Source organism: Streptomyces sp. NPDC002643, assembly GCF_053592555.1.
In genome coordinates this window covers 38890-96560 of the sequence record NZ_JBSFVY010000030.1, presented here as the reverse complement: position 1 = coordinate 96560, position 57671 = coordinate 38890, and the positions used below count along the sequence as shown (strand labels likewise).

The 57671-nt window shown below is 71.6% G+C and carries 46 protein-coding genes and 3 pseudogenes (1 of these 49 running past the window's edge); 18 read left to right on the top strand and 31 right to left on the bottom strand.

The annotated features are described in order from the left end of the window. The 9 genes from folB to dacB all read right to left on the bottom strand — a co-directional run. A protein-coding gene (folB, locus tag ACWD4G_RS35045; protein ID WP_451300761.1) for a dihydroneopterin aldolase crosses the window boundary here: on the bottom strand, window positions 1-147 show its 5' portion. 213 nt of this gene lie to the left of the window's left edge; only the first 147 of its 360 coding nucleotides appear in the window; it begins with the start codon at window positions 145-147; the stop codon falls past the left edge of the window. Window positions 148-356: 209 nt separating this feature from the next. Beyond that, entirely contained in the window at window positions 357-860 is a 504-nt protein-coding gene (locus tag ACWD4G_RS35040) for a nuclear transport factor 2 family protein (RefSeq protein WP_451300759.1), read from the bottom strand. After that, complete coding sequence (gene folP / locus ACWD4G_RS35035) at window positions 857-1723, bottom strand: dihydropteroate synthase (protein WP_451300757.1); 867 nt, start codon at window positions 1721-1723, stop codon at window positions 857-859. The genes ACWD4G_RS35040 and folP overlap by 4 nt, the downstream gene beginning before the upstream one ends. Before the next feature lie 77 nt (window positions 1724-1800). Continuing rightward, window positions 1801-2406, bottom strand: coding sequence for a GTP cyclohydrolase I FolE (gene folE / locus ACWD4G_RS35030; protein ID WP_451300755.1), 606 nt, complete (start codon window positions 2404-2406; stop codon window positions 1801-1803). A 179-nt stretch (window positions 2407-2585) separates the two neighbouring features. Then, window positions 2586-4595, bottom strand: a complete 2010-nt coding sequence (ftsH, locus tag ACWD4G_RS35025; RefSeq protein WP_451300753.1) for an ATP-dependent zinc metalloprotease FtsH — start codon at window positions 4593-4595, stop codon at window positions 2586-2588. 233 nt (window positions 4596-4828) lie between these two features. Further along, entirely contained in the window at window positions 4829-5389 is a 561-nt protein-coding gene (gene hpt / locus ACWD4G_RS35020) for a hypoxanthine phosphoribosyltransferase (RefSeq protein ID WP_451300808.1), read from the bottom strand. 95 nt (window positions 5390-5484) lie between these two features. Beyond that, window positions 5485-6660, bottom strand: coding sequence for a tRNA lysidine(34) synthetase TilS (gene tilS / locus ACWD4G_RS35015; protein ID WP_451300751.1), 1176 nt, complete (start codon window positions 6658-6660; stop codon window positions 5485-5487). Window positions 6661-6851: 191 nt separating this feature from the next. Next, window positions 6852-7976, bottom strand: a complete 1125-nt coding sequence (locus ACWD4G_RS35010; protein ID WP_451300749.1) for a zinc-dependent metalloprotease — start codon at window positions 7974-7976, stop codon at window positions 6852-6854. Window positions 7977-8157: 181 nt separating this feature from the next. Next, window positions 8158-9804, bottom strand: a complete 1647-nt coding sequence (gene dacB / locus ACWD4G_RS35005) for a D-alanyl-D-alanine carboxypeptidase/D-alanyl-D-alanine endopeptidase (RefSeq protein WP_451300747.1) — start codon at window positions 9802-9804, stop codon at window positions 8158-8160. 79 nt (window positions 9805-9883) lie between these two features. Between dacB and ACWD4G_RS35000 the strand changes: the two genes are divergently transcribed. Both ACWD4G_RS35000 and ACWD4G_RS34995 read left to right on the top strand, forming a co-directional pair. Then, a complete protein-coding gene (locus ACWD4G_RS35000) occupies window positions 9884-10375 on the top strand; it encodes an inorganic diphosphatase (RefSeq protein WP_451300745.1) in 492 nt (163 codons plus the stop codon). 253 nt (window positions 10376-10628) lie between these two features. Continuing rightward, window positions 10629-12332: a threonine/serine ThrE exporter family protein gene (locus ACWD4G_RS34995; RefSeq protein ID WP_451300806.1), complete on the top strand. Its 1704-nt coding sequence runs from the start codon at window positions 10629-10631 to the stop codon at window positions 12330-12332. A gap of 208 nt (window positions 12333-12540) precedes the next feature. Here ACWD4G_RS34995 and ACWD4G_RS34990 read toward each other — a convergent pair whose 3' ends face one another. Further along, entirely contained in the window at window positions 12541-13422 is an 882-nt protein-coding gene (locus tag ACWD4G_RS34990) for a DedA family protein (RefSeq protein WP_451300743.1), read from the bottom strand. 183 nt (window positions 13423-13605) lie between these two features. Further along, complete coding sequence (locus tag ACWD4G_RS34985) at window positions 13606-14367, bottom strand: MerR family transcriptional regulator (protein ID WP_451300741.1); 762 nt, start codon at window positions 14365-14367, stop codon at window positions 13606-13608. A gap of 198 nt (window positions 14368-14565) precedes the next feature. Here ACWD4G_RS34985 and ACWD4G_RS34980 point away from each other — a divergent pair, with 198 nt between their 5' ends. Further along, window positions 14566-16014, top strand: coding sequence for a glutamate decarboxylase (locus ACWD4G_RS34980; RefSeq protein WP_451300739.1), 1449 nt, complete (start codon window positions 14566-14568; stop codon window positions 16012-16014). A gap of 43 nt (window positions 16015-16057) precedes the next feature. On the opposite strand, the gene ACWD4G_RS34975 is transcribed toward ACWD4G_RS34980, so the two are convergent. The 5 genes from ACWD4G_RS34975 to ACWD4G_RS34955 form a co-directional block, all read right to left on the bottom strand. Further along, entirely contained in the window at window positions 16058-16699 is a 642-nt protein-coding gene (locus ACWD4G_RS34975) for a PadR family transcriptional regulator (RefSeq protein WP_451300737.1), read from the bottom strand. A 93-nt stretch (window positions 16700-16792) separates the two neighbouring features. Beyond that, entirely contained in the window at window positions 16793-17044 is a 252-nt protein-coding gene (locus ACWD4G_RS34970; RefSeq protein ID WP_451300735.1) for a type II toxin-antitoxin system RelE family toxin, read from the bottom strand. After that, window positions 17041-17304 (bottom strand): type II toxin-antitoxin system prevent-host-death family antitoxin, encoded by a 264-nt coding sequence (locus tag ACWD4G_RS34965; protein WP_451300733.1) that lies wholly within the window; start codon window positions 17302-17304, stop codon window positions 17041-17043. Before ACWD4G_RS34965 ends, ACWD4G_RS34970 begins: the two co-directional genes overlap by 4 nt. A gap of 97 nt (window positions 17305-17401) precedes the next feature. Further along, window positions 17402-18862, bottom strand: coding sequence for an aldehyde dehydrogenase family protein (locus tag ACWD4G_RS34960; RefSeq protein WP_451300731.1), 1461 nt, complete (start codon window positions 18860-18862; stop codon window positions 17402-17404). Between the two features lie 120 nt (window positions 18863-18982). After that, the gene (locus ACWD4G_RS34955) at window positions 18983-19807 is read right to left on the bottom strand and encodes a helix-turn-helix domain-containing protein (RefSeq protein ID WP_451300729.1); all 825 of its coding nucleotides are present in this window, start codon (window positions 19805-19807) and stop codon (window positions 18983-18985) included. 420 nt (window positions 19808-20227) lie between these two features. Between ACWD4G_RS34955 and ACWD4G_RS34950 the strand changes: the two genes are divergently transcribed. Further along, window positions 20228-20728, top strand: coding sequence for an ATP-binding protein (locus ACWD4G_RS34950; protein WP_451300727.1), 501 nt, complete (start codon window positions 20228-20230; stop codon window positions 20726-20728). A 72-nt stretch (window positions 20729-20800) separates the two neighbouring features. On the opposite strand, the gene ACWD4G_RS34945 is transcribed toward ACWD4G_RS34950, so the two are convergent. From ACWD4G_RS34945 to rpmG, 5 genes are all read right to left on the bottom strand, one after another. Further along, window positions 20801-21079, bottom strand: coding sequence for a DUF397 domain-containing protein (locus ACWD4G_RS34945; protein WP_451300725.1), 279 nt, complete (start codon window positions 21077-21079; stop codon window positions 20801-20803). Between the two features lie 372 nt (window positions 21080-21451). Then, window positions 21452-21685, bottom strand: a complete 234-nt coding sequence (rpsR, locus tag ACWD4G_RS34940) for a 30S ribosomal protein S18 (protein WP_451300723.1) — start codon at window positions 21683-21685, stop codon at window positions 21452-21454. 3 nt (window positions 21686-21688) lie between these two features. After that, window positions 21689-23011 carry a CobW family GTP-binding protein gene (locus ACWD4G_RS34935; RefSeq protein WP_451300721.1) on the bottom strand — a complete coding sequence of 441 codons (1323 nt, stop codon included), beginning with the start codon at window positions 23009-23011 and terminating at the stop codon, window positions 21689-21691. 5 nt (window positions 23012-23016) lie between these two features. Next, window positions 23017-23274 carry a type B 50S ribosomal protein L31 gene (locus ACWD4G_RS34930; RefSeq protein ID WP_451300719.1) on the bottom strand — a complete coding sequence of 86 codons (258 nt, stop codon included), beginning with the start codon at window positions 23272-23274 and terminating at the stop codon, window positions 23017-23019. Window positions 23275-23280: 6 nt separating this feature from the next. Further along, a complete protein-coding gene (rpmG, locus tag ACWD4G_RS34925; RefSeq protein ID WP_052836384.1) occupies window positions 23281-23445 on the bottom strand; it encodes a 50S ribosomal protein L33 in 165 nt (54 codons plus the stop codon). Window positions 23446-23508: 63 nt separating this feature from the next. On the opposite strand from rpmG, the gene rpmB reads away from it, so the two are divergent. From rpmB to ACWD4G_RS34905, 4 genes are all read left to right on the top strand, one after another. Next, window positions 23509-23745 (top strand): 50S ribosomal protein L28, encoded by a 237-nt coding sequence (gene rpmB, locus ACWD4G_RS34920; RefSeq protein ID WP_451300717.1) that lies wholly within the window; start codon window positions 23509-23511, stop codon window positions 23743-23745. After that, a complete protein-coding gene (gene rpsN, locus ACWD4G_RS34915) occupies window positions 23745-24050 on the top strand; it encodes a 30S ribosomal protein S14 (protein ID WP_451300715.1) in 306 nt (101 codons plus the stop codon). Before rpmB ends, rpsN begins: the two co-directional genes overlap by 1 nt. Window positions 24051-24189: 139 nt before the next feature. Beyond that, a complete protein-coding gene (locus tag ACWD4G_RS34910) occupies window positions 24190-24729 on the top strand; it encodes a hypothetical protein (protein ID WP_451300713.1) in 540 nt (179 codons plus the stop codon). 120 nt (window positions 24730-24849) lie between these two features. Continuing rightward, complete coding sequence (locus ACWD4G_RS34905; RefSeq protein WP_451300711.1) at window positions 24850-25413, top strand: DUF4232 domain-containing protein; 564 nt, start codon at window positions 24850-24852, stop codon at window positions 25411-25413. Window positions 25414-25450: 37 nt separating this feature from the next. Here the strand turns inward: ACWD4G_RS34905 and ACWD4G_RS34900 are convergent, their stop codons facing one another. Continuing rightward, window positions 25451-26695, bottom strand: coding sequence for a DUF2786 domain-containing protein (locus ACWD4G_RS34900; protein ID WP_451300804.1), 1245 nt, complete (start codon window positions 26693-26695; stop codon window positions 25451-25453). A gap of 137 nt (window positions 26696-26832) precedes the next feature. Between ACWD4G_RS34900 and ACWD4G_RS34895 the strand changes: the two are divergent. The 5 genes and pseudogenes from ACWD4G_RS34895 to ACWD4G_RS34875 form a co-directional block, all read left to right on the top strand. After that, window positions 26833-27531, top strand: a pseudogene (locus ACWD4G_RS34895) (ABC transporter ATP-binding protein); the annotation flags it as partial. Window positions 27532-27574: 43 nt separating this feature from the next. Next, window positions 27575-29779 carry an FtsX-like permease family protein gene (locus ACWD4G_RS34890; protein ID WP_451300709.1) on the top strand — a complete coding sequence of 735 codons (2205 nt, stop codon included), beginning with the start codon at window positions 27575-27577 and terminating at the stop codon, window positions 29777-29779. Between the two features lie 153 nt (window positions 29780-29932). Beyond that, window positions 29933-30598, top strand: coding sequence for a LysE family translocator (locus ACWD4G_RS34885; protein ID WP_451300707.1), 666 nt, complete (start codon window positions 29933-29935; stop codon window positions 30596-30598). A 55-nt stretch (window positions 30599-30653) separates the two neighbouring features. Then, the gene (locus ACWD4G_RS34880; protein ID WP_451300705.1) at window positions 30654-31397 is read left to right on the top strand and encodes a Clp protease N-terminal domain-containing protein; all 744 of its coding nucleotides are present in this window, start codon (window positions 30654-30656) and stop codon (window positions 31395-31397) included. Between the two features lie 118 nt (window positions 31398-31515). Further along, window positions 31516-33222, top strand: coding sequence for a bifunctional 3'-5' exonuclease/DNA polymerase (locus ACWD4G_RS34875; RefSeq protein ID WP_451300703.1), 1707 nt, complete (start codon window positions 31516-31518; stop codon window positions 33220-33222). A gap of 4 nt (window positions 33223-33226) precedes the next feature. Here the strand turns inward: ACWD4G_RS34875 and ACWD4G_RS34870 are convergent, their stop codons facing one another. Both ACWD4G_RS34870 and ACWD4G_RS34865 read right to left on the bottom strand, forming a co-directional pair. Further along, window positions 33227-36343 carry a BTAD domain-containing putative transcriptional regulator gene (locus tag ACWD4G_RS34870; RefSeq protein WP_451300701.1) on the bottom strand — a complete coding sequence of 1039 codons (3117 nt, stop codon included), beginning with the start codon at window positions 36341-36343 and terminating at the stop codon, window positions 33227-33229. A 309-nt stretch (window positions 36344-36652) separates the two neighbouring features. Next, window positions 36653-37549, bottom strand: a complete 897-nt coding sequence (locus tag ACWD4G_RS34865) for a glycosyltransferase family 2 protein (protein ID WP_451300802.1) — start codon at window positions 37547-37549, stop codon at window positions 36653-36655. A gap of 215 nt (window positions 37550-37764) precedes the next feature. On the opposite strand from ACWD4G_RS34865, the gene ACWD4G_RS34860 reads away from it, so the two are divergent. Further along, window positions 37765-38409, top strand: a complete 645-nt coding sequence (locus tag ACWD4G_RS34860) for a DUF6000 family protein (RefSeq protein WP_451300699.1) — start codon at window positions 37765-37767, stop codon at window positions 38407-38409. Between the two features lie 72 nt (window positions 38410-38481). Here the strand turns inward: ACWD4G_RS34860 and ACWD4G_RS34855 are convergent, their stop codons facing one another. The 3 genes from ACWD4G_RS34855 to ACWD4G_RS34845 all read right to left on the bottom strand — a co-directional run bounded on the left by ACWD4G_RS34855 (window position 38482) and on the right by ACWD4G_RS34845 (window position 42428). Next, window positions 38482-39906, bottom strand: a complete 1425-nt coding sequence (locus ACWD4G_RS34855; protein WP_451300800.1) for a Tat pathway signal sequence domain protein — start codon at window positions 39904-39906, stop codon at window positions 38482-38484. Between the two features lie 270 nt (window positions 39907-40176). Next, entirely contained in the window at window positions 40177-41064 is an 888-nt protein-coding gene (locus ACWD4G_RS34850; protein ID WP_451300697.1) for a carbonic anhydrase, read from the bottom strand. A 1214-nt stretch (window positions 41065-42278) separates the two neighbouring features. After that, window positions 42279-42428 carry a hypothetical protein gene (locus tag ACWD4G_RS34845; RefSeq protein ID WP_451300695.1) on the bottom strand — a complete coding sequence of 50 codons (150 nt, stop codon included), beginning with the start codon at window positions 42426-42428 and terminating at the stop codon, window positions 42279-42281. 526 nt (window positions 42429-42954) lie between these two features. On the opposite strand from ACWD4G_RS34845, the pseudogene ACWD4G_RS34840 reads away from it, so the two are divergent. Continuing rightward, window positions 42955-44850 (top strand): annotated as a pseudogene (locus ACWD4G_RS34840) (ATP-binding SpoIIE family protein phosphatase); the annotation flags it as partial. A 46-nt stretch (window positions 44851-44896) separates the two neighbouring features. Here the strand turns inward: ACWD4G_RS34840 and ACWD4G_RS34835 are convergent. Continuing rightward, entirely contained in the window at window positions 44897-47356 is a 2460-nt protein-coding gene (locus ACWD4G_RS34835; RefSeq protein ID WP_451300693.1) for an FtsX-like permease family protein, read from the bottom strand. A 353-nt stretch (window positions 47357-47709) separates the two neighbouring features. Further along, a pseudogene (locus ACWD4G_RS34830) lies at window positions 47710-48384 on the bottom strand (ABC transporter ATP-binding protein); the annotation flags it as partial. 312 nt (window positions 48385-48696) lie between these two features. Here ACWD4G_RS34830 and ACWD4G_RS34825 point away from each other — a divergent pair. Genes ACWD4G_RS34825 through ACWD4G_RS34815 form a run of 3 tightly spaced genes read left to right on the top strand, consistent with a single transcriptional unit; the run spans window position 48697 to window position 52388 of the window. Then, entirely contained in the window at window positions 48697-50373 is a 1677-nt protein-coding gene (locus ACWD4G_RS34825) for a sensor histidine kinase (RefSeq protein ID WP_451300691.1), read from the top strand. Further along, a complete protein-coding gene (locus ACWD4G_RS34820) occupies window positions 50370-51098 on the top strand; it encodes a response regulator (RefSeq protein ID WP_451300689.1) in 729 nt (242 codons plus the stop codon). The genes ACWD4G_RS34825 and ACWD4G_RS34820 overlap by 4 nt, the downstream gene beginning before the upstream one ends. Before the next feature lie 39 nt (window positions 51099-51137). After that, entirely contained in the window at window positions 51138-52388 is a 1251-nt protein-coding gene (locus ACWD4G_RS34815) for an MFS transporter (RefSeq protein ID WP_451300687.1), read from the top strand. Window positions 52389-52448: 60 nt separating this feature from the next. Here the strand turns inward: ACWD4G_RS34815 and ACWD4G_RS34810 are convergent, their stop codons facing one another. Together ACWD4G_RS34810 and ACWD4G_RS34805 are read right to left on the bottom strand one after the other, a co-directional pair. Beyond that, complete coding sequence (locus ACWD4G_RS34810; protein ID WP_451300685.1) at window positions 52449-54164, bottom strand: carboxylesterase/lipase family protein; 1716 nt, start codon at window positions 54162-54164, stop codon at window positions 52449-52451. Between the two features lie 112 nt (window positions 54165-54276). Continuing rightward, window positions 54277-57219 carry a lantibiotic dehydratase gene (locus ACWD4G_RS34805; RefSeq protein ID WP_451300798.1) on the bottom strand — a complete coding sequence of 981 codons (2943 nt, stop codon included), beginning with the start codon at window positions 57217-57219 and terminating at the stop codon, window positions 54277-54279. Between the last annotated feature and the right edge of the window lie 452 nt (window positions 57220-57671).

The following is a 57671-nucleotide window of genomic DNA, read 5'->3' as shown; positions in this document are numbered from 1 at the left end:
CCTCGCCAGATCGTCCGCGGCTGCGGCGGGTCGGGTGTCCAGGCCCAGCGTCAGATCCACGACGAAGGTCTGGCCCTCCTCGCGTTCGTGCTCGAACACACCGTGGTACCCACGGGCCCTCAGGCCGCGCAGCGCGACACGATCCACGCGAATCACTCCTGCAATCGTCGGGCGGTTCTTTCGAATCTACCTGCGGGCACTGACAGCGCCCACGCGCGAAAGCCCGCTCCCGGGTCCTGTACGACCCGGGTTCACCAGGCGTTTTCCCTCTGGCACCCAGCAGCTCACCGGCCGGAGGCCACGCAAACCCCCGAACTCGTGTTTCCCGTCACGTCCCGCGCACTCCGCCTACCCACTCAGGGAGCGGAGTCCTCACCGTCCTCGTCATCGGATTCGGTCAATACGGGGGAACCGTGGTGCGACCAGACCTTCCAGCCGTCGGAGGTGCGCCGGAACACATTCGTCGCCACGACCAGCTGCCCCACGAGCGGCCCCAGCCCGTCCCCGCCGTCCGGCGACGGACCACCGCTGAGGATGTTCTCGGTGCAGGTCACGAGGGCGGTGTCCCCGGTCACCGAGACATGGACGTCGGTGAGGAAGAACTGGATGTAGTCGGTGTTCGCCATGATCAGCGCATACGACCGCAGCACCTCCCCGCGCCCGGTGAGGACCGGCCAGCCGGGGTGCACACAGGAGATCACGCCGGCGTCCGCCGGGTCGTGGTACGTCTCGTCGACGCCCAGGTCGGAGGGGCTCAGCCAGAGCGAGGAAAGCGTCTCGAAGTCGCCCTGCTCCATCGCCTCGTAGAAGGCGGTGTTGGCGAGTTCGACCTGTTCGACGTCGGTGTGGGCGGAACTCAACGCTCCCGGGCTCCTTCGATCGCGCGGGCGACTCGGACGGCGTCGGCGGTGGCGCGCACCTCGTGCACCCGCACCGCCCAGACGCCCTGCTGTGCGGCGAGGGCCGACACGGCGGCCGTGGCGGCGTCGCGTTCCCGCGCGGGCGGCGGGGAGCCCTCCGGTCCGGCGAGGACCCGGCCGAGGAACCGCTTGCGGGAGGCGGCGACCAGCAGTGGGTGGCCGAGACCGTGCAGCCGGTCGAGGTGGGCGAGGAGGGCGAGATCGTGCTCGGCGCCCTTGGAGAAGCCGAGACCCGGGTCGACGACGATACGGTCCGCCGCGACACCGCCCTCCAGTACGGCCTCCACGCGCGCGTGGAGTTCGTTCACGACCTCGGAGACGACGTCCTCGTAGACGCCCTTGATGTTGGCGCCCTCGTGGAAGCCGCGCCAGTGCATGACGACGAAGGGGGCGCCCGCGTCGGCGACGACCGGGATCATCGCGGGGTCGGCGAGGCCGCCGCTGACGTCGTTGACGAGGGTGGCGCCGGCCGCGAGGGCCCGCTCGGCGACCGAGGCGCGCATGGTGTCCACGGAGACGGTGACGCCCTCGGCGGCGAGGCCCTTCACCACGGGGATGACCCGCTCAAGTTCCTCCGCCTCGTCGACGCGGGTGGCGCCGGGACGGGTCGACTCACCGCCGACGTCCACGAGGTCCGCGCCCTCACCGGCCAACTGCAGACCGTGCTTGACCGCCGCCGTGGTGTCGAACCAGCGGCCCCCGTCGGAGAACGAGTCCGGGGTGACATTGACGACGCCCATGACCGCGCAACGGTCCCATGCGGGCAATCCGGCCACCCGGCCGCGCTGGTTCTGGTTGCTCATGTGTCCAGCGTAGGGCCCCGATGGGGCGGCGCGATCCGCCCCACCGGCCGTGGGCGGCGATCAGTGGACCATGACGGTCAGCGGGCCATGATGAGGCTCATCGCCTCGTTCCGGGTCGCCGCGTCCCTCAACTGTCCCCGCACCGCCGACGTGATGGTCTTCGCGCCGGGCTTGCGGATGCCCCGCATCGACATGCACATGTGCTCGCACTCCACGACCACGATCACGCCACGCGGCTCCAGGATCTGCATCAGCGAGTCGGCGATCTGCGTGGTGAGGCGTTCCTGCACCTGCGGCCGACGGGCAAAGACGTCCACGAGCCGCGCCAGCTTGGACAACCCGGTGATCTTGCCGGTGGTGGACGGGATGTAGCCGACGTGAGCGACCCCTCTGAACGGGACCAGATGATGCTCACAAGTGCTGTAGACCTCGATGTCCTTCACCAGCACCATCTCGTCGTGCCCGATGTCGAACGTCGTGGTCAGCACATCCTCCGGCCGCTGCCACAGCCCCGCGAAGATCTCCCTGTACGCCCGGGCCACCCGCCCCGGCGTCTCCCTGAGGCCCTCCCGGTCGGGGTCCTCGCCGACCGCGATCAGCAGTTCCCGAATGGCGTTCTCGGCGCGCTTCTCGTCGAACTCGCCGATCGTTCCCTCGCCGTCCAGCGTCACGGGGTCGGTCATGTGGTGCCTCGCTCCTGTGTCTGCGACGCGTACGGATTACGCGTCGGACGTCCGGCCATACGAAATGCCGCGCCCCCCAGGCTAGAACCAGGGGGGCACGGCATCCATTCCGGGCCTGGTGAGAAGGCCGTGGGCCGGGAGCCGGGGCTCGGCGGTGGCCCGTTCTCACCCGGTGGGCGTCAGCTCTCCGGACGCTCCTCCGGTACGGCGTCGACGGCGGCCGTGATCGCCGGGGTCGCGCCATTGGCGCCGTTCGTCAGTGCGAGCTCCTTCGGGGAGAGCACCGGCGGACGGGTGGAGGGGGTGCGGCGGGAGGAGCCGGTCCAGGCGGGCCGGGGCGGACGCTTGACGATGGGGGCGAAGATCTCGGCGATCTCCTCCTTGCCCAGCGTCTCCTTCTCCAGCAGCTGAAGCACCAGGTTGTCGAGGACGTCGCGGTTCTCGACCAGGATCTCCCAGGCTTCGTTGTGCGCGTTCTCGATGAGCTTCTTGACCTCTTCGTCCACGAGCGCGGCGACCTCTTCCGAGTAGTCGCGCTGGTGGGCCATCTCACGTCCGAGGAACGGCTCGGTGTTGTCGCCGCCGAACTTGATGGCGCCGAGACGCTCGGTCATGCCGTACTGGGTGACCATCGCGCGGGCCAGGTTGGTGGCCTTCTCGATGTCGTTCGCGGCGCCGGTGGTCGGGTCGTGGAAGACCAGTTCCTCGGCGGCGCGACCGCCCAGCATGTAGCCGAGCTGGTCGAGCATCTCGTTGCGGGTGGTCGAGTACTTGTCCTCGTCCGGCAGGACCATGGTGTAGCCGAGGGCGCGGCCACGGGACAGGATCGTGATCTTGTGGACCGGGTCGGAGTTCGGCGAGGCCGCCGCGACCAGGGCGTGACCGCCCTCGTGGTACGCGGTGATCTTCTTCTCCTTGTCCGACATGATCCGGGTCCGCTTCTGCGGGCCCGCGACCACGCGGTCGATCGCCTCGTCCAGCATCTGGTTGTCGATCAGCTTCTTGTCGCTGCGGGCCGTCAGGAGGGCGGCCTCGTTCAGGACGTTGGACAGATCGGCACCCGTCATACCGGGGGTACGGCGGGCGACGGCGGACAGGTCGACGTCGGGCGCGACCGGCTTGCCCTTCTGGTGGACCTTGAGGATCTCCAGACGGCCCTGCATGTCCGGGCGGTCGACGGCGATCTGCCGGTCGAAGCGGCCGGGGCGCAGCAGCGCCGGGTCGAGGATGTCGGGCCGGTTCGTCGCGGCGATGAGGATCACACCGCCCTTGACGTCGAAGCCGTCCATCTCGACGAGGAGCTGGTTCAGCGTCTGCTCGCGCTCGTCGTGACCGCCGCCGAGGCCGGCGCCGCGGTGGCGGCCGACCGCGTCGATCTCGTCGACGAAGACGATCGCCGGGGCGTTCGCCTTGGCCTGCTCGAAGAGGTCACGCACTCGGGAGGCACCGACACCGACGAACATCTCGACGAAGTCGGAACCGGAGATCGAGTAGAAGGGCACCCCGGCCTCACCGGCGACGGCGCGCGCGAGGAGCGTCTTGCCCGTACCGGGCGGGCCGTAGAGCAGCACACCCTTGGGGATCTTGGCGCCGACGGCCTGGAACTTCGCGGGCTCCTGGAGGAACTCCTTGATCTCGTGGAGCTCCTCGACCGCCTCGTCCGCGCCCGCGACATCCGCGAACGTGGTCTTCGGGGTGTCCTTGGTGATGAGCTTGGCCTTGGACTTCCCGAAGTTCATCACCCGGGAGCCGCCGCCCTGCATCTGGTTCATCAGGAACAGGAAGACGACCACGATGAGGACGAAGGGGAGCAGCGACAGCAGGATGCCGACGAAAGCGTTCTGCTTGGTCGGGGAGACCGTGTAGCCGTCGGGGATCTGCTTGTTCTGGTACTTGTCCTGCAGGGTGTTCGCGAGGGTGACGCCCTGGTCGCCGATGTAGCTCGCCTGGATCTTCGAGCTGCCCTCGATCTTCTGACCTTCCTTGAGCTGGACCTTGATGGTCTGCTCTTCGCCGGTGGTCAGCTTGGCCTCTTGGACCTTGTTGTCATTGATCGCCTGGACGACCTGGCCCGTGTCCACCGTCTTGTAGCCGCCGGACGAGCCGACGACCTGCATCAACACGACCACGGCAAGGACGGCCAGCACGATCCACATGACCGGCCCACGGAAGTATCGCTTCACGTCCATCCATACGGAGCGGTGCCGCCCCGTCCCTCCTGCCATAGTGAGTTTGATAAAGACTGTTCTTCGGACGGTACCCCAGCTTTGTCACCCGAAGCCGCATGGGAGCGGCCCCGGGCCGGGGCGAGCCCGTCCTCGCATGCTCCAACGGCGCGGAACCCGCTGGGGTTCCCGAGCGTCTTGAGAAGACTGGCCCGTCCTTGTGACGAGGACGGCACCCACCTCGTCACATGGGCGTTTCAGCCGCCGTAGACGTGGGGCGCGAGCGTACCGACGAACGGGAGGTTGCGGTACTTCTCGGCGTAGTCGAGGCCGTAGCCGACGACGAACTCGTTGGGGATGTCGAAGCCGACCCATTCCACGTCGATGGCGACCTTGGCGGCGTCGGGCTTGCGCAGCAGGGTGCAGATCCTCAGGGACTCGGGCTCGCGGGAGCCGAGGTTGGAGATCAGCCAGGAGAGGGTGAGGCCGGAGTCGATGATGTCCTCGACGATCAGGACGTGCTTGCCCTTGATGTCGGTGTCGAGGTCCTTGAGGATGCGCACCACACCGGAGGACTGGGTGCCCGCGCCGTAGGAGGACACGGCCATCCAGTCCATGGTGACCGGGGTGGACAGCGCCCGGGCCAGATCCGCCATCACCATGACGGCGCCCTTGAGGACTCCGACGATGAGCAGGTCCTTGCCCTCGTACTCCGCGTCGATCTTCGCGGCCAGCTCGGCCAGCTTCGCGTCGATCTCTTCCTTGGTGATGAGCACCTCTTTGAGGTCGGCACCCATGTCGTTCGCGTCCACCCGCATCACTTTCGGTCGGTCGTCCCAGGGCCGTCCGGGGCGCCCGACCCCCTGCGAGGGGGCTCGGGGCCCTTGTGAGGGGCCCCGCCGGGGGTCCGGTTTCAGCCTTGCCGAATCACCAGTCTGCCACCCTGCCGCTGGGCGAGGACCCGGCCGGGGAGATTGATGGCCCCCTGGCCGCGCCAGCCGGTGATGAGCCGGTCGACTTCCTCGATGTGCCGGGCGAAGAGCGAACCGGCCGGCGCACCGGCCTCGATGGCGGCGCGGCGCAGGATGCGGCGGCGTACGGCCGGCGGGAGGGCGTAGAGCTTCGCGCACTCCAGGAGGCCCGAGGCGTCCCGGACGGCGGGCTCGGCCTGGCGGGCCCAGGTGTCGAGGGCGTCGGCGTCGTCACGGGAGAGCTGAGCCGTACGGGCGAGGGCCTCGACGACGCCCTTGCCGAGCGCCTTCTCCAGGGCGGGCAGTCCTTCGTGCCGGAGCCGGGAACGGGTGTAGGCGGGGTCGGTGTTGTGGGGGTCGTCCCAGACGGGGAGGGACTGGACCATGCAGGCCTTGCGGGCGGTCTGCCGGTCGAGTCCGAGGAAGGGGCGCCGGTAGCGGCCGCCGGCCCCCGAGACCGCGGCCATACCGGACAGGGAGCGGATGCCGGAGCCGCGGGCGAGGCCGAGCAGGACGGTTTCGGCTTGGTCGTCGCGGGTGTGGCCGAGCAACAGGGCGTCGGCGCCGTGGCGTTCGAGGGCGGCGTCCAGGGCGGCGTAGCGGGCGTCGCGGGCGGCGGCCTCGGGGCCGCCGTCACGGCCGACGGTCACGGCGACGGACTCGACCGGGTCCAGGCCGAGTTCCCTCAGGCGCAGGACGACTTCCTCGGCGCGCAGGTCGGAGCCCGGCTGGAGTCCGTGGTCGACGGTGATGCCGCCGGCGCGGATGCCGAGCTTGGGCGCCTCGAAGGCGAGGGCGGAGGCGAGCGCCATGGAGTCGGCGCCACCGGAGCACGCGACGAGCACGAGCGGCGCGAAAGGCCGCTCGTGTACGGCGGTTCCGTCGGCCCCGGGGTCCCCGACCGTCTGTCCGGCGAAGCTGCTCCCTGAGGGCACGGCCGCGGGGGGTACGGCCGTGAGGGGCGCGGGCTCCGGTTGTGCGCCTGTGACGAGGGGCGTGCCGGGGGTCGCGTAGGCGGGCGTGCGACGGGTGGTGTTCGTGTGGTGTTCGGTGAGGATGTCGTGGAGTACGCGGCGGACCGCCAGGCGTATCGCCGCGACCGCGGGGTGGGGACCCATGTCCGGTTCCCTTCATGAAATTGTCGGGGGGTGAGCCCGAGGTCGGTCACTCAGAGTGTGTAGATGGTGACAGAACCGGGCCGTTCCCCGAGCATTGCACGCCTACCCCTCGCTCACGGTCCCTCGGACGGGTGATTGGTGGAGCGTTCGCCTGCCGTCGGCCGGATTCGTTCACCACGCTCGCGCGCGGCTCACGACTCGGCCTTGCGATGCACCCGCGCGACCCAGTCCGCCGGTTTGGCGATCTCCGTCTTGGTCGGCAGGGTGTTCGGGGAGGTCCACACGCGGTTGAAGCCGTCCATGCCGACCTGTTCGACGACCGCCCGTACGAACCGCTCCCCGTCCCGGTACTGCCTCAGTTTGGCATCCAAACCCAGCAGCTTGCGCAGGGCGAGGTCCAGTCGGGAGGCCCCCTTCTGGCGGCGCTGCTGGAACTTCTCGCGGATCTCGCCGACCGACGGCACGACCGACGGACCCACACCGTCCATCACGAAGTCGGCGTGGCCCTCCAGGAGGGACATGACCGCGGTGAGGCGGCCGAGGATCTCCCGCTGGGCGGGTGTCTGCACCAACTCCACGATCGAGTGACCGTCGTCGCCCACCTCGCCCTCCGGTCGGCCACCCGCGAGTGACTGGGCGGCCTCTCTGATGCGTTCCAGGAAGGTCATCGGGTCGACGTCGGTCTCCTGCAGGAACGACTGGATTTCGCCCTCCAGGTGGTCCCGCAGCCAGGGCACCGCCGTGAACTGCGTGCGGTGCGTCTCCTCGTGCAGACAGACCCAGAGCCGGAAGTCATGGGGCTCCACGTCGAGTTCGCGCTCCACATGGACGATGTTCGGCGCGACCAGCAACAGCCGGCCGCCGCCGTTCTCCCCGGCCGGGAGGTCCCGGGTCGCCGGAGCGAACGTCTCGTACTGGCCGAGGACCCGCGACGACAGGAACGACAGCAGCATCCCCAGCTCCACGCCGGTGACCTTGCCGCCCACCGCGCCCAGTACGGCCCCGCCCGGGGTGGCGCTGCGACGTTCCTGCATCTTCTCCAGCAGCGGTTTCAGCAGTTCGCGGAAACCGGCCACATTGGCCCGGACCCAGCCGGGGCGGTCGACGACCAGCACGGGGGTGTCGTCGGCCGTGTCGGGGAGCATGCGCGTGAACGCGCGTACGTGTTCCTCGGACGCCTTCGCGTGTCGGCGGAGCTCGGCGACGATGGACCGGGCCTCGTCGCGGCTCACCTCCGGGCCCGGCCGTACCAGCCGGGTCGCGGTCGCCACCGCGAGATTCCAGTCGACCATCTCGGCTCCACCGATGCGAGTCATGTGTTCAACCGTACGGGAGCGCTGCCGCTTGGGGCAGGCGGTGAGGTGGGGGGTGGTTGCGGGTGCGTTTTTGGGTGCGGGTGGGTGGGGGCTTGTCGCGCCCACGCGGCGGAGCCGCAAATCGACACAGTGCCGCGCCCCTGAAAGCACGGGGCTGCGCCCCAGTGCTTTCATCGCCCGCTCAGCGGCAGCCGCATGTCGCCAAAGCCGATGCCGCCTTGTCCAGGGCCGTCTGGGCCGCGTCCTTGCTTGTGGTATCCGTCGCCAGGAGGGCGAAGGTGAGGAGGTGGCCGTCTGCGTCCACCACCGTGCCCGCCAGCGTGTTTACGCCCGTCAGGGTGCCCGTCTTTGCTCGGACCGTGCCCGTTCCCCCGGACTCCGGGGTATAGCGGGACGTGAGGGTGCCGGTGAAGCCCGCTACGGGGAGGCCGGTGAGGGCGGGGCGGAGTTCGGGGTGGGCGGGGGAGGCGGACTTGGTCAGGAGGGTGGTGAGGAGTTTCGCCGTGAGTCTGTTGTCCCGGCTGAGGCCGCTGCCGTCGACGAACTCGACGCCGTCCAGGGGGAGTTCCAGGGTCTTCAGTTGTTTGGCGATCGCCGCCGCGCCGCCTTCGAAGCTCGCCGGTTCGTCCGTCGCGATCGCGACCTGGCGGGCGAGGGCCTCGGCGATGTCGTTGTCGCTGTTGGTGAGCATGCGCTCGACGAGGGCGGAGAGGGGCGGGGAGGAGACCGAGGCGAGTTCCTTCGAGGCCTTCGTCGCCTTCTTGGGGCCCTTCACGGTCGTCCTGATGCCCTGGTCCTCCAGGAGGTCCGCGAATTTCGTGGTGGCGTCGGCCGCCGGGTCGGGGGCGCGGGTCGCGGTGCCGCTGGTGGAGTCGTCGACTCGGGCCTCGTCGACCATCAGGGGGGTGACCAGGGCGATGTTGGGGTCGACCCCGATGGTGTGGAGTTCGGGGCCCTCGTAGAGGGAGGTGTCGTAGGCGAGGGTGATCTCGTTCAGGTGGTCCTCGGTGAGGGCCGCGGCCGTCTCTTCGGCCAGGGTGCGCAGGTCGGCGTTGCCGTCGGTGTCCTCGCGGGCGGTGAGCGTGGGGTCGCCGCCGCCGACCAGGACGACCTCGGCGGAGTCGGGCTCCAGGACCGTACGGGTCTGAATCCGGTGGTCCGGACCTGCGGCCGAGAGGACCGCGGCGGCGGTGGCGATCTTGGTGGTGGAGGCCGGGGGAACCGGTTCGTCGGCGCCCTTGGCGTAGAGGGGTTCGCCGGTGGCGACGTCGACCACGGCGGCCACGGGGTGCGGGCCGAGGGCCGGGGAGCCGAGGAGGGGGTCGAGGACGGCGGCGAGGGTTTCGGCGGCGGGGGCCGCTCCGGTGGACTTGGTGCCGTCGAGGCCGGACAGGACGGAGGAGGCGCTCGGGGCGGGCTTGGGCGCCCCCGCCGACGTACCGGACGACGTATCGGAATTACGTCCGTGATCTGCGCCACCTCCGCCACCCCGCTGTGCGGCCCATTCGCGCTCGGCCGTACGCTGACCGGACGAGTCCCAGGGTCCGGCGACGGTGATCGCGCCGGCCGAGAGCACCAGCCCCAAGGTGGCCGCACCGGCGGTGAGCTGGGTCGTCGTGAGCTTCTTCGTGCTCCTCGCGAGCTGCGAAGAGCGCGCCGTGACGGCGCTCGTGGCGCGTACGACACCGGGTTTCACGGCCTGGGCGACGCGCGCGGCGTGGGGTCGCACGGCGTGCGTCACGCGCACGACGCCCGGTTTCACGGCGCGCGCGACCCGCATCACATGCGGTCTCGCGGCCCGCCAGACCCTCGGCTCAGCCACGACCACCAGCCCCTTTCGCGATCACACACCAGCGTGAGGGACACTTAACCACCAGAACTATGTGTTGATCATGGAGGAGCCACCGGTGGAGTTCGACGTCACGATCGAGATCCCGAAGGGTTCGCGCAACAAGTACGAGGTGGACCACGAGACCGGTCGAATCCGCCTGGACCGTCGTCTCTTCACCTCGACCGCCTACCCGACCGACTACGGCTTCGTCGAGAACACCCTCGGCGAGGACGGCGACCCGCTGGACGCGCTGGTCATCCTGGACGAGCCGACCTTCCCGGGCTGTCTGATCAAGTGCCGTGCGATCGGTATGTTCCGGATGACGGACGAGGCCGGCGGCGACGACAAGCTGCTGTGCGTCCCGGCCACCGACCCGCGTGTGGAGCACCTGCGTGACATCCACCACGTGTCGGAGTTCGACCGTCTGGAGATCCAGCACTTCTTCGAGGTCTACAAGGACCTGGAGCCCGGCAAGTCCGTCGAGGGCGCCGACTGGGTGGGCCGTGCCGACGCCGAGGCCGAGGTCGAGAAGTCGTACAAGCGGTTCAAGGAGCAGGGCGGTCACTGAACGCCCGGCCTCGGGCCGTTGAGGGTTTTTGACGCGAACGGGCCGTGCGATCCCTTGAGGGTCGCACGGCCCGTTCGCGTATGTGTACGTATCAGGGTGTAGCGGTACGCATACTGAGGCGTACCCAGTTGTGTCGTACAGGGAGCGCGGCGGAGTGGGAGAGACGGAGCCCGAGGACGACCGCAGGCCGGTGGAGGACGACAGCGAACCGGTGGACGAAGTCCGCGAACCGGTGGAAGACGATCGCAAGCCCGTGTCGGACGAGGCAAGCGCGGCCTTCGAACCGGTGAGCATCGCGCCGGGGGCGGGGCACGGGCCGGGCACCGGATCGGGGGTCGACGGCGAGTCGTCGGTGACCTCGGAGTTCGCGATCCCGGCCGGGCTGGACGTACCGGCCGCCGCCGCGGAGTCCGAGTCCCAGACGACCTCCGAGTTCGCGCTGCCGAAAGGGCTGGTGCCGCCGGAGCCGGTGGCCGGGGAGCCGGAGGGTTCGGCGTTCGGCACGCCGCGTACGTACCGGACGAAGGACGCGCCGCCCGCGTTCACGCCGGCCGGTGGGATACCGGCCGTCACACTGGCGAAGGACGTGCCCTGGCAGGACCGGATGCGCACGATGCTGCGGATGCCGGTGGCCGAGCGGCCCGCGCCCGAGCCGCCCCGGGAGCAGGGCGAGCAGGGGCCCGCCGTGGCGCGCGTCCTCGACCTGGCCCTGCGCATCGGCGAACTGCTGCTCGCCGGCGGGGAGGGCGCCGAGGACGTGGAGGCCGCCATGTTCGCCGTGTGCCGGTCGTACGGGCTGGACCGCTGCGAGCCGACCGTCACCTTCACCCAGCTGTCGATCACCTACCAGCCGTCGCTCGTGGACGACCCGGTCACCGCGTCGCGGATCGTACGGCGGCGGGCGACCGACTACACACGGCTGGCGGCCGTGTTCCGGCTGGTGGACGACCTCAGTGATCCGGAGACGGCGATCTCGCTGGAGGAGTCGTACGGCAGGCTCGCCGAGATACGGCGCAATCGGCATCCGTATCCCGGGTGGGTGCTCACCGCTTCCAGCGGGCTGCTCGCGGGGGCCGCGTCCGTGCTCGTCGGGGGTGGCGGGGTCGTCTTTCTCGCCGCCGCGATCGGCGCGATGCTCGGCGACCGGCTGGCGTGGGTGTGCTCGGGGCGGGGGCTGCCGGAGTTCTACCAGTTCCTGGTGGCGGCGATGCCTCCGGCCGCGATCGGGGTCGCGCTCACCGTCGCGGACGTCGATGTCGCGGCTTCCGCCGTCATCACCGGTGGGCTCTTCGCCCTGCTGCCCGGGCGGGCGCTCGTGGCCGCCGTCCAGGACGGGCTGACCGGGTTCTACATCACCGCCTCCGCACGGCTGTTGGAGGTGATGTATCTGTTCGTGGGGATCGTGGTGGGGGTGCTGCTGGTTCTCTATTTCGGTGTGCAGTTGGGGGCCGAGCTCAATCCCGACGCGGCGCTCGGGGACATCGAACGGCCCGTGTGGCAGCTCGTCGCGTCGATGCTGCTGTCGCTGACCTTCGCCGTACTGCTTCAGCAGGAACGGTCCACCGTGCTGGTCGTGACCCTCAACGGGGGTGTGGCGTGGGCCGTTTACGGGGCCATGCATTACGCCGGCGGTATCTCGCCGGTGGTCTCCACGGCCGCCGCGGCGGGGGTGGTGGGGCTGTTCGGGCAGTTGTTGTCGCGGTATCGGTTCGCTTCCGCGTTGCCCTATACGACGGCGGCGGTGGGGCCCCTGTTGCCAGGGTCGGCGACCTATTTCGGGTTGTTGGCGTTCGCGCAGAACGATGTGGATGCGGGGCTTGTCTCGCTGACCAAGGCGGCGGCTTTGGCCATGGCCATTGCCATTGGGGTGAACCTGGGGTCGGAATTGTTCCGGTTGTTCTTGCCGGGCGCTGCGCGGGCCGGCCGTAAAGCCGCGAAGCGGACGCGAGGCTTCTAGCGCCGGGTGCCTACTGGGGTGGGTCGCTGGGTGGTTGGGCGGCTGCGGGTTGGTTGTGGCTGGTCGCGCAGTTCCCCGCGCCCCTTGAGGGGGCTACGGCCCCATCTCAGGGGCGCAGCCCCTGTCTTTAGGGGCGCGGGGAACTGCGCGAGCGACCACGACGGACCCGCAGCCGCCAACAATCCAGTTCCCCCGAGCTATTGGGCGCTCAGTACTGCGGATAGTTCTGGCCCTGGCCTTGGTAACCGCCCTGGTCCTGGGGGTACTGGTGCTGGCTCGGGTACTGCTGGGCGTACGGCTGCTGGTAGCCGTAGTCCTGCTGGTGGCCGTACTGGGCGTCGTACGGCTGCTGCTGGTCGTACTGCTGGGGCTCGTCCGACGACGGGATGCGGCGGAGTTGGGTCGTCGCGTCGTCCATCGTCGGGGTGGTCGTCGGCGGGAAGTCGGCGGCCGGGGGCTCCGGTTGGTTCTTCTTGGCCTTCCTCGCCCTCCAGAACTCGATGATGATCGGGAGCACCGAGAGCAGGACGATCAGGATCAGCATCGCCTCGATGTTCTTGCGGACGAACGCGATCTGACCGAGCCAGGAGCCGAGGAGGGTGACGCCCGCGCCCCAGAGGACGCCGCCGATGATGTTGAACGTGAGGAACGTGCGGTACCGCATACCGCTGACGCCCGCGATGATCGGGGTGAACGTCCGCACGATCGGTACGAAGCGGGCCAGGATCAGGGACTTCGGGCCGTGCTTCTCGAAGAACTCATGGGCCTTGGTGACGTTCTCCTGCTTGAAGAAGCGGGAGTCCGGCCGCTTGAACAGGGCGGGGCCGACCTTCTTGCCGAACATATAGCCCGCCTGGTCACCCAGGATCGCGGAGACGCAGATCAGCACGATCGCCAGCCACAGCGGGAAGTCCAGCGTCTTGGCGGTGATCAGCATGCCGGCCGTGAACAGCAGCGAGTCACCGGGCAGGAAGAACCCGAAGAACAGACCGGACTCGGCGAACACGATCAGGAGCAGGCCCCAGATGCCGAACGAGTCGAGCAGATAGTCCGGGTCCAGCCAGCTCGGTCCGAGGGCGAGTGTCGTCACGGTTCCGGGCTCCTGGGGGTGAGAGAAATGAGGGCCTTGGGCAAGGGCCCAAAGGGGTGACCAACGCTATCAACGCATGGTCACCCCCCTAGGTTCCATCAACTCCTCCAGAGTGCACTGTGCGCCCCCTTGGACCAAGCTGTGCGGCCGGCCGCGGGGCGTGGGGTCCGGTCCGCCCTACGGTCAGGAGGTGTGGCGGTCGGCGTTCGCGAGGATCGCGTCCCTCAGGTGCTCGGCGAGGCCGGGGCGCATCGCGTCGTAGAACGCCTTGAAGCGCTCGTCGGAGACGTACATCTCGCCGAAGCAGCGGTGCGTCTCGTACGGGACCTCGAAGTAGTACCGGCTGATGTGCTGCCGGTGCTCCTCGGCGAGATCCATGGCCGCCTCGCCGGACGGCCGCTCGCCGGCGGCCACGAGGGCCGCGTACCGCTCGCCCCAGTCGTCGACCGCGGCCTGGATGCGCTTCCAGTCCTCCTTGGTGTACGTGGCGACCCGGCGCTGCGACTCGGCGTACGCCTCCGTGCCGCCCCAGCGCTGCTCGGCCTCCTCCGCGTACTGCTCGGGGTCCTTGTCCCCGAACACCTCGAACCTCTCCTCGGGTGTGAGGTTGATGCCCATCGTGCGTGCCTCCATGGCGTGTTCCACGGCCGCGGCCATCTTCTGCAGCTTCTCGATCCGGGCGGTCAGCAGGTCGTGCTGGCGGCGCAGGTGTTCTTGCGGTTCCGCTGCCGGGTCGTCGAGCAGGGTCGCGACCTCGTCGAGGGGGAAGCCGAGCTCTCGGTAGAACAGGATCTGCTGGAGCCGGTCGAGATCGTCGTCGCCGTAGCGGCGGTGGCCCGCGTGGGTGCGTTCACTCGGTACGAGCAGGCCGATCTCGTCGTAGTGGTGCAGGGTGCGCACCGTGATCCCGGTGAATCCGGCGACCTGTCCCACGGTGTAGCTCATGTTCCGCTCCCCGTTTCCCTTTGTCGGTACGCGCTCCAGGCTGGGCCCTCACGCCGCGTGAGGTGCAAGCGGAGACGCGTGGCCCCTCGCGGGGGTGCGAGCCGTGCGAAGGGCCTCTCTCGCCGATTCGACTTTCTCACCGACTCCTTTCGCCATGTGCGATGGCGTGTCCCCGGTGTCGGTCCTACCGTCAAAGGCATGCCACTGCATCGATGGGACGGCATCGCGCCCGACGCCGCACGGGACTCCGGGGCGGGGCGCGGCGGCCGGCATCGGCTCTCCGTCAACCCCTTCTACGGCGAGGCCAATCCGGTCGGCGGGATGGCCGAGGCCCCGCCCAGGCACCGGCTGCCGGACGGGCCGCTGGCGCCCTCGGCGGCGTATCAGCTGGTCCATGACGAGCTGATGCTCGACGGCAACTCCCGGCTCAACCTCGCCACCTTCGTCTCCACCTGGATGGAACCGCAGGCCAGGGTGCTGATGGACGAGTGCCGGGACAAGAACATGATTGACAAGGACGAGTATCCGCGCACCGCCGAGCTGGAGCGGCGCTGTGTGGCGATGCTGGCCGATCTGTGGAACGCGCCGGACCCGGCCGCCGCCGTCGGCTGCTCGACCACCGGGTCCAGCGAGGCGTGCATGCTCGCCGGGATGGCCCTCAAGCGGCGGTGGGCCGGGAAGAACGCCGACCGCTATCCCTCGGCCGAGGCGCGGCCCAATCTCGTCATGGGCGTCAACGTCCAGGTCTGCTGGGACAAGTTCTGCAATTTCTGGGAGGTGGAGGCCCGGCAGGTGCCCATGGAGGGCGACCGGTTCCATCTCGATCCCGAGGCCGCCGCCGCGCTGTGCGACGAGAACACCATCGGGGTCGTGGGCGTCCTCGGGTCCACCTTCGACGGGTCGTACGAGCCGATCGCCGAGCTGTGCGCCGCCCTCGACGCGCTCCGGGAACGCACCGGGCTGGACATCCCCGTTCATGTCGACGGCGCGTCCGGCGCCATGGTCGCGCCCTTCCTCGACGAGGACCTCGTGTGGGACTTCCGGCTGCCGAGGGTGGTGTCGATCAACACCTCCGGGCACAAGTACGGCCTGGTGTATCCGGGGGTCGGCTGGGCGCTGTGGCGGTCCGCCGAGGAGTTGCCGGAGGAGCTGGTCTTCCGGGTCAACTATCTCGGCGGCGACATGCCCACCTTCGCGCTCAACTTCTCCCGTCCGGGCGCCCAGGTCGTCGCGCAGTACTACACCTTCCTCCGGCTGGGCCGCGAGGGTTTCCGGGCCGTCCAGCGGACCACCCGCGATGTCGCGCTGGGGCTCGCCGAACGCATCGGGAAACTGGGCGACTTCCGGCTGCTCACCCGGGGTGACGAGCTGCCGGTGTTCGCCTTCACCACCGCCGACGACATCACCGCCTACGACGTCTTCGACGTGTCCCGGCGGCTGCGCGAGAGCGGGTGGCTGGTACCGGCGTACACCTTCCCGGAGAACCGGCGGGACCTGTCGGTGCTGAGGGTGGTCTGCCGCAACGGCTTCTCCGCCGACCTCGCCGAGCTGTTCGTGGAGGACCTGGGCCGGCTGCTGCCGGAGCTGCGGCGGCAGCCGCGTCCGTACACCCGGGACAAGGACGCGGCGACCGGGTTCCATCACTGAGACGCGGCGACCGGCTTCCCTCGCCAAGGCCGGGCGGGCCCCGTCAGCGGCTGTCCTCCGGGTGCCGCTCCCCCGTCGCGTACGGGTTCTCCTCGCCCTCCCGCAGGACGCCGATGAACGGTTCGCCCTCTCCGGCGAAGGTGTAGGCGCCGGCGCGGATGCGTTCGATGAGGCCCCGGGTCCAGTCGGCGCCGGTGTCGGCGGAGTGGACCCAGAAGTTCATGATCTCGCCGATGTGGCCGAGCTGGGCGGGGCCCTCCTCGGGCGTGTAGTACTCGGTGACGGACTTGCGCCACTCCCCGATGCGGCGTACCCGTTCCTGAAGGAGTTCGAGGACTTCCTCGCGGCCGAGCGCGACCATGGAGCCCAGCGCGGCGGTGAGCACGTCCGGCTTCTGGTCGTAGGCGGTGAGGGACTCCCGGACGAGCTTGAGGTACTCCTTCTCGCCCCGCGCCGTGATCTCGTACTCGGTGCGGGGCGGGCCGCCGGCCGTGGAGGGGGCGACCTCGTGCGCGTGGAGCAGTCCCTGTTTCGCCATCTGCTTCAGGGCGTGGTAGATCGAGCCGGGCTTGGCGTTGGACCACTCGTGCGCGCCCCAGTACTCCAGGTCGTTGCGTACCTGGTAGCCGTGGGCCCGCCCGTGCTGGCGGACGGCACCTAGCACGAGAAGACGGATCGCTGACATGGGGACAGGGTAGGGCGGGGGCGCGTGGGAGCCGGGGTCAGCCCCGGCTCCTCTGCGGTGCCCTAGGACGACGACGCCAGGGTGCCCGACCGGTCAGGCACCCGTACGACCCACGTGCTCGATGTGGAGGGTGCGCGCATCCGGGTCGAGGCGGTACGGGACGCGCCAAGAGCCGTGATAAAGGCGGCGATGTGCGGCACCCCAGGCCCGGGAGCCTTCAGGGCGCTCGTCCTCGGCGAGTTGGTCAGTGGCGCGCAGCAGTGTGTCCACGCTGTCCGGATCGTCCTTGAGGTGCCCGACGGCTGCGTTGAGAGCCGCCGGTTCCCACACGACCTTCCAGGTCACTCGCTCCTCCCCGCCGCTTCGAGAAGGGCGCGGCGGGCCTCGTCGTGCGGTATGGGGGTCTCGGTACGCCCAAGAGCGCGGTCACGCTCCAGCCGGGCGAGGGCGAGGGCATCCTCAAGATCCTCCAGCTCTGCGGGAGAGATGAGGACAGCGGCAGGAATCCCGCGATCCGTCAGGGTGATGTGCTCGTGCTGGGCGGCTCGACGGGCGAGTTCACCGAGCTTGCCCCGCGCCTCAGCGATCGGATAGGTAGGAGACATGCACCTACTGTACAGCTAGATGCATGTCTACTGCCGGACAGGTCGAAAGTCGTGCATCGGCACCCTCGGAAGGGGAAGGAACCGCAGGTCGGCGCCGTCAGAACGGGAAGAAGCTGCGGCCGTGCTGGATCGAGATCCACTTCTGGGTGGTGAAGGCGTCGACCGTGGTCTCGCCGTTGAGGCGGCCGATACCGGAGTGCTTCTCGCCGCCGAAGGGGACGAGGGGCTCGTCGTGGACGGTGCCGTCGTTGACGTGGAACATCCCGGTGTCGATCTGCTTGGCGAAGGCGACGCCGCGCTCGATGTCGCCGGTGTGGACGGCGCCGCTGAGGCCGTACGGGGTGTCGTTGACGATACGGACGGCCTCCGCCTCCCCGTCGAAGGGGACGAGGAAGACGACCGGGCCGAAGACCTCCTGGTGGAGGAGGGCGGAGTCGGCGGGGACGTCGGTGAGGACGGACGGCTCGACGAGGTTGTCGGTGGTGGTACCACGGAGCAGGGCCGTGGCGCCCTCGGTCAGCGCCTGGTCGACGACGGCCGAGAGGGCGTCCGCCTGGGAGGAGTTGATGACCGGGCCGATGACCGTCTGGGGGTCGCGCGGGTCGCCGACCTTCAGGGTCTTCACCTTGGCGACGAACTTCTCGGTGAACTCGGCCTGGATCGAGCGGTCGACCAGGACCCGGTTGGCGGCCATGCAGACCTGGCCCTGGTGGACGTACCGGGAGAAGACGGCGGCGTCGACCGCGTAGTCGATGTCGGCGTCGTCGAGGACCACCAGCGCGCTGTTGCCGCCGAGTTCGAGGATCGACCGCTTGAAATGGGAGGCGGCGACGGTGGCGACATGGCGGCCGACCTTGTCGGAGCCGGTGAAGGAGATCAGCTTGGGGACGGGGTGCTCGATGAAGGCGTCGCCTATCTCGGCTATGTCGGTGACGACGACGTTCAGCAGACCGCCCGGCAGGCCCGCCTCCTCGAAGATCTTCGCGACCAGGGTGCCGCCCGCGATCGGGGTGTTCTGGTGCGGCTTGAGGACGACACCGTTGCCGAGGGCGAGCGCCGGGGCGACCGACTTGATGGAGAGCAGGAACGGGAAGTTGAAGGGGCTGATGACGCCCACGACACCGACCGGGACGCGGTAGAGGCGGTTCTCCTTGCCGTCGATCGGCGATGGGATGATCCGGCCCTCGGGGCGCAGCGCCAGCTGAATCGATTCGCGCAGGAACTCCTTGGCGAGATGCAGCTCGAAGCCCGCCTTGACACGGGTGCCGCCGAGTTCGGCGATGATCACCTCGGTGATCTCCTGCTCGCGCTCCTCGATCACGCGCAGCGCCTTCTCGAAGACGGCCCGCCTGGCGTAGGCGTTGACCTCGGCCCATTCCTTCTGGGCGGCCTCGGCGGCCTTGTAGGCCTCGTCCACCTCGTCGACCGTGGCGATCGTGATCGACGCCAGCTTCTCGTCGTCGTACGGGTTGAAGTCGATGATGTCCCAGGAGCCGGAGCCCTGGCGCCACTCACCGCCGATGTACTGACGGGCCAGATCGGTGAAGTAGGACGACATATGATCCTCAATCAGTCGGCATCGATCAAGATTGATCACACGTCATCGTACTTGTGGGTAAGGGGAGTTGGAGAGCTACTCGGGAGACTCTGTGAAGACTCTCAGGCACGCGGTGAGTTCTCAGGACAGCTGCAGCAGTCCCCGCAGCAGGTCGCGGCTCTCCGCCGGGGACGGGCTGTCGTCCTGGAGCTGCTTCAGCGCGCGCCCGTACTGGGCGACGTCCTCGCACTTGTCCAAGTACAGGGCGCTGGTGAGCTGTTCGAGATAGACGACGTCGGAGAGGTCGGACTCCGCGAAGCTGAGCACGGTGAAGGCGCCGCTCTCTCCGGAGTGGCCGCCGAAGCCGAAGGGCATGACCTGGAGCCGTACGTTCGGCCGCTCGGAGATCTCGATCAGATGCTGGAGCTGACCCCGCATCACTTCCCGGTCCCCGTAGGGGCGGCGGAGGGCGGCCTCGTCGAGGACGCAGTGGAACTCGGGGGCGCTCTCGGCGACCAGATACTTCTGGCGCTCCATGCGTACGGCGACCCGCTTGTCGATCTCGGCCGCGCTCGCGCCCTTCATGCCCCGGGCGACGACGGCGTGCGCGTACGCTTCGGTCTGCAGCAGGCCGTGGACGAACTGGACCTCGTAGGAGCGGATGAGGTGGGCGGCAGCCTCCAGGCCGACGTAGGTGGGGAACCAGCTGGGCAGGACGTCCGAGTAGCTGTGCCACCAGCCGGCGGCGTTGGCCTCCTTGACAAGGGAGAGCAGTGAGGTGCGCTCGGCCTCGTCGGTGACGCCGTAGAGGGTCAACAGATCCTCCACGTCACGGGACTTGAAGCTGACCCGGCCCAGCTCCATACGACTGATCTTCGACTCGGAGGCGCGGATGGCGTACCCGGCCTTCTCCCGGGTGATGCCCTGCGCCTCGCGCAACCGCCTGAGATGCGAGCCCAGCAGCATCCGCCTCACCACCGACCCACCCGATTCACCGGCGCCCACGTTCGTCCAGCCTCCCCAACCTTCTTCAAGTGCCGCAGTCTGCCACTAAAGCACTCCGATCCGCACTCGTCCGGTTACAGAAATGGAAAGTATTCGAGGGATGAGACAGGAGTGACGGGAGGGGTGGCGGCATGGGTGGCGGGCGGGAATCACAGGAAGCCGCCAGGGATTTGACAGGTGACACCTCGCAAGTCGAAACAAGCTGGCAGAAGAAATATCCAGGAAGCGGTATGGTCGGGTCCATTTCGGGCGCGTGCACGTGCATCTGCCCTTGCATCTGCCGTACGCATCGGAAACCATGGTCCCGCGTCACCGCTGTTGTCTCGCAACGACCGCGATCGATCACGGGGAGTGCCTCGCATGGGGACGAATGGATCGACCATGCTCGAACCCTTACGGCAGGGACTTCCGCCACTTGATCCCGCGACCGTGTCCAACGCCGCGTCCTGCGCGCTGCCGCCCCGCTATGAAGCGGTGCGCGAGGCAAGACAGTTCACCCGGGGCACCCTCGACCAGTGGCACATGGGCGACCGCTTCGACGACATCTGTCTCGTGGTCTCCGAACTCGTCACCAACGCGCTGCGGCACGGCCTGCCCGCCCCCGACTGTCATATCGCCGACCAGGACCCTCCCGTCCGGCTGCATCTGATGCGCTGGACCGAGCGGCTGGTGTGCGCGGTGCGCGACCCCAGTCATGACACCCCGGTCGCGCGCGACTCGGACGACTGCTCGGCGGAGTCGGGGCGCGGACTGTTCCTGGTGGAGTCGTTCGCGGACGGCTGGGGCTGGCATCCGCTGACCGGAGCGCTCAACGGCAAGGTGGTGTGGGCGCTGTTCCAGGTGCCGCCCATGAACGTGAACGGCGGGCGGTCTTCCCGATGACGCACCGCGGTGCTTTTCCGCGCCACGGTTCTACGCGTGTCACATCGCCAACGTCCCGCCCCCGAGCAGGCGTTATACGACCAGGTGGTCGAACTCGCCGTCCTTGACGCCCAGCAGCATGGCCTCTATCTCGGCACGGGTGTAGACGAGCGCCGGGCCGTCCGGGAAGCGGGAGTTGCGCACGGCCACGGCACCGCCGGGCAGCCGCGCGAACTCCACGCAGCTCCCCTGCGAATTGCTGTGCCGGCTCTTCTGCCAGGCCACCGCGTGGAGCTCGGTGAGCTCCGTCGCGGCCATGCCGTTGTACACGTCGTTGTACACGTACTCCACGCCGTACACGTCGTGGTCCACAGGTCGCTCCCCGGGTGGTGCAGTGGTGTGCCTTGGTGTGCTTCGGCTCTGGTGTGGCCAGTGATGCGAAGGTCAACTGCCCCGGATCATAGCTTTGTTCACGTGCCGATGCATGGGCGGATGCAAATGCGTATGCATGAGCAGATGCACGTGCACGAGGCGTGGTCCCTCGATTACGGCCCTTGGGACACCCTTGACGGGTACTGGAGAGACGTATGAGGCGCCGTTTGTGTTCCATCGGGCGCGGCACGGTGGCACGGCCCGCCCCGAGATTGGCGAAAAACGAACGGCCCCGGGGAGGTGGTGGGTCCTCCCCGGGGCCGGGTGGGGGGTGGCGGTCCGCGATGCGTCGCGGTGCCGCCGAGGGTGGGTTCAGCGGGTGGAGTACGGCAGGAGGGCCATCTCCCGGGCGTTCTTGATGGCGCGGGCCAACTGGCGCTGCTGCTGGGCGGAGACGCGGGTCACCCGGCGGCTGCGGATCTTGCCCCGGTCGGAGATGAAGCGCCGCAGGAGATCGGTGTCCTTGTAGTCGATGTATGTGATCCCGGCCTGGTCCAGCGGGTTCGGGCGGGACTTGGCGGGCTTGCGCTCGGGTTTGCGGGCCATGGGTCAGACCTCCAGGAAGGTGTCGAAGGGGCGCGGCAGCCGTTCCCAGGCGTCGCGGCCCGCGGCGTACTCGGCGTCGGTGAGCAGACAGGACTCCAGGAGCCGTTCGAGTCCGTCGCGGTCCAGGCCGGGTGAGGTGAAGACGAGGTGCTGGCAGCGGTCGCCGTGTTCCGGGTGCCAGTCGAGGGCGGCCGCGGCCCGGCGGATCGGCGGGACCAGGTCCCAGGCCGCGTCCGGGAGCGAGGCCAGCCAGGGGCCGACCGACTCCACGCACAGGGCGCCGCCTGCCGCGTCCCAGTGCAGAAGGGTGTCGGGGCGTTCGGCCAGCCAGAAGCGGCCTCTGCTGCGGGCTGCGGCGCAGCAGAGGTCTTCGAGGGCTGCGTAGAGGCGTTCGGGGTGGAACGGGCGGGTTGCGTGCCACACGAGGGTGGCTACGCCGTTTTCGTCGGCCTCGGTGGGGAGTAGGGCGGAGGCAGGGTGTTGGGCTGCGGCGGCTGCTTCTACGTCGAAACCGGAGAAGGCCGCGATTGCGAGGGCGCGCCGTGGGGGGTGGGGTGCGTTGTCGGGTGCGGGTGTGTTGTGGCTGGTCGCGCAGTTCCCCGCGCCCCTGACCATCGTGCCCGTGGCCTCTTCCGAAGACTTGCCCGAGTTGATCGCAGAGTTGTCGGCCTCTTCTTGCTCGCGTGCCTCGAACCAGGCCGACCACGCCTCCGCCGAGTCGCTGTCCTGCGGGGCCTCAATGGGCACCCTTCTCGCCGTCGGGTGGAGTTGGGCCAGCAACGCCCTGTCCTCCTCGTCCGCATCCTTCGAGTCCAGTACGGCCAGGATCGGGGCGTACTCCAGTTGGCGGGCGAAGGTGTCGGCGACGGTGCGCTGGTCGGTGGGGGCGGCGGCCAGGCCCGCTTCGGCGAGGTCGTCGCCGTTGCCCAGGTAGGGGAGGAGGAGGGCCGGGTCGACGGCGGTGATGACCGAGGTGAGGTGGAGGCCGCTCGCGGCGATCACCTCGGCCATGGCCTTCGGTTCGACCGAGTCCCAGAGTTCGACGACGGCGAGGCGGGTGAGGCCCGCGTCCGCCAGGCGTTCCAGTTCGGGGACCAGGTCCTCGCGCAGGGCGCAGCAGGCGCAGTCGTTGACGAGGGGGGCCTCGCCGGTCGAGATGGGGCCCGCGGTGTCCCGTATCGTCCGTACGACCTTGCCGTCGGTGGCGGTCGACAGGTCGTGGTGCAGCGCGACGCTGCCCGGGACCCCGGCGAGCAGCGCCTCGACGGCGGCCCGCCGGGCATCGGCGTGCAGACCGCCGACGATCGCGACAGACAGCTTGGTCACGTCCGTCAGCCCCGCTTCTTCCCGGCGCCGTACCGCTTCTCGAACTTCTCCACGCGGCCCGCCGTGTCCAGCACGCGCGCGGTGCCCGTGTAGAAGGGGTGGCTGACGTTCGAGATCTCGACGTCGACCACGGGGTACGTGTTGCCGTCCTCCCACTCGATGGTCTTCTCGCTCGTCATCGTCGAGCGGGTGAGGAAGGCGTGGTTCGCGGCACGGTCACGGAAGACGACCGGGCCGTAGGAGGGGTGGATGTCCTTCTTCATCGTCGGTCAGCGCTCCTCTCGGAAGTCGACGTGGCGGCCCGCCATCGGGTCGTACTTGCGCAGCGTCAGCCGGTCCGGGTCGTTCCGGCGGTTCTTGCGGGTGACGTAGGTGTAGCCGGTGCCGGCCGTGGACCGGAGCTTGATGACCGGGCGGAGTTCGTTGCGTGCCATGCCTGGTACCTTACTGAAAATGAATTCCATTTACATCACTCGACCGAGAGAGGTGCATCACCCTTGTCCGCCCACTGCATGCTGACCGGCGCCCAGCCCGGCTTCGGCCATCGCATCTCGCACTCCCACCGGCGTACGTCCCGGCGGTTCGACCCGAACATCCAGTCGAAGCGGTACTGGCTGCCGAGCGAGAACCGGTATGTACGGCTCCGGCTCAGCGCCAAGGGGATCAAGACCGTGGACCAGATCGGCGTCGAGGCCGCCGTCTCCCGTATCCGCGCTCGGGGGGTGCGGGTCTGATGGCGAAGAAGAGCAAGATCGCGAAGAACGAGAAGCGGCAGGAGATCGTCGCCCGGTACGCCGAGCGGCGGGCCGAGCTGAAGGAGATCATCCGGCGGCCGTCCACCACCGACGCCGAACGGGCCGCCGCCCGGCGGGAGTTGGACCGTCAGCCGCGTGACGCCAGCGCCACGCGCGTACGGAATCGGGATCAGGTGGACGGGCGGCCTCGCGGCTACTTCCGGACGTTCGGGCTCTCCCGGGTGAGTCTGCGGGAGCAGGCGCACGCCGGGTATCTGCCGGGGGTGCGGAAGTCGTCCTGGTAGAGCCCGGTAGAGGAGGTGTGGAGGGCGAGGAGGAGTGCGAGTGAGGGGGTGAGGGTCACTGGGGGCGCCCAGCGAGGGCTGGTAGCTTGCGGCTGTCGTTGCGGCGACCGCATCCGGCCAGACCTTTGGGAGAGCTCCAGTGACTACGGCGAAGACGGCTAGGACCCTGACGAGGGCGGGCTCCGCCAGGCGGGGCGTGCGGGTCGTGGCCGTGGCGGCCGGGCTGACGGTCGCGCTCGCGCTGACCGGGTGCAGCAGTGACGACGGCGGCACCGAGGCCAAGGAGTCGGCCGCCCCGTCGGCGACGTCGGACAGCGGGAACGGCGACGGCGGCACCGGGGGCTCCTCCGGCGCCGAGACCGAACTGCAGGGCAACTGGCTCGCCACCACCGACGGCCAGCCGGTCGCCCTGTTCGTCAACGGCGCCGAGGCGGCGGTCTTCGCGGGCACCTCGGTGTGCAGCGGCAAGGTGACCGACGAGGCGAACATGCGGATGCTGGGCCTCAAGTGCACCGACGGCAGCAAGGACCGCACCGTCGGCATGGTCGACTCCGTCACCGCCAAGTCGCTCACGATCACCTGGGAGGGTGACGTCGGCAAGGAGACCTTCCAGAAGACCGAGGGCGCGCTCCCGTCGGGCCTGCCGACGGATCTGCCTACGGCGACCCCCGGGTCGTAGATCATTTGTTGTACGGGCCGCGGGACCTGCGGGTGCCGCGGCCCGTATGTGCACACCCCCTGTGCACGCCCCCACCCCTCGGCCGCGACCGCGGCCATGAACTCCCCGGGAACACACTCCATGCGCACCGCATCCATCGCCACCGCCGCCGCTCTGCTCGCTGCCCTCACGCTCACCGCCTGCAGTGGGGGCGGCGACGACGGGGACGGGGGTGGTTCGGGCGAGGCCGACTCCGGCAAGAACACGAGCGGCTCCGTCGCCGTCTGTACGACTGCGGACGTCGGCATCGAGGTCGGGCCCAGCAGTGCCGCGCCGGCCGCCGGGGACGAGGGTGCCGTGCCGGTGACGGTCACCAACAGCGGCGACGCCGCCTGCGTGCTGAAGGGCATCCCCGCTGTCGAACTGGCCGCCGGTGACACCTTCTGGAAGCTCCAGCCGCAGGACGGTGCCGCGGAGGACGCCGAGCTGAAGCTGGAGGCGGCGGGGACGGCGACCTTCTCGATCTCGTATGTGCGCGGGGTCGCGGGCGACACGGCGAAGGGGGCGGCGGTGGACTCGCTGAAGGTCACCCTGCCCGGCAACAGCGAGGTCAAGAGCTTCGAGTGGCCCGACCCCGAGGTCGCGATCAAGTCCGAGGACGAGTTGGATGCGACGGTGGGGCCGTTCCTGCCGGCCGGAGACTGATCACGCGGACTGATCACGGGGACTGATCCATCGCGGGCTACGGCAGCCGGGGGCGGGCCCTGACCTGCGCCCGGTCCGCCGCTGCCGCGCCCTGGTGCCAGCCGGCCGCGTCGCTGACGCCCCGGACGCGGGTGGTGACCGTGTCCGGGAACATCCGCGTGAACTGGTCCCGTACGGCGACGTCGCGAGCGGCGAGTACGGGGAGCAGGTCGGCCGTCGCGTCCTCGGCGCCCGCGCCGGTCCCGGTCCCGGTCCGCTTCTCCGCGACCTGGGCTTCGGCGACCTCGGCCAGGCGGTCGCCCATGCGGTGGGCGTAGGCGGCGAGGAAGGACTGCCGGAAGGTCTTGGTGCGCTTGCGGCCACCCTTGCGCTGTGCGGCCTCCGCCTTCGTCATGGCGGTGGTCGCCTGGACGAGGAGGGAGGTGTAGAGGAGTTCGACCGCTTCCAGGTCGGCCTCGAAACCGACGACCGTGGAGAAGCCGAGGGGTTCGTTCCAGACGGCCTCGCAGCGGTTGGCCCGGGCGACCGCGTCGAGGAGTACGGCCTTCGCCGTCTCGTAGGGCGCGTCGACGCCGATACGGCAGGCGCTTGGGGCGTCCTTGGCGTGCGTACGGGCGGCGAGCAGCGCCTCGTCGATGCTGTGCCGGGCCATCAGCTCCTGTGCCTTCGCGCTGAGCGCCTCCGCCTCCTGGGGGAAGCCGGTCGCCTCCGCCTTCGCCAGCAGCGCGCGGATACGGGTGAGCATGCGGGACTCGGGGTGGCCGCCGCCGTGCGGGGCCGTGGGGGTGCCGTGGGGGCGGTCGAGGGGTTCGAGGGTGGGGAGGCGGAGGAGGAGGCGGTAGAGCTGGAGGGTGGTGGTGGCCTGGGAGAAGCGGTCGGGTTGGGGGGTTGATGAGCGTTCGGCGTCACCACCGGCCAGGGTCCTGATCTCGTCGAGCTGGGTGGACCAGCGGGGGCTCGGCGGTGGTGTGCCCTGGGCGTCGCCGCCCCTGGCGCCGTGCTCGTCGGTGATGAGCCTCGCGACCAGGGCTACGTGTGCGTCGTCCAGCTCGCGCCGCACGAACCGTACGACGTCGGCGGGCTGCCAGCCGCGCCGCCAGGCCCCCGCGACGAACTCCCGCCCCCGCCGGGCGACTTCCGGGTCGGCGTCCGGGTCGGCGGCCAGCAGCGAGGCGCCCGTGTCGAGGGCGTCGTCGGTGTCGGCGTAGAGGGCCGCTTCGAAGGCACGGTCGACTGTGGGGGGCGTACCGCTGCTACCGCTGGTGCTGCTCACGTCCTCGATCGTGTCATGGGGCGGGGGCCCGCCCCTTGGCAGGTCCGGGGCAGGTGGGTAGGGCTGGGCATACCCCCGGGACACCCTCTGGTGGTCGTGTGCGGGAGCGCCCTCGGCGGTTGGCTGGGGGCATGGTCACGACAGGGATGGAAACGGAAGAGGCCTCCGGACGGGCGGCCGTGCGGGTGCGGGGGCTGCGGCGGTCGTACGGGGAGGTCGTCGCCCTCGACGGGGTGGATCTCGACTTCGCGAGGGGGAGTTTCACCGCCGTCATGGGGCCCTCGGGGTCGGGGAAGTCGACGTTGTTGCAGTGTGCGGCGGGGCTGGACCGGCCGTCGGGCGGGACGGTGAGCGTCGACGGGGTCGAGCTGGGTGGGATGAGTGAGCGGAGGCTGACGCTGCTGCGGCGGGAGCGGATCGGGTTCGTGTTCCAGGCCTTCAATCTGCTGCCCTCCCTCACCGCCGCCCAGAACGTCGCCCTTCCGCTCCGCCTCGCCGGGCGGCGGCCCTCCCGGGGTGCGGTGCGCGAGGCGCTCGGCCGGGTGGGGCTCGCCGAACGTGCCGGGCATCGGCCGGACCGGCTCTCCGGCGGCCAGCAGCAACGGGTCGCTCTCGCCCGCGCCCTGATCACCCGCCCCGCCGTGCTCTTCGGCGACGAACCCACCGGCGCCCTCGACACCACCACCAGCCGTGAAGTGCTGTGCCTGCTCCGGGAGTTGGTGGACGGGGAGGGGCAGACCACGGTCATGGTCACCCATGACCCGGTGGCCGCCTCGTACGCCGATCGGGTGATCTTCCTCGTGGACGGGCGGGTGAACGGGGAGTTGGCCCGGCCCTCGGCGGAGCGGTGGCGGCCAGGGCGTCGGCCGAGGTGGCGGGGAGGGTGTCGTGCTGACGTTGTCGTCGTTGCGGACCCGGTGGGCCGCGTTGCTCGGGGCGTTCGTCGCGGTCGCGTTGGGGGTCGGGGTGATGACCGCCATGGGGCTGGGGCTCGCGGCCTCCCTCGATCCGCCGGCGCGTGCGCCGGAGCGGTTCCCCTCGTCGCCCGTCGTGGTGGCGGGCATCGACACGCTGACGGTGGAGGTCGAGCGGGGATCGGGCACCACACTCGTGTCCAAGAAGCTCGCGCGTCCACATCCTGTGGACGCGGGGCTGATCGCCGAGTTGCGGGAGCTGGGGCCGGTACGGACGGACGAGCGCGCCGCCGCTCGGGGCGCGGGCGGTGCGGCCGGTGTCGGTGCGGACGCCGTCGGGGTGGACGCTCCCGTCGAGGAGGTGCGGGGCGTCGTCGGGGATCGGGCGCGGGTGTTGACCGGGGACGATCGGCGGCGGGTCGATCCGTCGTACGAGCGGGACGAGGAGGCGCTCGTCGCCGTCAACTCGCTGCTGGGTACGGCCGCGGGGGTCACCGGGTTCGTGTCGGTGTTCGTGACGGCGTCGACGTTCGCCTTCGTGGTGGCGCTGCGGCGGCGGGAGTTCGGGCTGCTGCGGATGGCGGGGGCGACGCCCGGGCAGGTGCGGAGGCTGTTGCTGGGTGAGGCGCTGGCGGTGGGGGCCGTCGCGTCGGTCGCCGGTTGTGCGCTGGGGGCGTGGGGGGCGCCTCTGCTCGTACGGGAGTTGGTGGACGGTGGGGTGGCGCCGTCGTGGTTCGCGGTGCCGGACGCGGTGGTGTGGCCGTACGGGGTGGCGTTCGGGACGGGGGTGGCGGTGGCGTTCGCCGGGGCGTGGGTCGCGGCACGGCGGGCCGGGCGGATCGGGCCCGTCGAGGCGTTGCGGGAGGCGTCGGTGGACACGGGGGTGCTGCCGAGGTCGCGCCGGGTGATCGGGGGCGCTCTGCTGGTGGGCGGGCTCGGGCTGCTGGCCTGGAAGGTGGGGGCCGAGCCGGCCGAGCTGTTGAAGCGGAAGACGTACACGACGCAGCCGATGGTGCTGATCACGGCCGTGGCGGCGCTGGCACCGGTGGTGGTGCGGCCCTTCGTACGGCTGGTGGGGGCGGCTCTGCCCGGGGCGGCCGGGTTGCTCATCCGTGAGAACGCGGCGACCTCCGTACGACGGACCGCCGCCGTCGCCGCGCCCGTGCTGGTGACCGTCGCGCTGGCCGGTTCGCTGCTGGGGTCCGCCCAGACGGTGGCCTCGGCGAAGGCGGGCGAGGCGGAGCGGCGGACCGGGGCGCAGTTCGTGGTCACCGGGGAGGAGTCGGGTGGGGTGGACGGCGTCCAGGGTGTGGGCGGTACGGGGGCGGTGTGGGTCTCCTGGTCGGCTTCCACCGCCGTGTTCGTGAAGGAGGAGGGGACCGCGCTGGTGCGGTCCGAGGGGCGGGCGGTGGGTGATGTGGAGGCGTTCGCCGCCGTGTCGCGGCTGCCGGTGGTCGACGGTGACATACGTGATCTCGATGACCGTTCGATCGTCGTGAACGAGGAGTGGGAGCGGCACGAGGTCGGTGAGTGGGTGTCGGTGTGGCTCGGGGACGGGCGGCCGGTGCGGTTGCGGATCGTGGCCGTGCTCGCTCGGGGGACCGGGGACAACGGGGTGTATGTGACCGCCGCCAACGCGGGTGGGGGTGTGGTGGACCGGGGTGAGGTGCGGGTGGAGCGTGCCGAGGATCGGGGTGCCGTCGCGGGGGCGCTGCGGGCGGCCGTGGGTGAGGGGAGGGTGTGGGCCGCGGAGGAGTGGCTCGCCGCGCGGCGGCCCGGGGCCGGGACGCAGACCCGGCTCGGGTTGTTCGTGGTGCTGGGGATCGCCCTTGTGTATACGGGGATTTCGTTGGCCGGGACGTTGTTGATGGCCACGGCGGCGCGGGGCGGCGAGTTGCGGTCGCTGCGGCTGGCCGGGGCGACGCGGGGGCAGGTGCTGGTGGTTGTGGTGGGCGAGGCGGTGGTCGGCGTGGCCGTGGGGGCGGGGTTGGGGGTGGCCGTGGGGGTGGTGAACCTCGGGGCGCTGGCCGGGGCGTTGGGGATGCTGTCGGCGCCGGTGGGGGTGGCTGTGCCGTGGGGGGTGGTGGGGGTTTGTGTCGGGGGGTGTGCGGTGGTTGCTGGGATTGTGGCTGGGTTGGGGGTTGAGGGGTTGGGGCGCCTAAGGGGTGGGGGGAACTGACGGGGTGCGACTGCGGGTCCGTCGTGGCTGGTCGCGCCCACGCGGCGGAGCCGCAAATCGATACAGCCCCGCACCCCTGAAGAAGCGGGCTGCGCCCTGCTTCTTCAGAAAACCTGTCGCCCGGCGCTGTGCCGAGCACCCAGCATCAAGCGCATGGTCGACACTTCTCTCTACTTGGCGTTTCTCGTCGCGGCTTTCGCTCTCTGTGTGACTCCGGGGCCCGACATGATGTTCATCGTGGCCGTCGGCGGGCGGGGCGGGCCGGCGGCCGGGGTGATGGCCGCGGCAGGTGTGGCGAGCGCGATGCTGGTGCACTCGGTGGCCGCGACACTGGGGCTTTCGGCGCTGTTCGAGACGTTGCCGGTGCTCTACTACGTGCTGCGGTGGCTGGGGGCCGCGTATCTGCTCTACCTCGCGGTGAAGGCGTTCCGGGACCGGTCGGTGCCGGGTGAGGGCGACGACGGTCTCGATGGGCCGAGCACTCTCGTCGGGGCCTCCGCCCGGCGGCGGCGCGGGCTGCGGCGGGCCTTCTGGCAGGGCGCCGTGACCAATCTGCTCAACCCCAAGGTGATCCTCTTCAACGTGGCGTTCCTGCCACAGTTCGTGGACCCGTCCCTCGGGCATGTGCGGGGGCAGTTCCTGCTGCTCGGCGTCACGATCGTGGTGATGGGCCTCCTGTGGGACGGCGCCATCGGGCTGCTCTCCGGCCGGCTCTCCCTCCTGCTGCGGCGCAGCCGCCGGGTGGCCCGTGGGCTGAACGTCTTCACGGGGACCGTGTTCGCGGGGCTGGCGGTGCGGTTGGCGGTCTCGCCGAAGTGAGCCCACTTGTCAACCCGAGGTTGACACCCCGGGGGTGTCAACCTACGGTTGACATATGACGGCCAACCCACGAGTCACGGCTTCCGTGCGTCTCGACGACCTCATCGAAGCCATCAAGAAGATCCATCCGGAACCACTCGACCAACTCCAGGACGCGGTACTCGCCGCGGACCACCTGGGTGATGTGGCCGACCATCTGATCGGCCACTTCGTGGACCAGGCGCGGCGCTCGGGCGCGTCCTGGACGGACATCGGCAAGAGCATGGGGGTGACCCGGCAGGCGGCCCAGAAGCGATTCGTGACCAAGGCCGAGGCGGACATCGACCCCGACCAGGGGGGCTTCAGCCGGTACACGCCCCGGGCCCGCAACGTGATCATGGCCGCGCACAACGAGGCGGCGTCCGCGCGGAACGGCGAGGGCGTCCCGACGCATCTGGTCCTCGGGCTGCTCGCGGAGCCCGAGGGGCTGGCGGCCAAGGCGATCGTCGCGCAAGGGGTGACGCTCGACGCCGTACGCCAGGCCGCGACCGCCGCACTGCCCCCGGCCGTCGACAAGGTGCCCGAGCTGATCCCCTACGGCTCCGACTCCAAGAAGGTCCTCGAACTCACCTTCCGCGAGGCCCTGCGCCTCGGCCACAACTACGTCGGCACCGAACACCTCCTCCTCGCCCTCCTGGAGTTCGAGAACGGAGAGGGCGTACTCAGCGGCCTGGGCGTACGCAAGGACACCACCGAGGCCAACGTGGCGGAGGCCCTGCGGGCGCTGACGGAGGGGCAGGAGGGGGAGGGCGGGGCGTAACGGGGCCTCGCCCTCACGTTCCCCGCAGAGCGCTCCCCAAGTGACGGGCAGCGCACTCCCCGAGCCGGAAATCCGCTGGTCATGGGGCGTTGTCAGTGGGTGGTGCCACACTCGCCCCATGACCGACCGCTGGGCTCTCGCGGCGGCCGAGGACGGTGGCGTGGAGGTCGTCGCCCTCGGCCGGGACGGGCTGCCCGCAGGGCCGGTGGAGCGGGAGGCGGATCTCGCGACGGCCGTGCGGCGGCGGCCGGGTGTGGGGCGGTGGGTGTGGCGGGCCACCGCCGAGGTGTACCCCGTTCTGCTCGCCGCGGGCATCCACGTGGAGCGGTGCTATGACGTCGAGGCCGCCGAGAGCCTGTTGCTGGGGCATGAGGGGCGGCTCGGTGAACCTCGTTCCGCTGCCGCCGCCCTCGCCCGGCTCCGGGACACGGCGGTGCCGCCGGACCCGCCCCTGCGGTCCGCCGACCCCGGGGCCCAGCCCTCCCTCTTCGAGCCCCGGCCCGTCCACGTTCCGCTCACCGACCTCGTGGAGGTGTACGCCGACCAGCAGCGGCGGCTTGACGCCACGGCCCACCCGGAGCGGATGCGGCTGCTGACGGCGGCCGAGTCCGCCGGGATGCTCGTCGCCGCCGAGATGAACCGCGCGGGACTGCCCTGGCGCGCGGACGTCCACCGCGAGGTCCTCACCGAACTGCTCGGCGAGCGGTACGCGGGCGGCGGTGAGCCACGCCGACTCGCCGAGCTGGCCGACGAGGTGTCGCACGCCTTCGGGCGCCGGGTGCGGCCCGATCTGCCCGCCGATGTCATCAAGGCCTTCGCCCAGGCCGGGATCAGGGTCCGCTCCACCCGGCGCTGGGAGATCGAGGGCATCGACCACCCCGCCGTGAAGCCCCTCCTGGAATACAAGCGGCTGTATCGCATCTGGGTCGCCCATGGCTGGTCCTGGCTGCAGGACTGGGTGCGGGACGGGCGTTTCCGGCCCGAGTTCCTCGCGGGCGGCACGGTCACCGGCCGCTGGGTCACCAACGGCGGGGGCGCCCTGCAGATCCCCAAGGTGATCCGCCGGGCCTGTGTCGCCGACCCCGGCTGGCGGCTGGTCGTCGCCGACGCCGACCAGATGGAACCCCGCGTGCTGGCCGCCATCTCCCGCGACCCCGGCCTCATGGAGGTCGCCGGACGCGGCACCGATCTCTACCAGTCCGTCTCCGACCGCGCCTTCTCCGGCGACCGCGACCAGGCCAAACTCGCCGTACTGGGTGCCGTCTACGGGCAGACCTCCGGGGACGGCCTCAAGAACCTCGCCGCACTGCGCCGCCGCTTCCCCAAGGCCGTGCGGTACGTCGACGACGCGGCCCGCGCGGGTGAGGAGGGGCGGCTCGTACGGACCTGGCTCGGCCGTACGTGCCCACCGGCGGCCGGGGGCTCCGACGACGCCACCGAGGAGGCCGGCCTCCCCCAGGCCGAGGCCGACGACCCCGGAGACCGGCAGCAGGGGCAGGGGAGCGAGTGGGTGCCCGGGTACGCCTCCGCCAACTCCCGCGCGCGAGGCCGTTTCACCCGTAACTTCGTGGTCCAGGGCAGCGCCGCCGACTGGACGCTGCTCCTCCTCGCCGCCCTGCGCCGCGCCCTCGCCGGCATGTCCGCCGAGCTGGTCTTCTTCCAGCACGACGAGGTGATCGTGCACTGCCCGGAGCACGAGGCCGATGCCGTGGTCGCCGCCATCCGCGAGGCGTCCGAGCTGTCGGCCCGCCTCACCTTCGGCGAGACACCGGTACGGCTGCCGTTCACCACGGCGGTGGTGGAGTGCTATGCCGATGCCAAGTGAGGGTTCAGGACGCCCCGTCGAGCAGTCGGCGGAGTTCTCCGGTCACCGGGGAAGCCGTGCCGTCCAGGACGGACAGGGCTCGCCGCCACTCTTCGTGGGCCTCTTCCTTTCGGCCCCGGGCGTGGAGGAGGAGACCTCGTTGGTGCCGGGCGAGGCCGGCCACGTACTGGTCGGCCCGGCGTTCGGCGAGGGCGAGGAGGACGGCGCACTCGCGGTCGGCGCGGTCGGTTCTCGCCAGCTTCCGCAGGGCCCGTACGAGGCCGAGACGCGTCTTGGACTCGCCCTGCCAGTCCTCGTCGTCGCCGAGGACCCGCAGGCTCTGCTCGAAACTGTGCACGGCGGCGGCCGGTTCACCGAGGCGGAGCCGGGCGTAGCCGATGTTGCAGTGCGCGGTGTGCCGTACGACGACGCTGTCCGCGATCTCGCCGAGGGCGAGGCTGCGTTCGTGGTGGGCGATGGCGGCGCGGGCGTCGGTGTGCTTGGCCAGATTGCCGAGATGGCTGAAGGTCACGGCCTCGCCGTAGGGGTCGCCGAGTTGGCGGGAGAGTTCGAGGCTCTGCCGCAGTGTCTCCTCGCTCTCCTCGTAGCGGCCGAGGCTCTCCAGTACGAGACCCCGGTTGTTGAGGCAGCGCCGTACGCACGACACCACGCCGAGCTTCCGCCACAGGGTGAGGCCCTGCTCGTTGAGGTCGAGTGCCTCCGCCGCCCGGCCGGACATGAAGTGCAGCCCCGCCCGGTCGGTCAGGGCGAACGCCTCCGCCTCGTCGTCCCCGAGCGCCCGCGCCACCTCCAGCGCCAGCCGCCCCAGCACATCCAGCTCGGCCAGCCGGCCGGTGCGGTGGAGGTAGGGGAAGAGGTGGCGGACGAGAGCGGGTACGTACGCGGCCGTCCGGGCGCCGTGGTCGCGGGCGCGCCGCTCCACGAGGGCCACGATATTGGGCAGCTCACGGTCACCCCAGGCGAAGGCCTCCTCGGTGGAGGCGAAGGGCGGGTCGGAGGAGGGGATGCCCTGGGGTGCCTCTGTCGCTGTGGTACGAAGCCGCTCGTCGCGTTCGTAGCCGGGCGGGAGCATGACGAGCAGACTCTGCCGGGCTCGCGCCGCATACCAGCGCAGAGCCCGTTCAACGGTCCCCGTGGTCTCGGTGGCCCCGGCCGAGCCGCCCGCGAGTTCCCGGGCGAAGTGGCGGACGAGGTCGTGAGGGACGTAGCGGCCGTACGTGGTCTCCTCCAGGAGGGCCACGTCGACGAGGCGGTCGAGGGCGGCCTCGGTGCGGAGGTCGTCGGTACCGGTGAGGCGGGCGAGGAGGGGGGCGCCGTAGGCGGGCAGGTCCAGGGCGCCGATGAGGCGGAGGGCGTGGGCGGCGTCGCGGTCGGCCGTGCGGTCGGAGGCGCGGAGCGCCTCGTGGGCGACGGCGAGGGAGCGGCGCACGCTCAGGTCGTCGTATTCGAGGTGGTGCAACCTCCCTTCCGTGGCGGCCAGTTGCCCGGCCAGCGCGTCCGGGGTGAGGGCGCGCCGGGCGGCGAGGCGGGCCGCGACGACCCGGAGGGCCAGCGGAAGCCTGCCGGTGAGTGCGACGAGGGGATGCGTGGCGTCCAGCCCGGCCGCACGCCCCGACGCGGCCCGCAGCAGCTCCGCGCTCTCGTCGTCCGACAGCGGGGCCAGCGGGAAGCGGTGGGCCCCGTCCAGCGCGGCCAGCGGCGAACGGCTCGTCACGATCACCGCGCACCCGGCGCCGGCCGGCAGCAGCGGGCGTACCTGGGCGGCGTTGGCGGCGTCGTCCAGCACCATCAGGGTGCGGGTCGGCGCGAGGGTGGAGCGGAGCAGTGCGGCGGCCTCGTCCGGGTGTTCGGGGATACGGCGGGGGTCGGTTCCGAGGTCGCGTAGGAGGGAGGCCAGGGCCTGGGCCGGGGTGAGGGGGGTCATGCCCGGGGTGGCGCCGTGGAGGTTGACGTAGAGCTGGCCGTCGGGGAAGTGGTCGGAGAGTTCGTGGGCGAGGTGGAGGGCGAGGGCGCTTTTGCCTACGCCGGCCATGCCGCTGAGTACGGTTACGGTGCGCTTTCCCTTCGGGGAGGCCGGGCGCCTCATAGCTCGGGGGGAACTGTTGTTTGGCGGGTGCGGGTTCGTTGTGGTTGATCGCGCAGTTCCCCGCGCCCCTGTGTGCAGCTGGGCCACGTCTAGTACTTGGCGTAGCTCCACGAGTACCTCGTGGCGGCCTGTGAAATGGGCAGGAGGAGGCGGGAGTTGGGCCGGGCGAAGCTGCTCGGCGGCTGGGATGGGCTCCGGTTCCGGCTCGCGGAGGATCTCCAAGTGGGCCTCGCGTACCGCCGGGCCCGGTTCCACGCCCAGTTCGTCCAGGAGGCGGGCGCGGAGGTCGCGGTGGACGGCCAGGGCCTCCGCCTGGCGGCCGGTGCGGTGGAGGGCCAGCATGAGCAGGCGGTGGAAGGCCTCGCGGAGCGGGTGTTCGGCCACCAGCGCGGCCAGCTCGGGGGCCAGCGCGGCGAGCGTGTCGGCTTGGGCGGGGCCGCCCCCCGGTCCCCGCCCTGTCTCCTCCGCCAGGTGGAGTTCCGCGTCGTACCGCCACTCCAGGAGCAACAGCCGGGCCTCCTCCAGTCGTTGGACGAACGCCTGGGCGCCGAAGTCGGAGACGGGCAGGCCGGAGAGGGGGGTGCCGCGCCAGAGTGCGAGCGCGGCGGTGGTCTCGTGGACCGTACGGGACCAGTCGCGTTCGGCGTGGGCCGTACGCGCGGCGGTGGTGTGGGCGTCGAAGACCCGGACGTCCAACTCGCCCTCGCGTACGCGCAGTTGGTAGCCCGGCGGGATCGCGCGCAGCCGGTCGGGGTCGTCCAGCAGTCTGCGCAGCCGGGTCACGTGGTTCTGCAGCGACGCCTGCGCGGACGGTGGAGGAGCCGCGTCCCACAGCACGTCCTTCAGCGCGTCGACCGAGACGATCCGCCCGGGTTCGAGCAACAGCGCCACGAACAGGGCACGCACCTTGCCACTGCCGACCGGCCGAACGGCCCCCTTGGCGACACCGGCGCCGGCCACACTGTCGTCGCCCTCGCTCCCGGCGTCGTACAGAACCGGCGGACCCAGCAGTCCGAACCGCAGCCCGTGCCGCATCGCGTCCGTACGCTGCCTTCCCGCACGTCGTCCTACCGGGCCGCTCCCCCTGACGACTCGCACCGGCCCCGCGGCCGGCTTCCTCACGGCTCCCGTACGGCCCCGGTGGGACCGTTGGGCTCATGTTAGCGATCCGTTGGCGCGACCTGATGTGATCACTTCATCGGAACCGGCGCCGACGGCGCACGCGGAACGCGTAGCTCGGGGGAGCGCCGCCGCCGCTGCCGGGTCCGCGATCGCACACACGAGTGCTCCGGTCGGCGGGGGTGAACGACCGGGGCACTCGTGTGCGTCGACGCGCCGCGATCCTCACAGAACCGGCGGGCGGCCGAGCCGCGTCAGCTGCCACACCGTGCGCCAGCGCATCGGCCGTCGCTCGCCGCCCGATGCGCGCCAGCCCTCCATGAATCCGCCGAACCACGCCCGCAGTCCGCCCGTCGAGCGGGCCCGCAGCAGCGTGATGAGCACCCAGATCCCCAGGTGGACGGGGATGAGCGGCAGGGGCAGCCGGCGGCGGACCAGCCAGACGCGGTTGCGGGCGTTGACGCGGTAGTAGATGGCGTGCCGGGCGGGTGAGGTCTTCGGGTGCTGGAGGAGGAGTTCGGGGGCGTAGCGCACGGTCCACCCGGCGTCGATCGCCCGCCACGCCAGGTCGATCTCCTCGTGGGCGAAGAAGAACTCGGAGGGCCAGTCCCCGGTTTCGCCGAGCATCTCCATGGAGAGGGCGTGTCCACCGCCGAGGAACCCGGTGACCGGCCCGCCCCGCATCGGGTCCGCGGCCCCGGGCCTCGGTACGTGCCGCCGCTGGGTCTCGCCGTGCTCGTCGGCGATCCGGAACCCGACGATCCCGAGCCGCGGCTCGTCGGCGTACAAGTCCCGTACGCGCCGCAGCACATCGGCGTCGACGAGCAGTCCGTCGTCGTCCAGCTCGACGACCACGTCGACGTCACCGAACTCGCGCAGCCGTTCTATGGCCACATTGCGGCCGCCGGGGCAGCCGAGGTTCTCGTCGACCTCGATGAGCGTGACCTCGCCGGGGAGGCCGAGGCGTTCGCCGAAGTCGGGCAGGGGGCAGCCGTTGCCGACGATCACGATCCGGGCCGGGGCGATGTCCTGCTTGGCCACGGAGGTGAGCAGGGCGTCGACCTCGGCGGGCCGATTCCCCATCGTCACCACCGCGACAGCGACCCTGGGCGCCACGTCCATCACGCCGTCCACCCCATCCCATCCATGTCCGTACGTCCCGACCGACGCCCCCCTCGCATCGACCAACCGATTACTGCCGGGATGCTAGTCGTTCACGTCAAGGACGACTTAAGGACTCCTCAAGAACCGGGATCAGAACGGCGATTCCCCTTGGCCGCGCGAGGGGTTCCCCTCGGCCGCGCGAGGGGCCTCCGGCTCGCACCTACCCTTCGGGCATGGCAGCTCCGAATCGCACGCCGGCCGAAACCGCCTACTGGAACGCCGTCCGGCGGTATGTCCTTCCACGGGCCACCCGGCGGAGCATCGGCCGCTACGGGGAACTGGGTGGCCAGTTCCTGCGATTCGAGGGGGCCACCCGCAGGCGGTTCCTGCACCCCCTGCTCGTCGACGCCTCGTCGATCACGGACGCGGATCTCGACCGACTGCTCTCCGTCGGCTGGCGCCCCCGTCTCACCGCCGCCTGGCTGATCGGCATATCCAGGCGGACCTCGTACCGGGCCCGCCTGGGGGACATGCTGCTGGACAGCGAAGTCATGTTCGCGGGGCTGGGCTACTGCTTCGCCCTGGCCCGCTTCGGCACCCACGAGGACGCCGAGATCCTCACCGCCTATCTGAACCGCTACCTGCCGCGCACCGACCTCAACTACGACCAACCCGTGGTCATGGGCACGCTCCTGCGTCTCGACAGCCACCTCGGCACCTCCCGTGCGGCGCCCTTCATCGCGGCCGACGGCCCCTACCAGCGCTGGGTGGAGGCCGTCATCCACGAGTCGGCCCGCCCCTCGTACGCACCGGCGGAGCAGCGGGCCGCCATGGACCGGCTGTGCGATTACGCCGACGGCTGGACCCTGCCGGGCTGAGACGCCGGGCCCGGCAGGTGCTGGCCCGCGATCACCGTCGCCGCCGACCGCGACCCCTGGCCAAGCCGTCGCTCATGCCCGCAGTGGATTCGCCCGCGTCGCCGCCAGCAGGTACCACGCCGTCGCCCCGGTGTGCCGGTACGGGTAGTAACCGAAGCCGAAGCCCGTGTCGAGGGGGCTGCTCGCCGAGACCACGCCCGCGCGTTCGGGCAGGGCCCTGCCGCCCACGGTCTGGCCGGTGCCCAGCAGGTCCTGGGCGCGTTCGACGGAGTCGAGGAGACGGCGGGCGCGGGACTCGTCGCCCCGCGCGCGGCGGTGGCGGAAGGCGAGCGCGAGATGGGCCGTGCCCTCGAACCAGACACCGTTGCGGTCCGGGTTCGGCTGGAACTCGGCGATCGGCGCGTCCTCGTTCGCGACGAGGCTCGCGGAGCTGAAGGTCACGCCCTCGTACGACTGCCCCTCCGGGACCGTGCTGTTGCGGCGCTCGGCGTGGTCGAGGACGGCCAGTTCGGCGGCGGCCCAGTCCAGGGAGCGGGCATGGCGGCCGGAGTCGAGGGCGAGGTGGGTCCAGGTCTGGGTGTCCTCGGGGACGGGTGACTTGTTGATGTTCACGCCGTCGTTCGTGCCGGTGTAGAAGAAGCCGCCGGACGAGCCCTGGACCGGCTCCCACATTCCCTTCACGAACGCCTCGGCCCGTGCCCGCCGCTCCCACCACACCCGCTCCCCCGTCAGCCGGGCGAGCCGTCCGAACAGGCAGACGAGGTCGGTGTTGTGCTCGGTCGAGGTGAACGGCAGCTTCTCGTCGGCCCCGTTCACCCCGAACTTGTAGCCGCCGAGCGGCTCGTCGGTACGGCCGGTGCGCTCGATCCACTCCCCGATCCGCACGGCGGCGGCCAGGAACCGCCGCTTCCCGGTCCGTCCGGCCAGCGCGCTCAGCGCGATCCCGGCCCACGCCATGTCCCCGACGGCCGTCCCCGTGAACCCGAACTGGGTCCCCACATTGGCCGTCCCGTCCGCCCGTACGAACCCGTCCGGCTGCGGCACGCCGTCGAAGAAGACATAGGGGCCCACGTTGTACGCCTGGCGCAACCTGCCGTCGTCGTACGCCGGATCGTGCTCCTGGGCGTAGATCAGCGCGTCCCCGAGCGCGACCGCGCGCGTGCGCCCCTCCTCGGTGCCGACCGCGAGATGCGCGAGCACCGCCAGCGCGTTGTCGTACGTGAACGCCGTGCTGAACAGGCCCGCCTGGTCGGTGTAGCTCTGCGTCAGCCGGATGTCGCCGTGGTCCGGGTACGCGTCCATCGCGGCGCCGAGGAACGCGTGGGCGCGCCGCCCGGCGTCCGCGCCCTTGAGGCCGGCCGCGCCGCGGTGCCCGGCGGCGGCCCGTGCCGTGCCGGAACCGATGGCGGTGAGCGCCGCCGCGACCCCGAGACCGGCCCCGAGACCGGTGCCGAGCAGCGAACGACGACTGAACCCCGGGCCTTGCCCGCCGGTCATGCCGGTCATGGATCTCCCTTGGAAGGTACGGGACTTGAGGGCGACCGGAGGTCGTCTGAGAGCGCTCCCAAGCCGGATGCGCGCCATTCTGCTGACCGGCCCAGGGCGGGTCAACGCCTGCGGATGGCGACGGGCGGCAGTCGCGCGAAACACGGGCGTCCCGCGCATCCCCATGCGCGGGACGCCCGCGGCCGGGGCCGGGACCCCCGGTCCGCGGACTCCGCTACGCAGTCCCCGGCACCCCGGCATCCCGGTCCCCGACCCGCGAGGTCAGTCCTCCACGACAGTGACCTCGCGGTCGTTCACCGGCTGGGTCGGCCGGTTGCTCACGGGGAACAGGTCCTTGTACGCGGCGACCTCGTCCTTCGCCACCGGCACGGAGTCCTTCAGCACGGTCCACTTGACACCCTCGGTGCAGGGCGGGGTGGTGAGGGAGCCGTCGTAGCGGTACTGGTCGCGGTCGCCCGGCAGGAACTTCGTGAGGTCGAACGCCTTGGTGATCTTCTCGGTGGCGCCCTCTTCCGCCGGCAGCTTCGCGAAGAGATCGGCGAAGGCGGACCCGTTCTTCGCGTCGGCCCCCGCGGCATCCTCGTCGTTCTCGTCCATCAGCACACCCACCACGGCGAGCGCCCCGCTCTTGTCGGCGTGCACGAAGTGCACCTCCATCGCGGTGTGCTCCCCCTCCTCGGTGTGCTCGCTCGGCAGGTGGAAGTGGAACTGCTTGAGGTCGTACGTCTTGCCGTCGAGGACGATCGCGCTGCCCTCGGAGACATTGGCCTGGACGGTGTGGCCGTTGTTGACCAGCTCGGCGGTGACGGGCTCGTAGTCGATGGTGACGGCCTTGTCGACCGGTGTCTCGACGGCCGTGTCGTCGTTCAGGTCGATCGGGGACTGCTCCTTGCCGGCCTCGCACGCCTCGAAGTCCTCGGCGAGGGTCGCCCAGTTCGCGGGGCCGTCGGCGCCCTCGTAACCCCAGTGGGCGTCCTCCTTCTTCTCCCCGGCCTTGCTGTCGTCGGCGCCGGCCTCGGTCGAGGCGGAGGCGTTCGCCCGGGCCTGCGGTTCGGCGTCGTCGTCCGCGCTGCCGCAGGACGTGACCGTCAGAACACTGAGAGCGGTGACTCCGGCTATCGCGGCCATACGTATGACACGGGAAGACATGCTTGTTCCACCTCGCGGAGGTCGACTGGTCGTGGCGCTCGGCCACCCACTGGGTTGCGAACACCACTGTTCGATCTCGTCGAACAGCGCTGGGACAAGCGAGGAACAAGAGAGAGCAAGGCAAGGTAAGAGGACGTACAAAATTGGCCGCGCGGGCGTTGTTCCGGCCCTTTCGGGGCCCGAAGCGGGCCGATCGGTTCCGAGTTGTCCGTTTCCGGCCCAGCGCGCAGTCTGAGGACTACGAGTGACACTCATCCGGCGCCGAATTGAGCGGGAATGGACACCAGAAGGCCGGTACCTCCGTACGCATCCGGTCACCGTGCGCGTACGCCGCCCACACCTGACTCGCCCCACCCGCCTGACCCAACGGACCCGGTCGACCCGGCTCACCCGACCGACCCGACCGACCCGACTCGCCCGCTCGACCCGACGGACCCAGCCAACCCGTCTGGCCCGGCTCGCCCGACCGACTCGACGGACCCGGTCGACCCGACCCACCCGGCCGACCCGACCCACCCGGCCGACCCGACGGACCCGGCCGACCCGACGGTCCCGGCCGACCCGACCCACCCGACCTACCCGGCCGACCCGACTCGCCCGGCGGACCCGCCTGACCCGACCGATCCGACTCGCCCGGCCGATCCGGCGGACCCGACCCACCCGACCGACCCGACTCGCCCGGCCGATCCGGCGGACCCGACCCACCCGACCGACCCGACTCGCCCGGCCGATCCGGCGGACCCGACCGACCCGACGGACTCGGCCTGCCCGCTCGACCCGACCGACCCGCCTGACCCGACGGACCCAGCCGACCCGGCCGACTCGGCTCGCCCGACCGACCCGGCCGCCCGCGCGGCCTCGACGTACTCGGTCGACGCGGCCACGGCCACCGTCAGCCCCGAGGGCGTCGTTCTGGGCTGGAGCGAAGGGGCCCATCGGTTGCTGGGCCATCGCGCGGCGGCCGTCGTGGGGCGTGCGGTGGACGGGCTGTTCGTCCACGGCGAGGGATTCCCCCTGCCCGACCTGCGGCGATCCCCGGAGTGGAGCGGCCCGGCGACCCTGCGGCACCGGGGCGGGCGCGAGATCGCCGTGACCTTGCACGTGTACCCGTCCCTGGACGCCGACGGACGGGTGCAGTCCTTTGTCGTGACCGCCGTCCCGGCCCCCTCCCGCACGGCCGAGGCCCCCGGAGTCCCTGAGGCCCCCGAGGCTGGTCAGGAACCGCCGCTGCCTCTGCTGGAGTGGTCGTACGCGCAGTCGCCGCTGGCCATGTCCACGTACACGAAGGGGCCGCACGGCTGGCGTCCGAGCCCGGCCGCACCGAGCGGGCCGAGCGGGCCGAGCGGGCCGGATGAACCGAGCAAACCGGCCGTACCGGGCGGACCCGGCGGACCGGCCGAGCTGGGTGAGCCAGCCGGACCGGGTGAGCCAGGCGAGCCGAGCGGGCCGGGCAGACCGGGCGAGCCGGGGGCACCGGCCGGACTGGGCGGACCAGTCGAGCCAAGCGGACCGGGTGGACCAAGCGGACCGGGTGGACCGGGTGGACCGGGTGGACCGGGTGGACCGGGCAAGCCATACGAACCGGCCGAGCCGAGCGGACCGGCCAGACCAGCAGTACCAGGCGGACCCGGCGGACTGGGCGGACCGGGCGAGCCAGCCGGACCGGCCGAGCCGAGCGAACCGGGCGAGCCGAGCGAACCGGGAAGGACGAGCGGACCGGGTGAGCCGGGAAGGCCGGGCGGACCGGGTGAGCCGGGAAGGCCGGGCGGGTCGGCCGTATCCGGTGGGCCGGGCGGGCCGCCGGGGGTGGCCATCTCAGCTCACCCGAGCCCGTCGGCAGCCTCAGCCCCGCCAACCCCCTCGCTCCCCGACCCCGATCTCCTCCCTCTCGTCGAACGTGTGGCCGTGGAAGGGCGACCTCTGCGTCATGAGCGGACCGCGCCCGGGCCCCTTTCCTCTCGGCAGCAGGCGTGGATCACCGAGATGTGGCCGGTGAAGGACCCGGTGACCGGTGAGGTGCGCGGGGTGGGGACGGCGACCTTCGACAGCAGCGAGGAGCACTGGGCGCGGCAGCGGCTGGCGCTGCTGAACGAGGCCGGTACCAGCATCGGCACGACCCTGAACGTGACCCGCACCGCGCAGGAACTGGCCGACATGGTCATCCCCCGGCTCGCCGACTTCGTCAGCGTGGATCTGCTGGACTCCGTACTGCGCGGCCAGGAACCTGCGCCCGGCCCGCTGGACACGGCGGTGGCGCTGCGCAGGGTCGCGCACCAGTCGACGTACGAGGGGGTGCCCGAGGCGGCGGTACGGCTGGGCGACCTGGACGCCTACCCTCCGTTCTCCCCGCCCGCGCGGGCGCTGGCCACCGGGAAACCGCTGCTCAGCGGGCAGGACGACCCGGACTACCGGCGGTGGGTCATGGAGGACAGGACCCGGATCGACCGGGTCCGGAAGTTCGGGTTCCACTCGGTGATGGCGACGCCGCTCAGGGCCCGGGGGGTCACGCTGGGGGTGGTGTTCTTCGCGCGCCGGAACGGTTCGAAGCCGTTCGATCAGGATGATCTGGTGCTCGCCCAGGAGTTGTCGGGCCGGGCGGCCGTCGGGATGGACAACGCCCGCCGCTACACACGCGAGCGCACCAACGCGCTGACCCTCCAGCGCAGTCTGCTGCCGCGCGACCTGCCCGAGCAGGCGGCCGTCGAGGTGGCGTTCCGCTATCTGCCGGCCGGTTCGGGGGCCGGGGTGGGCGGCGACTGGTTCGACGTGGTGCCGCTGTCCGGGACGAGGGTCGCGCTGGTCGTCGGCGATGTGGTCGGGCACGGGCTGCACGCCTCCGCCACCATGGGGCGGCTGCGCACAGCCGTACGCACCCTCGCGGACGTCGATCTGCCGCCGGACGAGCTGCTCACCCATCTCGACGACCTGGTCGCTCATCTGACGTACTACCAGGAGCCCCTCCCCGACGACGCGGAGATGCCGTACGCCGGTGAGATCGGCGCGACCTGTCTGTACGCCGTGTACGACCCGGTGTCGAGGGTGTGCGCGCTCGCCAGCGCCGGGCATCCGCCGCCGGTCGTGCTGTACCCGGACGGCTCGTGCGAGGTGATCCGACTCTCCCCCGGCCCGCTGCTCGGGGTCGGCGGCCTCCCCTTCGAGGCGACGGAGGTGGAGCTCCCGGAGGGCAGCCTGCTCGCCTTCTACACCGACGGGCTGATCGAGGCCCGCGACCACGACATCGGCGCCGGCCTCGACCGCCTGTGCGAGGCCCTGGCCTCACTGCTGCCGTCCCTGGAGACCACCTGCGAGCACATCCTGAAGTCGCTGCTGCCCGAGACCCCCGCCGACGACGTGGCCCTCCTCCTCGCCCGCACCCGCGCACTGCACACCGACCAGGTCGCCACCTGGTCGCTGCCCGCCGACCCTGCGATCGTCGCGGACGCCCGCGCCGAGGCCTCGCGGCAACTGGCGCTCTGGGGCCTGGAGGAGGTCGCGTTCGTGACCGAACTCGTCGTCAGCGAGCTGGTCACCAACGCGATCCGCTACGGCGCCGTCCCCATCGGCCTGCGCCTCATCCGCGGCCGCACCCTGATCTGCGAGGTCTCCGACGCCAGCAGCACGGCCCCCCATCTGCGCCGCGCCCGCGCCTTCGACGAGGGCGGCCGGGGCCTGCACATGGTCGCCCAGGTCACCCAGGGCTGGGGCACCCGCCAGACGTCGACGGGCAAGACGATCTGGGCGGAACAGGCACTGCCGACGCACCAACGAAGCCTCCGGGTGCCGTAGACGGCCGCAGGTGTGGGAACGGCGCCCCTCGCTCCGTTCACTCCCATTACTCCGTGCGCAGCGCCGTGGCCGTGCTCGTCCGGGCCGCCCAGCCCGCCGGGAGCAGTGCGCCCGCCACCGCGATCAGCAGTCCGCCCGCGGCGAGCGAGGCCAGCAGCGGTGGGCTGTCGTACACGGTGATGTAGGCGTCCGGGAGGGTCAGCCCGACCGCGTCGCCCATGAGCGGCGTTACGGCGTGATGGAGCACGATCCCGAGCGGTACGGCGACGAGCCCCACGACCAGTCCGATCCCGGCGACCGAGGTGACCACCATGGCGACGGTCTGGCGGGGTGTCATCCCGAGGGCCTTGAGGACGCCGAGGTCATGGACGCGGTCACGGGTGTCGAGGACGACCGTGTTGAGGACGCCGAGCCCCGCGACCGCGACCAGCATCAGGGTGAGCATGCCGATCAGGGCGTTCATGGCCACCAGCACACTGGAGTTGCCGGCGGTGGCGGCCTGGGCGGAGGCGCCGGGAGCGGCGGTTTCGAGCGCGGTGTTGAGGGAGTCGAGGTAGCGGGCGGTGTCCGTGCCGGGGGCGGTCCGTACGTGGAAGCTGCCCGGCCGGGCCCCGTCCTGCCCCGGCCCGAGTTCGGCGAGGGTGGCGGTGGAGGTGAGCAGTTCCATGCCGTCGCCCTCGGTGAAGAACGCCTCCCCGACGATCCGTACGTCGACCCGCCGACCCGCCTCGGTGAGGGTCACCGTGTCCCCGACCTCGATCCCGGCCGTCTTGAGGAACCGGGCGGTGACCACGGCCTGCCCCGGCCCGTCGATCCACTTCCCGGCGACCATCGTGGGGGCGCCCCACTCCGAGTCGCCCTCGTACGCCACGACGGTCGTCGCCCCGGTGATCCCCGAGGCGCTCAGCTCCGTCTGGGCGGTGCCGTAGAAGCGTGCGGTGCCCTCCTGGGCCCGCAGGACGGCGGCCACGGCCTCCGGGTCGATCGGTTCCTTGCGGCCGTCTCCCGCGTGGACGACATCCGCACCGGGCGGCCCCTGCCGTCCGCCGGCCGCCACGACCACCTCACCCGCGGAGTTGAGCAGCCGGTTCTCCTGCACCGCGCCCAGTGTCAGCGCGAGTCCCAGACCGAAGGTGACGGCCACGGCGCCGAAGCCGACCGCCGCGCCCACGGTCGCCGAACGGCCCGGCCGGGCGAACGGCTGCGCGAGCCCCAGCCCGAGGGCACGCGGCAGCGGCAGCCGCGCCAGGGCCCGCCGCGCCCACCGGACCAGCCGCCCGCTCCCGGCCCGTGGCGTCCGCCCGACGGCGATGGCCTCGACGGTGCGCAGCCGCCCGGCACGCGAGGCGGGCACCAGCGCCGCGCCCGCGACCAGCAGCAGGGCGCCGCCGCCGACCAGGACATCGATCCACAGCGGTATCGAGGCCGCCGACGAACCGAGCGCCGCCCCGGCCTCGTCCAGCACCGGCACGCTCAGTACGTGGCCCAGCACCAGCCCGAGCCCACAGCCGACGCCGGCCGGGATCAACGCCTGTGCCACATACGCCCGTACGACCTGCGCCGGGGTGAACCCGAGCGACTTCAGCACCCCGATCCGCCGGGTCGCGGCGCCCACCGCCCCGCTGACCACGATCCCGATCACCAGCACCGACAGAAACAGCCCCAGCCCACCGAACGCCACCAGGAACGGCACGAACGCCATCGCGTTAGCCGTCCGCTCCTGCTTGACCGTCAGATACGACAGCGCGCCCGTCATGGCCCCGTCCGGCACGGCGCCGGCGACCGCCGAACGACCGGCGTCCACCTGGGAGTCGGTGCCGGCGTCTTGGAGACGGTAGAGCATGTCGTAGGAGTGGGAGGGGGCCGAGGGGGCGGAGGCCGAGTTGGGGTCCGGCGCCGACGACGGCTGTTTGTCCACCGCGGCCAACTCCTCGGCCTGGCCCGGGGTGACCCAGGCGTCCGCGGTACCTGTGACCGAGCGGGCGACGCCGACCACCGTCAGGGTCGGGGAGCCCGGTGCGTCGGGGAGGGTCAGGCGGGCGCCCGTCCGCAGGGGTGTGCGGCCGTCGGCCACGACGATCTGGCCCGGCCGGGTGGCCCATGCGCCCTCGACCAGGTCGAGTTCGTCGACGTCACCGCCCGCGTCCGCCCGGCCGACGACGGTCAGCGGCGGCAGTTCGATCCCGGCCGGCACGAAGTCCGTGGCCGAAGCGGTCCGGGGGTGTACCGAAAGAGTCAGGAAGGGCCCGGCGGTGGCGGTCACGCCGGGCACGTCGGCGGTCTTCGCGAGCTTCGCGGCCGTCACCCTCGTACCGTCGAACCGCCCCAACAGATGGGCCCCGTGCTGCTCGGCGAAGGCCCGGTCGAAGGGCGCCCGCGCCGCGACCAGCAGCCCGGCCGCCAGCACCGACGCGGTGACGGCCATGAGCGTGGTCAACACCATCACCCCGGTCTGCACCCGCCGCCGCCCCACCCCGGCCCGCACCACCCGCCCGAGCGCACTCATCGCCCCACCACCGCGGCACCGTCGCCACCACCGGCGAGACCACCGGAATCGGGGGCTCCGCCCGAGGCCCCGGACGTACCACCGGTCTCCGAGCCGGGCGCTGCCCCGCCCACAACACCGCCGTTGCTTCCCCTTGCGAAGCCATCGGGACGGCCGCCGCGGCCTCCGGGTTCGCCGTCGCCACCACCGGCGACACCACCGAGGCCCGAGGCTCCGCCCGCGAAGCCGCCCGAACGGCCGTCCCCGCCCCCGGCTCCCCTCGTCAAGCCATCCCGGCGGCCGGCCCCGCCCCCGGTCCATCCCCCTTCCCCTGTACCGGTCCGCGCACCACCCCCCAAGGCGGCCCCCTCCCCTGCGGTGCCGTGACGGGTGTCCCGTGTGATGCGGCCGTCGACCAGTTCCACGGTTCGGGTGGCGCAGGACTCGGCGAGGTGGAGGTCGTGGGTGACGAGGACGATGGTCTGCCCGGCGGCGTTCAGCTCGCCGAGCAGGGTGCGGACGTCGTCGCCGGAGGCGGTGTCCAGGGCTCCGGTCGGCTCGTCGGCGAGCAGCAGGGCCGGACGGTTCATCAACGCCCGTGCGACGGCGACCCGTTGGCGTTCTCCGCCGGACAGCCGCCCGGGGTACGCGCCGGAGTGCCGGTCGATGCCGAGGCGGCCCAGCAGTTCCGCCGCCCGTCGCCGTGCCTCACCCCGGCCCATCCCCGCGAGCCGCGCCGGCAGCTGCACATTGTCGGCGACCGTCAGATCGTCCAGCAGATGGAAGAACTGGAAGACCATCCCGACCTTCGCCCGCCGATACCGGGCCGACCCGGCCTCGCTCAGCGCGTCCACCCGTACCCCGTCGACCGTCACACTCCCCGACCCGGGCCGGTCCAGCCCGGCGATGAGATTGAGCAACGTCGACTTCCCGCTCCCCGAGGGACCGATGACGCTCACCGCCTCCCCGGCCCGCACGCTCAGCGTGACGCCGTCGAGCGCCGGCGGCCCTTCACCGCCGTACGCCCGCGTGACGTCCCGGATGTCGATGACGGCATCGCCTGCCGTGCCGGTGTTCGTTCCAGTGCCCGGGCCGGTGCCAGTTCCGGTGCCCGTTCCGGTGTTCGTGCTCGCGTTCCTGCTCGTGGGCCTTGCCACGAAGCCTCCCTTGGCCGGTGGTCGACGGTTCGCCAAGACGCTAGGGAGGCCGGGGCCGACGGTCGTCACCCGCGACGCCGAACCCGTCTGACGTACAGGGCGGACCCGGCCCACGGGTCATCCCTGAGATGTACGCGCGAGAGGGAGCCCGCCTCCTCACCGGGACGGATGCCGACGCAGAACGCCGCTTGCCACACTGTGGCCATGGGCGGCGGCGGGACGGACGGGACGGAAACGACGAGATCCGCACGGGCGGAGACGACAACAGGCGCACAGACAACAGCTGGCGCGGAGCCGACAGCGGGCGCGGAGCCGGCAGCGAGGGCCGCCGAGCCGCCACGGTGGAGTGGGCTCGGCGACCGGATACGGCGAGGGAGGATCGCCGACCTGATACGGCGGGGGCGGCTCGGCGCCCTGGCGCGGCGAGGAAAGACCGCCTGCCTCGCCCAGCTCTCGCTTCTGCGGGCCACGAGCCCCCTGCCCCGCCCGTCCCGCTGGATGTGGACGGCCGACGCGGTGCTCGCCGTCCTCCTCGCCACGTGCACGGTGGTCACGGCACTGCACCAGGGCGTGAGCGCGGTCCCGATCCCTCCCGACCTGCTGATCACCCCGCCGGAGCCGACGACGGCACCGCTGCCGGGAGCGAGCGCCCTCCCACTCGATCCTTCAGTGCTACCGCGCCCGCCGGCGCCCCCACCGGTGTACCTGCTCGAACCCCTCGAACCGGTCCACCCCGCCCAGCTGCTCCTGGCCGCCCTGACCGCGCTCCCCCTGGCCGTACGCCGCCGCCACCCGCTGACCGCCTTCTGGGCGGTGATCGCGACGACCCTGCTGTTCAACCAGCGCCTCGGCGCGAGCGACACCACGGTCTACACGTTCCTGTCGTGTGTGATCGCCGCGTACAGCGCCGCCGTCTACAGCCCGTACCGGCTCCGCGCGATCACCAGCCTGGTGGTGGGCGCGGGCCTGATCGCCGCGTTCCCGGAGGAGAACCTCCCGGATGTCACCCCCGCCGTGATCCCCTTCCTGATCCTGCTCGGCGTGGGCCTCGGCGCCAACGCGATCCACGTCTGGAAGCAGCGCGTACACGCCCTCCAGACCGAGCAGGAGACGGCGACCCGGCTGGCGGTGGACCGCGAACGTTCCCGTATCGCACGGGAGTTGCACGATGTCGTCACCCACAATGTGAGCGTGATGGTGATCCAGGCGGGCGCGGCCCGCAAGGTGATGGACGCCGCGCCCGACCGGGCCCGCGAGGCGCTGCTCGCCGTCGAGGCGGGCGGCCGCACGGCGATGTCCGAACTGCGCCATGTGATGGGCCTGTTGACCATGTCCGACGAGGACGACCCCTTCGCCCGAAACCCGCACGACGGGCACGGCCACGGGCACAGGGGCAGCGACAGGGACAGGGACACGGGAATGGGGACAGGCACGGGCACGTCCCTGTCCACCCCCATGCCCATGCCCATGGACGATCAGGACCTGACCCCCCAGCCCGGCCTCGACCAACTGCCCGCCCTCACCGACCGCGTACGCGACACCGGCGTCCCGGTGGAGCTGACGGTGACCGGCACCCCCGTCCCCCTGCCGCCGGGCGCCGGCCTGGCCGCGTACCGCGTGGTGCAGGAGGCCCTGACGAACACCGTCAAGCACGCGGCGGGCGCCCGGGTACGGGTGACGGTCGACCACACCCCGCAGGCCGTACGCATCGAGGTGACGGACACCGGCGGCACCCCCCGCCCGTCCGCCGACACCGGCTCCGGCCGGGGCCTGCTCGGTCTGCGCGAACGCCTCGCCGTCTACGGGGGCACCCTCGACACCGGCCCCCGCCCGACCGGCGGCTACCGCGTACGGGCGACCATCCCCCTGGACCGGCCGTGAACGCCCGAAGGGAACGGGCCGAGGACGCGCCCCGGGTGGTAATCGCGGACGACCAGGCCCTGGTCCGCACCGGCTTCAACATGATCCTTACGGCCGACGGGATCGAGGTCGTCGCGGAGGCGGCGAACGGCGAGGAGGCGATCGAGGCGGTCCAACGCACCCACCCCGATCTGGTCCTGATGGACATCCGCATGCCCGGCACGGACGGCCTGGAAGCCACCCGCCGCATCCTGACGGACCCGCGCCCCGAGCAGGCCCCGCCCCCACCCCGGGTGCTGATGCTCACCACCTTCGACCTGGACCGTTACGTCTACGCCGCCCTCACGGCGGGCGCCACCGGGTTCCTCCTCAAGGACGTCACCCCCGAACACCTGGTGGCCGCCGTACGCCTGGCCCGCACGGGCGACGCCCTGTTGTCCCCGGCCATCACCCGTCGCCTCATCGAACGCTTCGTCTCCCCCGCCCCGGAGTCCCCCGCCCTCCACCGCGACCTCTCCCCTCTCACCCCCCGCGAACTGGAGGTCCTCCGCGCCCTGGCGACCGGCCTCAGCAACACCGAACTGGCCGCCCACTTCCACCTCAGCGAAGCCACGATCAAGACCCATGTGGCCCGCATCCTCGCCAAACTCCGTCTACGCGACCGCGCCCAGGCGGTGGTGGTGGCCTACGAAACGGGCCTGATCGCCCCACGCACCCCCGCCACCGGGAACGGCTCGCTCCCCTGAACCCGGCACGCCACCCCACGCCGGTTTACCGTCGGCGACATGGACGGTGACCACCGAGACCGAGACCGAGACCGAGGCCAAGGTCGAAGCCCAGACCTAGGCCTGCGTCGGTGTCTGCTCGCCGGGGCGGTCTTCGCGGTGTGCATGGCCGGTACCACCCTGCCGACCCCCCTCTACCCGCTCTACCAGGAGAAGTTCGGCTTCTCCGAGCTGACGGTCACCGTCGTCTACGCCGTCTACTCCGTCGGAGTCATCGGCGTACTGCTGCTCGTCGGCAACGCCTCCGACGCCGTCGGCAGACGCCCCGTCCTGCTGTGGGGCCTCGGCTGCGCCGCCGCGAGCGCGTTCTGCTTCCTCTGCGCCACCGCGCTGGGCTGGCTGTACGCGGGGCGGCTGCTGTCGGGGCTGTCCGCAGGCCTGTTCACCGGCGCGGCGACGGCGTACGTGATGGAGCTGGCGCCGCCCGACGGTGTCTCGCGGGCCACGTTCGTGGCGACCGCCGCGAACATGGGCGGACTCGGGTGCGGCCCCCTCCTCGCCGGGCTGCTCGCCCAGTACGCCGCCTGGCCGCTGTATCTGCCGTTCGTCGTCCATCTCGCCCTGGTGGCCTGCTCGGCGGCGGTCCTGCTGCGGCTTCCGGAGACCGTGCGGGAGCGGCGTCCGCTGAGCACCGTACGGCCCGAGCGGCCCGCGCTGCCGCCGCGCGTACGGGCGGTGTTCGGCCCGGCGGCGGTCGCCTCCTTCGTGGGGTTCGCCCTGTTCGGGGTGTTCACCTCGGTGAGCCCGGCCTTTCTCGCCGAGTCCCTGGATGTGCGCGACCACGCGGTGAGCGGCCTGGTCGTCGCCCTCGCCTTCTTCGCCTCGACCGCCGGACAACTGGCCGTGGGCCGCGTCGGCGTGGGCCGCTCCCTCCCCCTGGGCTGCGCCGCGCTCCTCGCCGGGCTGGCGCTGCTGGCGGGCGCGCTCCACTGGGACCGGCTGTCGCTGGTGGTGCTGAGCGCGCTCGTCGGCGGGGCGGGGCAGGGGCTGGCGTTCCGGGGCGCGCTGTCCGCAGTGGCCCGGGCATCCGACGCCGACCGCCGGGCCGCCGTGATCTCGACCCTGTTCGTGGTGGCCTACACGGGCATCTCGCTCCCGGTCATCGGCGTCGGCCTGCTGACGGAACGGATCGGCCTGGAGGGCGCGGGCCTGGCCTTCATCGCCTGCATGGCCCTCCTGGTCTCCACGGCGGGCGTCTACCTCCTCCGCCGCCCGGTACGGACCCCGGAGGCCGATTACCGGGTCCGCTGAGGGCCCGTCGGCCCAGTTCGGTGACTGAGGGGTGGCCGTCCGGTCCGGCAACTGAGGGGCTCAAGGCAGCCGGTGCCAGAAGTCGAGGTTGTGGGTCCTCGCGTAGTCGACGGGGCCGATGGCGTCGGGGGCCAGGGACTGGGTGTGCGGTGCCGGGGAGCCCGGCACGAACGCCGGCCAGGGAGCGGACCCACGCCGCTCGGGTGTGCCGGTCGCGGCGAAGGCGGCCCAGTGATCGGTGACGGCGTCGGCGAGCCTCACCTGGGCGGGAGTGAAGAGCTTGCTCGCGGCCTCGTCCTCGAACACGTACGGGGTGTCGGAGGCGTGATAGGCGCCGAAGTCGAAGTCCTTGCCGGGCACGGGCAGATACATCGGCGCGTCGGGGTCGGCGAACTCATAGGCGTACGTGGGCACATGGCGCCCCAGGGCGGTGTTCTGGGCGTATGTCCCGCGTGCCCACATACGGTCGGTGACCAGGGTCGCCCAGGCGAGCGCGGGCGAGGGGAAGGCGGCGGCCGGGTACTCGGCGAGCACGGTGGACCGCAGCTCCGGCCCGAACGCGGTCGTGACGAGCGCCTTGTACTCCTCCTCGCCGAGCTTGTCGCCCACCGCGTCCCAGGTCAGCCCGACGAACAGCCGGTGCTCGTCACGGGTGGCCCCGGACAGTACGGGCACCCGGTGGAACCGGCCCTTGCGCAGGGCCTTCTCCGGCAGTTCGGGCAGCACGCCCGCGCCGAAGGCGAAGGCCTGGAAGGCGTTCATCACATGGGGGACGTCGAGGATGCGCTTGACCGGGAGCGCCCGCAGACAGCGCAGCGCGCGGGCGGGCTCGGAGTGCGCGCAGCCCAGCGTGGCCGCCGTGTCCCGCCCGGTGTCGCGCAGTTCACGCAGGGTGCGCCAGGTGTACCACCGGTACGCCGGCACCTCGGGGCCCATCATCCCGGCCGGCATGTCCATCATGCCCTCGCCGCTGGAGAGCACCGCCCGGTGGAACAGGCCCTCGGCGGCGGGGGAGGCGAGGTGTCCGACGACGGACGCGGCGCCGAAGGAGGAGCCGGCCACGGTGACATTGCCGGGGTCACCGCCGAAGGCCGCCGCGTTGCGCGCCACCCAGCGCAGCGCGGCCTGCTGGTCCTGCAGCCCGAAGGTCCCCGACCCGGTCAGACCGTCGTGGGCGAAGCCGCCGAAGACCCCGAGCCGGTAGTTGACGGTGACGACCACCAGCCCGCGGTCCGCGAGCCGCCGGGCGTCGAAGAACTGGCCCCCGCCGATGGCGCCGTCCCCGTGAATCCACACCAGCACCGGCGCCTTGCGGCCCGCACCGGAAGAGGCCGAGGCGGACCGGTCGGAGGCCGAGTGGACCGAGGCCGACCGGTCCGGGGCGGGATGGTGTGGGGCGGGACGGTCCGGGGCGGTGACGTTCAGGACCAGGCAGTCCTCCTCCAGGCTGGCGATGCCGCCGTACTGGGCGGGCACCTGCGGGCACAGCGGTCCCGGCCGGGTTGCGTCCCTGACTCCCCGCCAGGGGCGCGCGGGGCGCGGGGAGGCCCACCGGTGCTCACCGGTCGGCGGCCCCGCGTAGGGGATGCCCTGGAACATCCGGTACCCGGCGGAAACCGTGCCGCGCACCGCCCCCTTGTCGGTGCGCACCACCACGGTCCGGCCATCGGTCCCCGGGTTCCCCCGCGCGTACGTGACCGGCTGGGCGACCGCCGCGCTCAGCAGCACCGAGGCGGCGGTCACGGACGCGGCCAGAAGGCCACGCTGCTTCTTCATCACTCACCGTTCCTTCCGGGAGTCCGACGACGCCCATCGGGAGGCGCCGCTTCATTCGTGTCACCTGACTCGATCACGTGACTCGGTCATGCGACTCGGTCACGTCACTCGGTCACGTGGCATGGTCACGTCCTGCCTGTCGTCGCGCGAGATGGGCCTCGACGGCGCCACGGGCGAGGGCGGCCACCTGCCCCTCCGGCAGCAGCGACGGGTCGGCGGCCAGCCGGTTGTGGTGCATATGGAGCAGCGAGGCCAGCACCGCCGACTCGGCCGGGACCCGTTCGGGTGCCGGGCCCGGCCATGTGTTCGCGAGCACGCGCCGGTAGTCGGCCCCGGCGTCCGCCCGCGCCCGCCACGCCTCCAGGAGGGGCGCCGCCCACGAGGCGTCCCGCAACGCGGCGAACTCGCCGAACGGGTCCACGAGCCGAAGCGTCTCCCGGCGACGCTCGCGGAAGACACGGTGGTCCGCGTCACGGGGCGCCACGGCGAGCAGGCTCCGGGCCCGCTCCTTTGGCCCGCCCCGGACCTGGTGCCAGCCGAGATGCGCCCGACCGGCGGCGGCCAGCAACAGCGGGTCGACCGGCGGACGCGCCGAGTCCAGAAGACGCAGTTGTACGAGGGCCGCCACGCTGTCGGCGTGGAACACCCGCTCCGCCGCCGCCAAGGTCGCGGCCGTGCCTCCGTACCGTTCCGTCTCGGGCTCGTAGGTGTCCAGCGACAGCCGGTCGGCGAGCGCCTGTCGCCGCAGGTCGGCGGCCAGGTCGTGCAGCGTGGGGAGCACGTCGCGGGTCAGCGAACGGGGTTCGCCGTGCAGCCGTAGTCGCAGATGCGGGCGAGGGTCGGCGTAGCGGACGTAGAACCAGCGGTCCACCTCGGGCGGCAGGGCGTCCAGCAGGTCCGGCAGATACCGGGTGAGGACGGTGTCCTGCGACTCCCCCGGGCAGTACAGCTTGGCGTACAGCCAGGGCCCGCCCGGAAGACCGTCACCGGGAGGGGCCGCGCGGAGGAGGACCGGTGGGCGCGCCGCCGCACGAGGGCCCGTACCGCCGACCGCGGCGTGGCGCAGCAGGGGTACGGAGACTTCGGCGACATGACTCCCACGGGGGCCGACGAGCCAGCCCGTACTGGGCCGGTGGGACCCACTGGGCGGGCCGGCCGTGCCGGGTGAGCCAGGCGAGGCGGCACCCCCGCTTCCCCTGTCACCCCCGCCCAGGTCCGGCCTGTCGTACAACGCGGTGTCCGGGTCACGCCGCAGTTCCTCGCGCAGCAGTTTGGCGTCCGTCTGCCGGGAGAGGTCGAGCGGCAGCCGGTGGTCGCCGGTCCCGGCCTCGACGTGGTCGGGCACCCGCCAACGGCGTTGCCAGGCCCGCAGGGCGCGGTACCACTGGGTGAACTCGGCTTCACCGTGGAGGACTTCGGGGCCGAGGACGTCGGGGTCGCGCACCAGTCGGCGGGCCCGGCAGAGCACGGTCCGCCCATGCCGTACGCCGGGCAGCTGGGGCCAGTCGCGGGCCGGGCCCCAGTCCCAGCCGAGCAGGGGCCGGACGCCGTCGAGGGTCAGCAGCTGGAGCAGTCGTACGTGCGGGGGCGCGAGGCGGGCGGTGTCGAGCATGTGGAAGGTGCCCGCGGCGATCTCCCGCCCGTCGTGCCGCAGGGAGACCAGCCGGAGCCGGTCCGGGGCGCCGACGACAGCGAGGTCGTCCAGGGTCAGTCGTCGTGCGTCGGGCCCTTCGCCGAAGGTGCCGGGAGCGATGGTGTGTTCGAGCCAGCCGGGGGTGCGGACGACGTTGCCCGCGCGGGCGAGGAGCGGCCGGAAGCACAGCTGGGCCGGGATCACCGTACGGTCCGCCGCCGCCGTTCCGGTGAGCGCCAGGGGCGCGGCCCCGGCGAGACGGCGCGCGGCGTCGGGCATCAGGTGGGCGAAACGCGCCCACAGGGCCCCGGCGGGCCAGGTCCCGGTGAGAGGGGACGCGACCAGGGTGAAGTCGCCGTCGCGCAGCGCCTCCTCGGACGGCGACAGCAGTTGGAACACCATCTCGGCCGAGGCGGGAGGAGTACCGGAGTCATCGGTCAGGACATCGAGATCCCGATCGCTGAGCACGACCTCCTGGACGCCTCGCAGGTTCGCCTCGTGGGCCAGGGCGGACAGCAGACGGTCCCGGTCGCTCAACGGCCCGGACACGACCGCCACCTGAGGCACCTGAGGCAGGTGAGACACCTGAGGCGCCGGGGCGCCCAACCCACCCACGGGGTCGAGGAGTTCGGACACCGGTACGGCACGGTCGACGCCGTGGCGTTCGAGGAAGTCACGGTGGTACGCGGCGAGGGGACGCACGGCGGCGGTGACGGGTGGACCGAGCCGCCACAGCAGATCGGCGGCACGTCGCGCCTCCTCGGCGACCGCGTGCGGGAGGGCGATGTCCGCGTCCAGGAGGGTGTCGACGGCCAGGTGATGCGTGCTGTGCGCGAGGGCGCCCATACGCCTCTCGGCGACGCGCAGCGCGGCCAGTCCCCCGCCGGGCGGACAGGCGGCGTACGCGGCGAGCGCCTCGGCCACCTCCACGAGCCGCCCGGCCTCTCCGGACGCCTCCGGGACACCCGGCCGTGGGTCGGCGGCGCCGCGCGCGGCCTGAACGCCCGCCAGCCGGCCGACCACATGGGCCAACGGGTCCGACTCCCCCGGCGACGGCGGAAGGTCCGTCAACAGCATGCCGAGAGCGACGAGTTCCAGCACAAGCCCCTCGACGGCCCCGACCGGAGCGTCGGGCAGCCGACGCCGAACCCGCTCCACCAGAGCGCCGTACGCGACGGGCCACCGAGCCCCCGCGAAAACAGCCTCCACGGCCACAGTCCAACGCACCGACACCTCCCGCACACCGTCGACATCGGCGTCCGTACCGGGGTGCCGGCGGGAGTGACCGGGCTGGGCATCCGGGCGGGGGTGATCAGACCGGAGGTCTGGGCGGGGGTGATCAAGCCGGGCGTCCGGACAGGGGTGATCAGGCCGGGCGTCTGCACTGGGGCGGCGTGAGTCATCCGGCCCGGCGTCCCGCACCGACGCCTCACGCCCTCCCCAGGCGTTGCCATCCACGCCGAGATGGCGGGAGCGATCAGGCCCGGCATCCGGACGGAGGCGGTCCGAACCATCCGACCCGGCATCCGTGCGGGCCCGACCCAAGCCTTCCGATCCACCATCCGCGTAACGACGGCGAAGGCTCCCCGACCCCGGGTCCGCAAGACGACCCGTAGGCCCCTCCGACCCGGCATCCTCCACCGACGCCCCACGCCCTCCGCCGACGCCGGCAGCCACGCCCGGGTCACGGGAGCGATCAGACCCCGCATCCGGACGAGCCCGACCCGAGCCCTCTGCCACACCCTCCGCCTGACGACGGCGAAGGCTCCCCGAACCGGTGTCCGCAAGACGACCCGTAGGCCCCTCCGACCCGGCATCCTCCACCGACGCCCCACGCCCTCCGCCGACGCCGGCAGCCACGCCCGGGTCACGGG

What these genes read in the sequence shown, in the direction of transcription:
- folP (WP_451300757.1), bottom strand. Translation starts at nt 1,723, where the DNA reads ATGAGCAACCAGAACCAGCGCGGCCGGGTGGCCGGATTGCCCGCATGG.
- folE (WP_451300755.1), bottom strand. Translation starts at nt 2,406, where the DNA reads ATGACCGACCCCGTGACGCTGGACGGCGAGGGAACGATCGGCGAGTTC.
- ftsH (WP_451300753.1), bottom strand. Translation starts at nt 4,595, where the DNA reads ATGGACGTGAAGCGATACTTCCGTGGGCCGGTCATGTGGATCGTGCTG.
- hpt (WP_451300808.1), bottom strand. Translation starts at nt 5,389, where the DNA reads ATGCGGGTGGACGCGAACGACATGGGTGCCGACCTCAAAGAGGTGCTC.
- tilS (WP_451300751.1), bottom strand. Translation starts at nt 6,660, where the DNA reads ATGGGTCCCCACCCCGCGGTCGCGGCGATACGCCTGGCGGTCCGCCGC.
- ACWD4G_RS35010 (WP_451300749.1), bottom strand. Translation starts at nt 7,976, where the DNA reads ATGACTCGCATCGGTGGAGCCGAGATGGTCGACTGGAATCTCGCGGTG.
- ACWD4G_RS34985 (WP_451300741.1), bottom strand. Translation starts at nt 14,367, where the DNA reads ATGAGCTACACCGTGGGACAGGTCGCCGGATTCACCGGGATCACGGTG.
- ACWD4G_RS34980 (WP_451300739.1), top strand. Translation starts at nt 14,566, where the DNA reads ATGCCACTGCATCGATGGGACGGCATCGCGCCCGACGCCGCACGGGAC.
- ACWD4G_RS34975 (WP_451300737.1), bottom strand. Translation starts at nt 16,699, where the DNA reads ATGTCAGCGATCCGTCTTCTCGTGCTAGGTGCCGTCCGCCAGCACGGG.
- ACWD4G_RS34965 (WP_451300733.1), bottom strand. Translation starts at nt 17,304, where the DNA reads ATGTCTCCTACCTATCCGATCGCTGAGGCGCGGGGCAAGCTCGGTGAA.
- ACWD4G_RS34960 (WP_451300731.1), bottom strand. Translation starts at nt 18,862, where the DNA reads ATGTCGTCCTACTTCACCGATCTGGCCCGTCAGTACATCGGCGGTGAG.
- ACWD4G_RS34955 (WP_451300729.1), bottom strand. Translation starts at nt 19,807, where the DNA reads ATGCTGCTGGGCTCGCATCTCAGGCGGTTGCGCGAGGCGCAGGGCATC.
- ACWD4G_RS34950 (WP_451300727.1), top strand. Translation starts at nt 20,228, where the DNA reads ATGCTCGAACCCTTACGGCAGGGACTTCCGCCACTTGATCCCGCGACC.
- rpsR (WP_451300723.1), bottom strand. Translation starts at nt 21,685, where the DNA reads ATGGCCCGCAAACCCGAGCGCAAGCCCGCCAAGTCCCGCCCGAACCCG.
- ACWD4G_RS34930 (WP_451300719.1), bottom strand. Translation starts at nt 23,274, where the DNA reads ATGAAGAAGGACATCCACCCCTCCTACGGCCCGGTCGTCTTCCGTGAC.
- rpmG (WP_052836384.1), bottom strand. Translation starts at nt 23,445, where the DNA reads ATGGCACGCAACGAACTCCGCCCGGTCATCAAGCTCCGGTCCACGGCC.
- rpsN (WP_451300715.1), top strand. Translation starts at nt 23,745, where the DNA reads ATGGCGAAGAAGAGCAAGATCGCGAAGAACGAGAAGCGGCAGGAGATC.
- ACWD4G_RS34905 (WP_451300711.1), top strand. Translation starts at nt 24,850, where the DNA reads ATGCGCACCGCATCCATCGCCACCGCCGCCGCTCTGCTCGCTGCCCTC.
- ACWD4G_RS34885 (WP_451300707.1), top strand. Translation starts at nt 29,933, where the DNA reads ATGGTCGACACTTCTCTCTACTTGGCGTTTCTCGTCGCGGCTTTCGCT.
- ACWD4G_RS34880 (WP_451300705.1), top strand. Translation starts at nt 30,654, where the DNA reads ATGACGGCCAACCCACGAGTCACGGCTTCCGTGCGTCTCGACGACCTC.
- ACWD4G_RS34875 (WP_451300703.1), top strand. Translation starts at nt 31,516, where the DNA reads ATGACCGACCGCTGGGCTCTCGCGGCGGCCGAGGACGGTGGCGTGGAG.
- ACWD4G_RS34870 (WP_451300701.1), bottom strand. Translation starts at nt 36,343, where the DNA reads ATGCGGCACGGGCTGCGGTTCGGACTGCTGGGTCCGCCGGTTCTGTAC.
- ACWD4G_RS34865 (WP_451300802.1), bottom strand. Translation starts at nt 37,549, where the DNA reads ATGGACGTGGCGCCCAGGGTCGCTGTCGCGGTGGTGACGATGGGGAAT.
- ACWD4G_RS34860 (WP_451300699.1), top strand. Translation starts at nt 37,765, where the DNA reads ATGGCAGCTCCGAATCGCACGCCGGCCGAAACCGCCTACTGGAACGCC.
- ACWD4G_RS34855 (WP_451300800.1), bottom strand. Translation starts at nt 39,906, where the DNA reads ATGACCGGCGGGCAAGGCCCGGGGTTCAGTCGTCGTTCGCTGCTCGGC.
- ACWD4G_RS34850 (WP_451300697.1), bottom strand. Translation starts at nt 41,064, where the DNA reads ATGTCTTCCCGTGTCATACGTATGGCCGCGATAGCCGGAGTCACCGCT.
- ACWD4G_RS34835 (WP_451300693.1), bottom strand. Translation starts at nt 47,356, where the DNA reads ATGAGTGCGCTCGGGCGGGTGGTGCGGGCCGGGGTGGGGCGGCGGCGG.
- ACWD4G_RS34825 (WP_451300691.1), top strand. Translation starts at nt 48,697, where the DNA reads ATGGGCGGCGGCGGGACGGACGGGACGGAAACGACGAGATCCGCACGG.
- ACWD4G_RS34815 (WP_451300687.1), top strand. Translation starts at nt 51,138, where the DNA reads ATGGACGGTGACCACCGAGACCGAGACCGAGACCGAGGCCAAGGTCGA.
- ACWD4G_RS34810 (WP_451300685.1), bottom strand. Translation starts at nt 54,164, where the DNA reads ATGAAGAAGCAGCGTGGCCTTCTGGCCGCGTCCGTGACCGCCGCCTCG.